This is a genomic window from Winogradskyella sp. (assembly GCF_965228925.1).
Taxonomy (GTDB): Bacteria; Bacteroidota; Bacteroidia; order Flavobacteriales; family Flavobacteriaceae; genus Winogradskyella.
On record NZ_OZ245845.1, the window covers coordinates 1614799 to 1672469 of the forward strand.

Below are 57671 nucleotides of genomic sequence, written 5' to 3' on the forward strand. Positions count from 1 at the left end.
AAACGGTGCAACCTCCTGTAGATTTAGAAGACTAAACCTTTAAGGGTTTTTTTAATACAACTTCCCAAATAAATATTGAGAATACAACGAGGTATTCTAATCCGATGACCCATAAGTTTTCAGACTTATCGGAAGTTCCTATCCCTAAATAAGCCAAGTAGCTCAAAATGATAGCGACACTCCAAACGAGTGGATATCTGTAATTGGTGAATATACAAAGCAGTACCAAAGTGCCTATATACCATGGATGAACCGTAGTGCTTAAAAACAGATAGCAGCTAAAAGCAATGAGTATGGAAGCGGTTAATTTGGGGATGCTATTGTTCTGTTTGAAAAAAGAAAACCCTAAAATTATCAGTGCAGAAATAATAGGTAATACTTTAGTAATTATGGCTATTTCATTATAACCCGTAATAGCATACCCAATTGCTCTGACGATGTAATAAATACTGGCATTAAACTCAAAATCTCCAAACCAAAGCCCAACGGTTTTAGAGTAGTTGTTGAAGAATTCCATGGAGAAAAAGGGGAGGAAAAGGATTATTACAGTCATGATTACAATGACATAAAATCCTACCAATTTTGTCATTCCTGCGAAAGCAGGAATCCACTCGTTTAAATGACTAGTATTAACTTGATTATCGTAATGAGATTTCTCGACTTCCTGATCGCCGTACAAGACTTTGGAAGACGTGGCGCTCGAAATGACAGACCGTTTGTTGAAAAACCAAAAAAATAGGGGTAGAAACATGAGTGGAATCAACTTTACAGATATAGAGCACGCCATTAGAACCGCAGCCCATTTCCATCGTCCCGAATGCAACAGGTATAAAGACCAAACCAAAAAGAAAATCATGACACCTTCAAAGTGTAGATTTCCCGAAAATTCTATGATGATAAAAGGATTAAGAATATACCAGAAAATTCTATGAGAAGGCAATTTTAGGCACTCGAGGAGCTTTTTTCCGAAGTATAGCGTCCCCATATCTGCAGCAATGATAATGAGCCTCATGCCTATCACTGAGCTTAATATACTTTGACCGGGAAATAGATTTCCAAGTACAAAGCACAGTTGATTTAAAGGGGGATAATTGGTAAAATGCATGGCGCTTAGTTCACCCATGCCATTGTATAATTCTCTCGCATGGGCAATAGGAAGTTCACCATTGAGGATAAAGGCATTGGGTGTGTGGAGATAGGGGTTAAATCCCTCAAGAATCATGCTGCCATCCCATATAAAGCGATAAAAATCTTGGGATAAATTGGGAATTGCAAATAGAAACAATAATCGGAATAGAATAGCTGAAATGATCATAATTCTAGGGCCTGTGCTGAGCGCAGTCGAAGTATAAAATCCCGAAGTCTTAATGATTTGATAGGCAAAAACAAACAGTGCCACATACAAAAGGATGAGTTTTAAAGCTTCTGTACGTTCTAAACTATAAGCAAACCATAGATATAGAATACAACTGATGAGTATATAAGCTATGGTTGATTTTTTGTATTTAAAGATGTTGGATAGTCCGAGCATGAATTCAAAAGTACATGAATTTTTTAGTTTGAAAATTTAGCATTGGTCAAATGAAAAAAATTCATGAACTAACGACTATATAAATATTATCATATCTTTATTCTTGTCAGTTCGAGTGGATTTCAAAGGAATTAAATGAATTTGAAATTTGTATCGAGAACAAGATTAAGACTTCTCGATACGATTTTATCTCGTTCCTCGACAAAATCACTCGAAGTGACAGGAAAGTATAATTGTTGAGAAAAGTAATAGATTAATCTATGAGCCATTCCATTTATTTTAATCTTCTTATCCATAGTGATAAGTTTAGTGTTTATCGAGCGGTATCCGAACCTGAACACCTCGCGAATTGGTGGCCTCTAAAATGTACAGGAATTCCGAAGGAGGGAGAGAAATACAATTTTAATTTTACGGATGACTACGACTGGTATGCCGAGGTGAAAAGTGTTAAGCATGGAGAGCATATCCACTACAAAATGACAAAATCTGATGCCGATTGGGATCCAACCACTTTTGGCTTTGATTTAGAGGAGAAAGACAATGGTATTTATCTTCAATTCTTTCATAAGGATTGGGTAGAAAGCAATACGAATTTTAAGCATTCATCCTTTTGTTGGGCCATGTTACTAAAAGGACTAAAAGACTATTTGGAAAAAGGAATCATTGTACCCTTTAAGGATAGAGAATGATACTTATACTTTAGACCTTAAGGACTTAAAGAATACATAGCCGAAGCCAATACAAAGCATAAGGTGGAATGGGAATAGTCCAAAGTCACCACCTTGGTCACCAACGATAAAGGCACTGTATAAACCAAAGGCAAAATAAAGCGTCAGAAGGCCTTCGATAATGACATTTGATGACATCTTTTTTCTGAGGTATTTGTTGTTCTTCCAGTTGTCCTTAAATTTTCGGATATTGAATTTTGGCGTTCTTACAAATTCACTTTTTTTGCCGACGTGCCCTTCAATAACGGCGATGGAATTATGCAACGAAAAGCCCATAGCTATAGAAAAGAAGGTAAAGAACATGCCGATATAACCAAAGAACTTTCTGTAGCCACTACCATAGATGTTACGGTACATAAACCAATAGCACACAAAGAAAATAATAGTGCTCATAATAAAGAAGCTCATCACATAAAAATAATCTCTTAAATGTGCGTATTCGTTCTTGATATAGAGCATGGGGATACTTAAAACGGCAACAACAAAAATGCTTAGAAACATAGAGCTGTTGAGTAGATGAAGCAACCCGTGGACCTTGGTCTTAATAGAAATATTCTTTGACTTAACAACGCGCCAAAGCATTTTTCTAAAGTTTTCAGCCCCACCTTTGTTCCACCGAAATTGCTGTGATCGTGCTGCACTAATTACTATCGGTAATTCTGCAGGTGTTTCTACGTCTTCAAGATATTTAAACTTCCAATTTTTAAGCTGTGCTCTGTAACTTAAGTCCAAGTCTTCAGTAAGTGTATCGCCTTCCCAATTACCCGCATCAATAATACACTCTTTTCGCCATACACCAGCAGTTCCATTAAAGTTGATAAAGTGCCCTTTGCTATTGCGTCCGACTTGTTCTAATGTAAAATGGGCGTCCAACGCAAAGGCTTGAATTCTGGTCAATAAGGAATAGTTTCTGTTGATGTGGCCCCAACGCGTTTGAACAACACCGATTTCCTCATTTTTAAAATAGGGAACGGTGCGCTTTAACCAATTGGGTTGAGGTAAGAAATCGGCATCGAAAATAGCGATAAACTCACCTGTGGCAATTTTTAATCCTTCTTTTAGCGCACCAGCTTTAAAACCAGCACGATTGGTCCTGGTAATGTGCTTAATGTCTAGGCCAGTAGCGGCTAATTTTTCAATGTGCGCCTTTGTTGTATGTACAGTTTCGTCAGTGGAATCGTCTAAAACCTGAATTTCCAATTTGTCTTTGGGATAATCTAACAATGCGATATTATCCAACAAACGTTCCATGACGTACATTTCGTTAAATACAGGAAGTTGTACGGTAACAAAGGGAACTTCATCAGGATTGTTTAAATCGAATGTGTCGCATTTATCTCTTATTTTCTTTGAAGACAGGTAATTATATAGCAAATTCAATTGCGCCAATGCATACATGAAAATAAGCACAATGGCTATGGTATAAATAATAATGACTAAATACTGTAAATAAATCACTTAAAGCTGTATTTAAATATCCATGTCAGGATTTTTATGCCTGCAAATATAGCACCTTTTATGGTTCCTGAAACTTTTGAGACGCCTATTCTATTTCGATAGTTTACGGGAATTTCCCTGTAACTCAATTTTTGCTTAAGGGCTTTTAACTGCATTTCTACCGTCCATCCATAAGTCTTATCCTCCATTTTAAGACCCAATAATTTGTCGTACTTAATGGCTCTAAAGGGCCCTAGATCCGTAAATGTAGACCTAAAAAAGAGCTTCATTAAAGCTGTGGCCAACCAGTTGCCAAAAATTTGCGACCCTGTCATGGATCCATTTTCTCGTAATTCTTTGACACGTGCTCCAATGACAAGGTCAACATGCTCTTCAATGATAGGCTGTACGATTTTGATCAATTCTTCAGGGTAATCGCTATAATCTCCATCTAAGAATACGACAATATCTGGTTTATCCTTTTGCTGGGCAATATGGTCCATACCCTTCAAGCAAGCATAGCCATAACCCTTTCTTGGTTCTTTTAAAACCGTAGCACCAGCTTTCCGTGCCCTATCCTCTGTTTGGTCGGTTGAATTATTGCTTACAACAATGATTTCGTCAACTAATTCTGGAATATCATTTATAACCAGAGCAATAGAATCCTCCTCGTTAAAGGCAGGAATGATGACTTTAATTTTCGTCATTAACTTTTTAAATCTGATAAATTATTTTCTTTCTTAAATGACTTTAAGTCCGTCCATTCCTTAATGCGTTTCCCATTTTCGTATTTTATGGCAGAATATAGTTTTTCATTTTTATATTTAAGGCAATAGCCATTTTTTCGATTATTGCTCAGCTGGCATTTATGATTGATTTTTTCATTTTCGTCATAAAACAACCACCAGTTTTGTTTTTTACCATCAACAAAATGACCTTCGGACGTCCTTTTACCATTTGCGCTGTAAAATTGCCAATAGCTGGTGGATTTTCCTAATTTGAAGGCGCCATCTTTTTCCAGTTGACCATTATTGTGATAGAATTTCCAATATCCATTTTCTTTGTCATTTACAAAATGACCTGCTTTGGCGAGTTGACCGTTGCTATGATAAAATCGCCAAAAGTTTGACGCTTTCCCATATTTATAATGGCCTTTATTAGCGAGCTTGCCATTAGGGTGAAACGCTTTCCAATAATGCGTTTTTTGTCCATTTTTATAAAGCCCTTCTTCTTTTAATTGTTTGTTGGAATGATAGAATCTCCAATAGCCCGTTCGTTTGTCATTGTCGTAATGACCTTCCTCAGAAAGCGTATTGTTCTTGTAGATTTTCCAGTAACCTGATTTTAACCCTTCGGTGTAGCGCCCTTGTTTTATAAGATGACCATCGGCATTATAAAATTTCCAATAGCCAACCCTTTTATCATTTTTAAAATTACCTACTTCAGAAAGCTGTCCGTTGTTGTGATAGAATTTCCAGTAATCGATTTTCTGATTATTTTCGATCCAACCTTCGGAATGCAAACCGCCATTTTGCGCCACCGCTGAAGCTTTAGGCGACATGCGGTCAGATGCATTTTTTTGGTAGCGCTTTTGTCCAAAAGCAAAGGTCGATACTAAAAGGAAAACAATAATTAATCGCATTAATTTTGATTTATAAATACTGTTGAAAGTATTTTGCGCTTAGTTTTTTATGCACTGGCGCAATGGAATTTGTCCGATAATTAATGCCTTAGACGTTATTGTCGTTAAGAACTAACAATAAGTTTTATTTAATATGACTGCAAATAGAAGCTATGTGCGCCGTTTCGGTTCCACAACAGCCTCCATAAACCGATAGTTTAGGTAGGTGACGTTTTATTTTAGAGTACCATCGGCCAAGCTCCAATACGTCTCTTCTATCTAAAGAAGTAGCTTCGTCGAGTTCAGCATGACTTTTGCAAGACGCATTAGCACGAATGCCCTGGATTCTATATTTCCACTCAGAATCGACAAGTATTTGATTAAAGAAATGGGATGGATGGGCACAATTGATCATGTAATATAGAGGGTAGCTGTCAGTCTCGGAATCAATTTTGTTAATGGCTTTGCTCAAGGATTCGCCACTCGGTAAGGATCCATGGGTTTCGACGGTAAAAGAGATGACTACAGGAATATTTGATGTCATTGCAGCTTGAGTTATTCCCAGTGCTTCAGGAATATTAGTCATAGTCAGTGCGGTCGTAAGATCTGCTCCAGCCTTTTTAAAGGCATCGACTTGTAATGAATGATACGTCTTCGCCGTTTCAACAGACATTATTTTATTTACCTCATAAGTATCATGCCTAGGGCCAATTTGTCCACTTATTAAAATTGTCTTTATATCATTATTATACTTGGCCTTGATACCTTCTAATAGGCTTATGGCTTTTTGATTGACCTCAATAAGATCATTTTCATTATAGCCAAGCGTATAACCCCAATCTTTATTGGCTCGCCAAGTTGGGCTCTCTAAAATAAATCCCATTTTGTTTTTTTTGGCGATGTCCAAATAGTCGTAATAATAGCTTTTTAAGGTTGTCGTGTAACTAGGTTTATCCAATAATACAAATGCTGCAAAGTGCGGTAAGTTGATCTTTTTGTTATAGATAAGATCGGTCTCTAAACCACCATCGGTGAGGATGGTGGTTGTATTTATGGTCTGTTTTAGAGATGCCGTCATTTTATGATTTTGCCTTATTAATATCCTTAAAGCTTAACATTTCGATAATCTTAGATGATGCCCCGTCATAGAAACCAGTATCGTGTTCGTAACCTTTAGGATTTTTAAAGGATCCAAAAATGATGTCGAATATGGGAAGATCAGAATAGTTATGCTTATGGATACCTTTTGCATGGTGTACCGTATGACTCTCTGGTCTTTGAATAATGTAACCCAACCATTGCGGTGTTTTTATATTGGTGTGTTGAAAAATGCCTAAAAACATGGTTGTAAGCAGCATTATGGTCACAGCCTGAGGAGTAACACCTATTAATAGCGCTAAACAGATGCTTCCTAAGAATGTAAATCCAATCATGTCAAAAAGGCTAAAGTAAAAAGCGCCATAGGTATCCATTCGTTCAGAACTATGGTGCATTTGATGAAATACACGCCATAGAAAATCAGATTTGTGTAAAGCACGGTGCCAGATAAATACACCAAACTCGTACACTAATACGGCAAAAATACCTCCGCCAATATTCCCTAAACCGGTGAGATCAAAGAGTTGGTACTGAGATAAAAAGGGATCGGTTAAAAGTGGTAGGTAAGATGACAAGAAAAAGAAAACAGCGAAAGAGGTTAAACCTTTTAGTTTCCAGTTTTTGACTTTTGGTAATACTTTAGCTGGGAATAAGGCCTCCCAGATAATTAATAGCGCATATATTGCTAAGGCAATTAGTGAAATGGGGTCTAATAAAATTTCGATAGGTGTCGGCATAATTAATTTAATTTTGATTAATGAAATTTGCGTTTACCTATATGACGTAAGTTATAGACTTACAATGTAAGTTGACGAAAAAATTTGAAAGGGAATAAACTTACAACGACCAATTGATGTCATATTCAGGCTGGTACATACAGTAAGTTCCTGTCTTAATTGATTTTGATAAATGTTTTCCTAATTCAGGGTGAAGCGCATCGATTTTTTTTATTGAACTTCGAATGCGCCATGTGACCGCAGAACGCGCTTTTTCGATGGTAGAGCCTACTTTTCTGGCCTTGCCAGATAGACCTATCGCATTAGAAAGGTACTCGAGAATGGAGTCGTATTCTTCTCTGAGAGCGGTAATGCTATGTGTATTGTTCATAGCTTCAGCTTCCTCAATCTCTTGTTGTAATTCTTTAATTCTATTATGATATTGTAGCTTGGCTTTTTGGTCTATAGATTCAGAATTATTGCTTTCATCAATGCCAGATCCCATTAAATCCAAACAGTGAAATTCTTTATTGGGTTCATTCAAAAATTTATAGATGTCATGAAATCCTTTGGCATCTTTAACATTAGCCACGCTACCTTTATATGAAATCGTCCAGAAATTACCGTTTAAGATAAATGAGGCTTCGGGACTTGTTGCAACAATATTAGAACTAGACGCATTATGTAGGTTTTTTTCTGAGCGAAGAAAATCGACCATTTGATATAAATAGTTTTTTCCTTTATAAGGATTTACAATTATAAGCCAATCAAGAGCCTCTTCCTCCAACGGTTTTTTGCCCGAATAGACAAAAGTTTTAAATTGTTCTAAGTAAATCTTCCAGCATCTTCGGACATTTTCGTAGTCCTTAAGCTGCAAATATGAGGCAGCAATAAAAGCTGGAAAATCAGTCCACGCATCATAGTCTACTTTTTTACTTAGCTCAATGCTTTTTTTGAAGTCACCAATTTCTAAATAATAAATGGCGCCATGAGCATAATAATGATCCGTATGTAGAGGGTTGAGCTTAGTGGCTTTTTCATAGAGCGCAACAGCTTCGTTGGCATATCCTAGGAACATTAACGAAAAGGCAACCCTTAGCAAATGCCCAGCATCATTGGCATTCATACGTAAAGATTTCCTTAAGAAATGCTCGGCTTTTTCGAATTCTCCTAAATACACATAAGTTCTTCCTAGAACGCCTAGGGCAATGTAATCGTTGGGGTCGCTTTCGATGGCCCTTAAAGCAAATTCGTGAGCGCCTTTTTGACTAATTTCCCATCTATCCCATAATAAACAAGACCAAAAATTGAAATAACTCAATGACAATCCGGTGTAAGCAAGCGAAAAGTTGGAATCTATTTCAATAGCTTTATTAAAATATGCTCTTGCTTCAATATCACTCTTAGCGGTACCTTGCTTCAAAATATTCATGCCTAACAGATAGTTTTCATAAGCATGTAGATCTACAGCGTTCTTTTTATAGGAATAGGATAATAAATTGTAGTCTATTTTTTCTTGCAAAAGAGACACAATGTGTTGCACAATATCATCTTGTGTCTCTAATAGTGAATCTAAAGTCTCATTATACTGGTTAGCATAAATGACACTTTTGTCATCAGCTTTTACAAGTTGTATAGAAATTCTAAGAGCTGTATTGTGATAACGGACGCTACCAAAGATTAGATAGTCTGCACCCAATTGTTCTATTTCGAACTCATTAGCCGTATCCTTTATCTGTTGGGTTGAGTATGATGAAATTACGGAAAGCCCGATGAATTTGGAAAAATTCGTAATAAGATCTTCTGTAAAACCAAGAAATAAATTCTCAATTCTTATATCATCGCCACTTACCTGAAAAGGTAAAACAGCAATTGAAATGCTCTTGTTTTTTTGAATATTTTCCAAACCTCATGACTTCAATAGGTCTAAATTAATAATTAAAAATGATAATCATGAATTACTTCTGATTTACAAGTTCCATGAGGTCTACATCATTCCCTAATAAAACTTCTGTTGGATTAATACGTCCTTTCATGCTATCATTCTCTAATTTTAACACGCCTCTAGGACAAACCGCGGCACAAATACCACAACCCACACAACTTGAACGTACAATGTTTTCACCTTTTTGGGCATAATGTCTTACGTCAATTCCCATTTCACAACTGTTAGAACAGTTACCGCACGAGATACATTGTCCACCATTGGTAGTAATCCTGAATTTTGAAAATAAACGTTGTTGGAATCCTAGAATCGCTGCCATAGGGCAACCAAAACGACACCAAGCTCTGCTTCCTAAAATCGGATAGAACCCTGTGCCAATAACCCCAGAAAAAATAGAACCAATGTAGATGCCATAAGCCGATCTTAGGTCGCCAGCTTTAATGTAAAACAACTCATTGGTAGTACCTGTAAAATGCATAATGAGCAAAAGCGCAATAACAGTAAAGAATCCTATGGCGCCATACTTAGCGTCCTTACCTAATTCCTGTCGTTTAAAGTACATAACTCCCGCAAAGACTATGGTAAGAAAAGCGATGACTAAAGTGATAAATAGCCCTCTTGTTAACCAAAAATTGTTGCTGTTATAACCCAAATAGGTGTAAACCATTGCCGTTGTCATAACTACAGAAAATACCAACACCAGGTGAATCAACCAACGTTCTAATTTCCAAGCTGATAGTTTTTTGGACGATAAGTGCCTAAAAGAGTCTCCTGCAGTTTCTGCCAAACCACCGCAACCGCAAACCCAAGAACAGTACCAACGTTTACCAAATTTATAGGTGAGGATAGGTGTAATGACAAAGATGGACAAAATTCCGAATAGGACTAAAGCTAAGCCAATATTGCCATTAGATAAAAACCCTTTAACGGACCATTCGTCAAAAATGTAGTAGTTAAGCGGCCAAATACTTTTTAAGTCATAATAGGGTAAATCGTTATTCATAACATACATGAACTCAGGAATCAAAAAGGCAAAACCTAACTGAAAGAACATGACCGATACCGTTCTTATTTGTTGATAACGGTTATGTCTATATTTCAACATAAACTTATAGCCAAAGGCTAAAATAGCAATGGTATAGAGGGTGCCGTATACAAACCATTGGCTGGCATTTCTGCCACTTAATAATTGACTTAAGGGATCGAAAAGACTTATTAAACCTGTGTTCTCAGCTCCATCCTTACCAAGACCTAAATATTGTGGATAGAAGTATAATACAATATAAAATGTGGTTAAAATAATACCTGCGGCCCAACCCCAAAAGCCTCTCGACGATATAGATTTAAACCATTGACCATCATTCTTAATACCTTCTAGCTTATTTAAATAAGCATTCCTAGAGTAGATGACCGTACCAATAACAATTAAACCTAATGCTAAGGTCAAGAATAACCCTTCATTTGGAAAATTAGTGTTGAAAAGTGCTAAAGTCAATATGAATAGTCCAATAATTCCTATGCCCAAGGCGATTTTTTGTGTTGTGGTAATGTCTAGAGCATCTGGTCTGGCTAATGACATGCTATGATTTAATTTGTTGCTCATTTCTTTTAGTTTTGGGCACTGAGGTTCTCGAAGTGCAAATATTGGTAGCTTCGAGAGCTTCAGCTTCCTGTTTAATTAATCAATTTATATAACTATACGGTTTGTAATTGGTTGTTGTAGGCCGTTAAAATGTCTTTTTCAAATCGCGAATAGAACTCAGGGTCGAAATTAGCTTCCGAGAGATGGTTCATCACATAGTCCATATCGCGTTTTTCTGTCAACCACCTGTCAAAAGTTTCATGTCGCATTCGAATACCAAAGGTGTTAATGCCCAAGAATTCATTCGTGTTTTTATCAAAGGCTACGGTAATGCACTTCGTATCATCACTGTGTTTCCAATGAAAGTGTGCTTCACTGTCTTTTTTAATGCGTTCACTAAATACCCAACCATAAGTTTGATATTCAATGTCCATAAATTTTGCTGAATTAAACCAATGTCCCGGATTGTAGGGTATACGATTACCACAAATGGTCTGCGCTAAAGCTTCACCCATCATTCGACCTGTGTACCAAACCGCCTCTATGGGTCTTCGATTGCCGATAGCTTCATGCTGTTCGGCACAATCCCCAATGGCATAAACATCTGGAATATTAGTTTCGAGATAGCGGTTCACTTTTACACCACGACCAGTTTCTATTTCGGAATCCTTTAGAAAATCGATGTTAGGTGAAACACCAGCTGTTAATCCCACAACTTGACATGGGATTTCTTCCCCAGTTTCCTCAATTATTACCGATTTTACTTTTCCGTTTTCATCGGATTTGATTTCCCTTAAGTTGGTTGAAAGGCGCAAATCAATATGGTGATTTCTAATGTGTCTATTAATCATGGCACTTTCGCCTTCTGGCAATACGCCATTCCAAAAGCTAGATTCGCGTACTAAAAAGGTAACGGGAATACTTCTGCTGTTCAGCATTTCGGCAAGTTCTATACCGATTAAACCACCACCAACAATAACGGCGCGTTGGCACACTTCTTTGTTTGGTGCATATTTTTCAAGGTTTTCTAAGTCTTGTTTATGGTACATTCCCATAACGCCATCCAAGTTTTGCCCTGGCCATCCAAATTTATTAGGCTTACTTCCCGTAGCGATAACCAACTTATCGTAAGTCATAGTTTCGCCATTTGTAAAATGAAGTGCTTTAGAATTGGTGTCTACCTTTTCTACATAACCTGTCTTAAGGTCTATTCGATTCTTTTCCCAAAACCAATTTTCGTAAGGTTGGGTATGCTCAAATTTCATATGACCCATATAGACATACATCAATGCAGTGCGGGAGAAAAAGTATTCGGTTTCAGCAGAAATAATAGTGATTTTTTTATCTGAAAGTTTTCTAATATGCCTAGCTAAGGTAACTCCAGAAATACCATTACCGATAATAACAATGTGTTCCATAATTTTTGCCCGAGAAGCCGGGTAACTTTTGATTGTTAGTGATTGGTCTGTCGCACTTAAAGGTAAGAACTTAATGAGCGTTTTCAATTTAGAAAGAATTTAAATTAACAAGTTCCCTGTAAGGTTTTTGGCTAAAATAAGACGCTGAAAATCTTTTAAAATTCTTGTAAGTCGATCATTTTATGTGCGACCTAAGTGCCGTTAATCAAAATTTTAAACGATGAAACCATACGCATTTTTAATAGCCTTCCTTTTGGCATTGACGAGTAATGCTCAAGATCTAAACAGCTTCTTTACAAAGACGAATACCTTTTTAACTGCCCATGTTAAAAACGGACGAGTAGATTATAAAACCATACACAAGGATCCTTCATCCCTAAACGAACTTCTTAATATTGCGAAAGGGATTTCGGTAGACGTTTCGGATGCAAAAGCGTATCAAGCGTTTTGGATCAATGCTTACAATCTTTCCGTTATTAAAGGTATTATAGATCATTATCCAACAAAGTCGCCGCTTGACCATAAAGGGTTTTTCGATAAAACAACCTATAGTCTATCGGGTAGAAATATTACACTAAACGATATTGAACATAAGCTACTCAGAGCACAATTTAACGATGCGAGATTTCATTTCGTACTGGTTTGTGGTGCTGTTGGCTGTCCTCCACTGATTAGTGAAGCCTATATGCCCAAGACTTTAAATGAGCAGTTAGAAACCCAAACCAAAATTGCCTTAAATGGAACTTTTTTAAAGGTCAATACTAAAAAGAAAAAAGTGGAGGCTTCAGAAATTATGAAGTGGTACAAAGAAGACTTTACTATGAATGGTAAGAGTGAAATCGACTTTATAAATACATACAGAACAGAAAAAATTCCAGACGGTTATAAACTGAGCTACTTCACTTACAATTGGAATCTAAACAAACAATAAAACTAAATAAACAACCAAATTATAAAACAATGAAAAAGATAAGCATATTAATGATCGCTCTATTAGTCTCTTTAATTGGATTTTCTCAAGAAGATGAAGACACGCAGCGAAGTGTTATACAAGAATTTACGCCTTCAATATTATTGAAAAAAGGGCAATGGGACATCAAATGGTTTAATAACCTGTATACAGAAACCAAGGACTTATTCGGGCCAAACGGAGATGAACAGGATATTCCTAGAAATACCTTCTTTACCTCGACAGTCGATATTTTTACAGGAATCTCGGATAGTAGACGTGTAAATATCGGATTATTATTAGAGTTTCGTTCTAACGTCATTGGCGGGCGAGACGCCTTAGATGTATTTTCTTTTGATGGAGAAGCAGGTACCGCACGTTCTGGGTTCACCTCTTTTGCACCGGCTATAAAATTTAATCCGTTTAAAAATATCGGAAATTTCACGATACAGACTGCATTTCATATTCCCCTAGTAGATAACGAAACTGAACAGGGTGTATTTTTAGATCAATCAGGCTTTATATTTCAGAATCGGTTTTTCTATGATTATAGTTTTGCTGGTGGTGATTGGCAGTTGTTTACTGAACTAAATACAGAATACAATTTTGGGGATCAGGATAGCTTTGCCTATAATAGCCTACGTTTAACACCAGGTGTGTTTTTAAGCTATTTTCCAAGTTCTAAATTTACAATACTGGCTTTGGTTCAGCATTTACAATTAATTTCATTTGGTGGAAATGACCAAGGTTTTAATGATTTTAGCCAAGATGCTACTATCCTAGGAGGTGGCGCCAAGTACCAACTAACAGACGAACTTAATATAGAGTTTTTATATTCAAATTTTGTAAGAGGAAACGATACAGGTTTGGGGCAAACATTTAATATAGGTTTAAGAGCATTATTCTAGGATTTATATAAATTAGGCGTTTATAATGCGTGCTTATGCGAATTTTTAAACGTCTAATTCTCTATGTATCGCTCATAGCATTATCAGCTTGCAGCAATGGACAAGAGGAAAAAATCAACGGAGTCAGTTTCGTGGCTTCACCTAACAAAGCTAATCAATCCCATGTCACACCAGTAGTAAAAATTAATGCTAATTATGCTGCCGTTATGCCATTCGGGTTTATCAAAAATCTAGAACATCCCAATATTATCCATAATACGGATAGACAATGGTTTGGGGAGACGAGAGCAGGAGCAAAGCAGTATATCGAAGAGCTGCGTAAACAAAATATTAAGATTATGGTGAAACCTCAGATTTGGGTGTGGAGAGGTGAGTTTACAGGTGATATTATGATGACATCAGAAACCGATTGGCAAACTTTAGAAGACTCATATACGAGCTTTATTCTCGAATATGCTGAATTGGCTGAGGAAACCAAAGCAGAAATCCTTTGCATAGGCACTGAGCTGGAATTATTTGTAAAGTACAGGCCAGAGTATTGGACGCGCCTCATTAAAGACATTAGAAGCAAATACAGCGGTAAGCTTACCTATGCTGCTAATTGGGATGAATTTAGGCGTACACCATTTTGGGATCAACTGGATTTCATCGGAGTGGATGCCTATTTTCCAGTCAGTGAAGAACAAACACCGACATTTGAAAGATGCATGGAAGGCTGGAAAACTCATAAAGCTATTATTAGTAAGTTGGCAGAAGCGCATAAAAAACCAGTTCTTTTTACAGAATATGGTTATCGAAGTGTCGATTATGCTGGTAAAGCGCCTTGGGTGTCCGATCGCAGCATGGATCAAGTGAATCTTGAAGCACAAGTCAACACGACAAGAGCCCTTTATGAAACGTTTTGGAACGAAGATTGGTTTGCAGGCGGTTTTATCTGGAAATGGTTTATTGCCTATGACAAAGTTGGAGGAGAAGATAACCCCATGTTTACACCTCAAAACAAACCTGTAGAGGACGTGATTAAAACATATTATAAACAAAGCGAATGAAAAGAATAGTCATAATAGCACTTTTAGCTTTAACCAACAGTTGTGTAAAGAACGAAAGTGTACCCATTGTGTTTGAAGAACTGATCGTACTGGCCAATGATTTGGAGGGCAATCTGTATCAGACCGATGCTATACATGCTTTTGCTGCTAACGACATGTCCAATAATGACCATGTCAATATTTTTGCTGTGGTAGAGGATGGTGCTACCGACATAAAGTTCTATGAAAGTGATTACCCCAATATAGATGCGCAAGATTTCTATAGTTATAGGTTGATGGAGATTCAGCCAACGTTAACCGTCGATGCTAAAGTCAAAGAATTTAGGCATACCTTTCTTAGGGATGAATGGATTATTATGACCTATAAGCATGAAGGTAAAATAAAATTATCTAGCCCAATTAGGATTAATAACCTTTTTCAGCAGACACAATACATTGCGGATATTGGTATTAATCAAGAACAAAGTGGTATGCCTATATTCGATTGGAATGTCCAGTCTTATGATGATAACGCTTTTTTCTTTGAAATAATGAAGGGTGATACCAGCGAAGTCCTTTCCCTGACATTTACTAACGAGAGCAAGTTTCAATATTTTAATTTAGCTAACGTTACCCTTAACCTTTCTACAGCATCACCACCAGATTTAGTGATAGGGAATGATTATGAGTTTATGGTTTTAGATGTAGGTCTAGACCATTGGATTAATACGGTTTACCACTACAACTTCATCGCTGAGTAATAAAGCTCGAGATTTTCGTAAGGTTACGTATGAGCTACGACAAAGCTTAGGAATAACCATTTCATGAAGCGAATCTTAATCATAATCAGCTTGTTATTGGCGTCATGTTCATCTGATGATACGAACAGTTCTCTAGTAGATAATTCGCTCTCATCATATATTGAGGGTAAAGCTTTTGAGCCCGGAGCTGTTATTGCTTGTTCTGGTAATGATATGGTTAATTCTAATAATGTTGAGATTTATTTTTTTCCAGAAAGCACTTCAGATAATTTTAAACTCTTTCAAACAAATTCGAGCAACCTAGACCCAAATAATTACGCTAATTACGAAGCGTTAGAGATTGCGGATACTCCTTTTTTTAATGGATTTCTTAGAAAATTTGTAGGTTTTTTTGATACTGAGCGTTGGGTGATCGTGTCCTATGAGCTTGACAATGAAATTAAGCTATCTAATCCCATTCGAATTAAACAATTAACCCAGCCCACCTTGTTTTCTGATGCCATAATGATTAATCAGGAGCAATCGCTGATGCCGATGTTTAGCTGGACTATAAACTCTGAAGCTGACAACGCTATATTTTTTCAGGTGGTGTCTACAACAGATGATGATTTAATCTCAGGGACTTACACTTTTGAAAACCAATTTCAATATTATAATACGTCTAATGTTGTACTAAATATTACTGATGGGATACCACCAAATCTAATTTCTGGAGAGACCTATAAATTCACGGTTATGGATGTGAGCGAGGATAATTGGGTTAATCAATTATTTATGACGCAATTTACGGTAGAATGAAAAAGTTGTTGATTATATCTATACTAATCTTTACCGGCGTATATAGTCAAGCCCAAACAGTTACAACAATTGAGATTGAAGGCAATAAACGTACACGCACACGATTTCTTAAGCGATTGGCATTTGTAAAGGAAGGAAGTGTTTTAGATACTGTTCGTGTGGCATCGGATGAAAGACGTTTTAGACTATTACCGTCGGTAGCGAGTGCTTCCTCAAAGATTGAAGAACTAGCTGATGGCAATTATAAAATCACCTATACTGTTGTTGAAAATTTCGCCATCATCCCTGGATTAAATGTGTCTCAAGATGTCAATGACGATTTAGCGTATAGGGTTTCACTTTTTGATTTTAATCTTTTTGGGCAGAACCAGATTCTAGGTGGTTTTTACAGCCGAAACGTGTTCGATTCTTATGGATTCTTCTGGGAAGCGCCTAACCTAATAACCCGGAAATGGGGAATCGGAGTAAATTATCAGAATAATGTACTTCAAGAACCTATATTTCTCGACGATGAAAGCGATGTGAATTACAAATTCGATAGCCAGGCTTTTGAGTTTAGGGTATTTTACGAACATAATTTCAATAATCGCTTTGAGCTAGGGCTTAATATTGCCAAGGAGGACTACGATTTTTTAAATGGTGAACGGCCATCTGATATTCCGGAAGAGCTTAGTTTAAATCGCTTGTCTATCGTAGGAGAGTATGAATATAATAATATTACCAATGAGTTTCAATATGTAGAGGGCTTTCGGAGTATATTCACCTTTAATGTGACTGCTTCTGCGGACGGTGATACGGATTTTTTAAAGAATTCTTTTGTCGGGAGAAATGATTTCGAATATTTTAAGCGCATAGGCGAAGGAGGTAATTGGGCGAATAGATTGCGCCTAGGTTATGCGACCAACACAAGCTCACCTTTTGCACCATTTGCATTAGACAATCAATTAAATATTAGGGGTGTGGGGAATGTGGTTGATCGCGGCACCGCTTCAGTGGTGCTAAATACAGAGTACAGACAGACGCTATATGAAAAGGGTTGGTTCGCATTACAGGGAAACGCTTTTATTGATGCTGGAACATGGCAAGATCCTGGTGGGGAATTCTCAGATTTAATTGAAGGGACAAATGCCAGCTTGTTCTCGGGTCTGGGCCTGCGTTTTATACATAAACGAATCTTTAACGCTGTTTTCCGTATCGATTATGGATTCAGTCTAGGAAAAAAAGCTGACAGTGGAATTGTATTTGGAATAGGTCAGTACTTTTAGTGAGACTCAAAACAAACAAGAGCTTTGCTCGCAGTTTATTTTGCAAGTCGAACTAATCCCGCAGAAGTGCGGGATCTTATATCAAGTATATTGAGACTGATTAAATAGGACTGACGTTAAACATCTGTTGAGCTTTGCTCGCAGTTTGTTTTGTAAGTCGAACTCATCCCGCAGAAGTGCGGGATCCTATATCAAGTATATTGAGACTGATTGAATAGGATTGATGTTAAACACCTGTTGAGCTTTGCTCGCAGTTTGTTTTGTAAGTCGAACTCATCCCGCAGAAGTGCGGGATCCTATGTTAAGTATATCGATTTTATTTAGAGAAAAACTAATAAAAATTATTCAAAAATTTTATGCTAAATACCGATGCTAGTTAATCACTTACGATCCATGTTTTTTTTGTTCTGTGTCTTTATGGCCTTAGGGACGCATGCACAAGAATATGTCGTAGCGGATCTCAAAGTTCAAGGTAACAAGAAGCTAAAATCATCTTTTGTAAAAAAAATAGCATTTATAAAGCCTGGTGTGGCTTTAGATTCTTCGGTTATAGAAGAAGATATTAGATTATTAAAACGCCTACCTTCAATTGCCCATGCCTATTATCAGGTGTTTCCGGCTGAAGAACCCAACGAATACAACGTGTTTTACAATATTGAAGAAAACTTTACGATTATTCCTTCTGCCAATGTCTATACCACAAACGATGACGAATTTGCCTATCGTTTAGGTTTGTACGAGTTCAATTTATTCGGGCAAAATATGGCTTTCGGAGGCTTTTACCAAAAAGATATTTTTGATTCTTATGCCATTAACCTAAGGGCTCCTTTTTTATTTTCCAGAAAGTTGGGGCTCGCCATTAACTATCAAAACCTGACAACGCAAGAACCCGTATTTTTTGATAATACTACGTCAGACTATCGCTATAATAATGAATCGATTGAGTTACTGGGGCTTTATCAATTGAACTTTACAAATCGAGTGGAATTAGGAATTAGCTTTTTTACGGAGGACTATGAGTACCTATTCGGTGCCACCAACCCCAATGTACCACAGGAGCTGGTGGTGGATAAATTGCTTTATAAGGTTATTTATGAATACAATAATCTCAATTATGATTATCAATACGTCGAAGGCTTTAGAAGTATCTTTAACTTTCAATATGTACATTCGAGAAATGACCAGATGTTACCTGATTTTATAATTGGCTGGAATGACTTTCAGTTTTTCAAGCGTTTTGGTAAACGCGGAAATTGGGCTAATCGCTTGCGATTGGGTGTCGCTTCTAATGAAGATACACCATTTGCGCCCTTTGCGGTAGATAACAATTTAAACATTAGAGGCGTAGGGAACCTTATTGATCGTGGTACCGCCGCTATTGTCCTTAATACGGAGTACAGGCACACCCTATATGAAAAAGACTGGTTTGCGTTGCAGGGTAACGCTTTTATCGATGCAGGGAGTTGGCGAAATCCCGGTGGTGACTTCGGTGACTTTGCCGATTCACAAAATTTAAGAGTTTATCCAGGCTTAGGATTGCGATTTATTCACAAAAGAATCTTTAATGCCATTTTTAGAATTGACTATGGAGTGGGTATAACACAAGACTCTACTCAGGGCTTCGTCTTCGGTATTGGTCAGTACTTTTAGTGAGACTCAAAACAAACAAGAGCTGTGCTCGCAGTTTGTTTTGTAAGTCGAACTAATCCCGCAGAAGTGCGGGATCTCCTTTCGATTCTTTCCATGTTAACTACATAAGAAGGTGTCATCGATTTTCTATGGAGTTGCGCTCGCAGTTTGTTTTGCAAGTCGAACTCATCCCGCAGTAGTACGGAATCTCATTTCCAGTATATTAGTATTGATCAAATTCGAATCTACATGAATTTGTGTAATTTAAACGCTAAATATTTTGTGGTTCCATATTTTCGATTTAAATTTGCGTTATAATTACGCAAAAAAATTGTGGGTTATATAAAAATATAAGATGAAAACGGTAACATTATATAGACCAATTGGTGAAAAAGAGTTAGCTCTAATTGCTGAAAGTGGATTTAAAGCATTTCCACCGCGATTAGAGTGGCAACCTATTTTTTATCCGGTTCTAAATGAGGCCTACGCCTGTGAAATCGCGTCTAAGTGGAATACCAATGATGAATTCGGAAACTATTTGGGCTTTGTTACAAAGTTTGATGTTTTAGAAGAAACGTTTTTAAAGTACAAGGTCGAAAATGTTGGCGGAAAACATCATAATGAATTATGGGTTCCTGCTGAAGATTTAGAGCATTTCAATCAAGCCATTGTAAACAGGATTAAAATTATTAAGGTGTTCGTTGGTCCACAATTTAAGAGATTTACCGATGAGTTGTTGATTGACGAATTAAGATATGAATCATCAATCTATGAAACTCGAGTGAATTGTTTTCTTGAGACAAAGTCTAGAAGAATAGTGTCCTTTTCCTCCTTTGATAATAACGACGAATTTCGAGAAGAGGAAAATGATGAAGAAGAGGAATACAAATTAGATTTTGAAATACTGCGAAATCAAGCTGGCTTAATTGATTCAGTTGATGACGCTGTTACATTTATAATTGAAAAGTGTTTGACTGCTAATAAAATTAAAGAGATTAAAGATGAAACTCCTTTAAACCCTATAGAAAAGAGCATTAGATATCATTTCGGTTTAAATATGTTTCTGAGAAATCTATTCTCTAGAATGAAAAATGAAAGACTTAAGAAGTCCATAAATTCATATGAAACATTTTCAAATAATTATGGGGAATTCGGAGAAGGCGTTATAACTAATGCTTTATGGAGAAGATTGCATAATTGTGAATTACAAAATTCATCAAATAGAAATCAGGTAGAAAAGATTAAAGCCCAAATAGATAGCCTTTACGATGATTTTTTTAAGCAAAAGGGGTTAGTAAGGGGTAAGATCACTTTTGAGCAATATGATGACATAGAAAATGAATTGAGAACATATTATGAGAGTAACAATATTTCTGATTTAAACGAGCGTGTGAAGTTATTATCGTACGGTTTTAGTGAAGGCGAAATACAAGAATACTTATCTGTGAGTGATGATGACGATAACTCTTTTTGGGAAAACCACTTTCGTAAAGCTGCTATTCTTGCCAAAGTTCAAGACTATGAAAAGGAAACCTATACAAGGTTACGAGATGATTATATAGAAACGGTAAGCGTAGTAGATAAGCTCATTGAATTAAACAATTTAAACAATGAAAATTAGTCTTATTCAAGGTGATATCACTAAAATTAAAGTCGACGCCATAGTCAATGCAGCAAACTCATCGTTGTTAGGAGGTGGAGGTGTAGACGGAGCTATTCATCGTGCAGGTGGGTCGGCTATACTCGACGAATGCCGAGCCATAAGAAACCGACAGGGGAAATGTAAAACGGGAGAAGCAGTGATTACTACGGCTGGTAATTTACCAGCAATGAAAGTGATTCACACCGTTGGACCTGTTTACAATGGGGGTCATCGATTGGAAAAAGAAAAGCAACTTTTGGCCAATTGTTATAGCAATAGTCTAAAACTAGCTGAGGTCAATAATTTAAAATCAATCGCATTTCCAAACATTAGTACTGGGATTTACCGGTTTCCAAAAGAACTAGCGGCGGAGGTTGCTATTGCTGCAGTTACAAGCTATGAAAGCGACATCGTAGAAGATGTGATTTTTGTCTGCTTCGATGATGAGAATTATCAGATATATAAACAACAACTAAAATGACGTCTCCATGTCGGCATATCAATACTTAGAGCAAAAACGATTTGTGATGAATAGTGAAGAAAGAAAACATAGGGCAAGACAAACACTCGAAATCATTGAAAAAGGATACTATTTCGATACAAATAGACAAAGAATTTTGATCGAAAAAGACATTCAAAATGCTGTAAATGGGTCTTTTTATTTAAATCAAGAGGATCTGAAAGGTTTGAGAACACTAGAAATGAATCCTACGGATTTTAAGACTATTATTGAAATTACTTCAGAAGATTCTTTGAGTGCTATTTTAAGGTTGAATGCCCAAGGGGTAAAGGACATCATGTGCCTTAATTTCGCTTCTGCAAAGAAGCCGGGCGGCGGGTTTTTAAATGGTGCTTTATCTCAAGAAGAAAGTTTGACTATGTCTTCGGGTTTATATCCTACATTAAAAGCAAATTTTGAGTTCTATGAATTACATAGAAAAATGAAATCTTGTATGTACACAGATGCAATGATATACAGTCCGAACGTTCCCGTTTTTAGAAATAACAATGGGGACTTAATTGAGAATTATAGCAAAACAACATTTATAACCTGTGCCGCTGTAAACGCTGGGATTGTTAGGTTCGAAGAACCTAGGAAAGTTAGTTATATCCCTGCAATAATGCAGCAAAGAATCCATAATGTTTTGGCTTTGGCGAAGCATCAGAAACATGAAAATTTAATATTAGGCGCTTGGGGTTGTGGTGTGTTTCAAAATGATCCTAATATGATAGCTGAACTATTTTTTGAGGCTTTAAACGAAAGCTTTAAAGATCAGTTTAGAAAAGTAGTATTCGCCATTTATTCGAAGAATGAAAAGTTCATTCGGGCATTTAAAACTGTATTTGAAAATTAAAAAATGACACTAAATATAAAATCATACAAAGAACAATTAGCTACATGGCCAAAGCAAGGGCATCATATTATGGCACAATACGATGATGAGAAAATCATTGTATACCAGTCGTATCGCCCAGACATAGGGAATTTTGCAGCCCAAAACCAATATTTTGGTGGTGATTTTAGTCTAAATCGCATGACATGGATAAAACCTAATTTCTTGTGGATGATGTATCGCAATGGTTGGGCAACAAAAGTAGGTCAAGAGGTCTGTTTGGCTATTCATCTCAAGCGTGATGCTTTTGAGCGTTATCTAAAACAAGCCGTGTATTCGAGCTATCAATCCGATTTGTATCCTACAAGGGAAGCTTGGCAAGAACAGGTTCAGAATTCCGCTATACGATTGCAATGGGATCCAGATCATGATCCTTATGGGGCAAAACTAGAGCGACGTGCCATACAAATTGGGATTAGAGGTAAGGAAGTTGAGAAGTACGCCAAAGATGATATTCTAGAAATAGAGGATATCACGCCTTTTGTAAAAGAACAATACAAGCATGTGTTGTATAAAGCGTTAGACCATTTAATGATTCCAGAAGAGCATCCCTTGGTATTTAAGAATGAGGATTTAAACAAACAATTACGATTACAATGAAAACATCGAATATACATGCAGCCTTATTTGGTTTGGCCGTTGGCGATGCTTTAGGTGTGCCCGTAGAGTTCAAGTCACGGGACTATCTAAAGCGTTTTCCGGTTACAGATATGCAAGAGTTTGGTACTCATCATCAACCAAAAGGGACTTGGAGTGATGACAGTTCCTTGGCTTTTTGTTTAGCTCATAGTCTGCTTCAAGGTTTTGACTTGAAAGATATAGCCTTAAGATTTACGCAATGGGCATTTTCAGGTTTTTGGACACCTCATGGAAAAGTTTTTGATATTGGAATACAAACTCGAAGCTCAATATATACGCTACAAAAAATACTTAATCAAGAAGATTATGAAGCATTAGAACTATTAAAGTATGAAGCAGATGAGTATACCAACGGAAATGGTTCATTAATGCGGATATTACCACTTTTATTTCATATTAAGGATAAAAACATAAAAGAACAATTTGAAATAATATGGAAAGTTTCTGCATTAACTCATGGACATATTAGAAGTGCAATATCCTGTTTGGTTTATTTAGTTTTTGCCGAGAAAATCATAATAGGTTACTCCATGAAAGAAGCCTATGTTTTGACTCAAAAAGAGATAAAACGATTCTTTATATCAGAAAAAATAGCAGATTATGAAGTGACTAAATTCTCTAGGTTAATTTATAGTGATATCTCAAAGCTGAATGAAAATGAAATTAGTTCAAGTGGTTATGTGCTAGATACTTTAGAAGCAGGTTTTTGGTGCTTACTAACGTCTAGCACTTATAAAGAAACCGTTTTAAAAGCAGTGAATTTAGGAAGTGATACGGATACCACAGGTGCCATAGCAGGAGGTTTGGCAGGATTGATTTATGGATATAATGCTATTCCAGAACATTGGTTAAATGTTTTAGCAAGGAAGGAAGACATCGTAAAATTATGCGATAAACTCACAAAGAAATTATGACACTAAAAATACACGGTTATTCCACCGCATTATTTGCAACTTGGTACTTTATCGAGGAGCTGGGTCTGCTATTTGATGCAGGTGATGGCTTAACATCCCATATGCTTGGCAAAACGGGGAAGATAAGGCATGTCTTTATTTCTCATGCGGATAGAGATCATTTAGGTGGATTGTTGCAATTCAACCAAATGTTCGCTCATAGGCGCCCAGTTATCTATTATCCAAAAGACGCCAACTCGTTTCGCTTTCTCGAAGAATTTACAGGACGATTCGATCCCCATACGTCCGGAACGTTGTGGAATCCTTTAGAAGATGGTAATATGATCAAAATTAAAGCAAACTATAAGGTTCAGAGCTTCGAAAATAAACATATAGATGTACCAGGCCAATTAAAGAGCCTGTCCTATAAAGTCATTGAAACCAAGAATAAGTTGAAGTCGGAGTTTTTAAGCTTATCCCCAAAAGACATCGTGGCTTTAAAGAAAGAGAAAGGAGAGAATTATATCAATGAAGAACAGCATAGAAATGTATTAATCTATTCAGGAGATACACCGGTTTTTGATTATTCAAAGTTTGATCATTGTGAATTGTTAATTCATGAAGCCACATTTCTAAAGAAAGAAGAGCTAGAGAAAGGAAATGATAAAAACAAGCATAGTTCACTAGAAGAAGTCATGGAAATGGTTGCGAATATTTCTATTGAACAATTGATTTTGGGACACTTTTCATCCCGATATGATCAGGACGTTATTGATAAAGAAATAAAAAAGTTAATTGAGTACTATAATATCAAAATTCCAGTATTTAGGCTGCCAATTGGGAAGGCAGAAAGAGATATTTTAAAAGGACAACCTTTAAACTAATGAATAAATGACTATTGAAGATAGATTTGAAGGGTGCATTTTATGTGGAGCTATAGGAGATGCTTGGGGAAGTGCGTATGAAGGTGCCGATCAAAATTTAGAGGATGATTTGTATTATCCATTCGGTATACCTGATGAAATTCAAAAAGTTTGGAGGATTACAGACGATACGCAACTGACCTTGGCAACTATAGACGCTATTACTAATAATGATAAGCTTAAGGCTGAAAATATTGCTGAGGAAATTCTGAAGTTATATAGAACAAAGAAGATAAGAGGGTTAGGAGCGAGTACCTTAAAAGCCTTAGAAGAACTAAATTTTGGAGGCCACTGGAGTCAGGTTGGTAGAAAAGGAGAATACGCTGCTGGAAATGGTGCAGCAATGCGTATTGCACCATTGGCTTTTTTGCCGAACATATCTGACGAACTGATCAGGGAAATTTGTTCCATAACCCATCAGAATGATGAAGCATATATAGGAGCATTAAGTATTGTTAAAGCAATTCGTTTAATTATAGATAATAAATGGACTGGAAAGGAAAATTTGATAAGGCTTATTGTTGAGGGAATTCCAGATTCTAGAGTTAGAGATCGTCTAATTCTGATAGATACCTTAAACGAACTGAATGATATCTGTGGTCTAGGAAACTCAGCTTATGTGGTTGATTCGGTGCCATTAGCTATAGCATTTGCAAGTAGAATTAAAGATTTGGGGGTGAAAGATATGTTTCAGTCAATAATTAATGCAGGAGGTGATACAGATACCAATTGCGCTCTTGCAGGGCAAATAGTAGGAGCCCTAGTGGGAATAAAAGGTATTCCAGAAGAACTAAAGATAAAGTTAGGGGAATTAGAAGACTATGACTGGATCATTTCTAATATTGAAAAATTTAAAAATGAACGAAACAAATAAAAAACGAATCAGCAAATTTCTCAGTTTGGTGTTACGACACCAACCAGAACATATTGGTCTGAACTTAGATAAAAATGGTTGGGCCAAGGTTAATGAACTCATTGAGAAATCGAAAACAAAGCATATCCTTTTTTCATTCCCTGAATTAGAAGCCATTGTTGTCACTAATGACAAACAGCGTTTTGCCTTTAATGCGGATAAAACAAAAATCAGAGCAAATCAAGGCCATTCTCTTATGACGATAGATTTACAATTAGAAGCCATTCAACCACCAGAATTTTTGTATCACGGTACGGTCGCTAAGTTTATTGATTCTATTAGAACTACAGGACTAGAAAAACGCAGTCGACAACATGTACATCTCAGTGAGGATCGGGATACAGCAACAAAAGTTGGAAGCCGACGCGGTTTGCCCATAATTTTAAGTATAAAATCTTTAGAAATGCATAACAAAGGGCATGAATTTTATCGCTCCGAGAATAACGTGTGGCTCACAGACCATGTACCCGTTGCGTTTATAGAATTTCAATAAGATGAAAAAAATAGAATTACATCCACAAGTGTTTGTGATAGAGGATTTCCTCTCTACTAAAGCATGTGCGGATTATATAGAAAAGGCCGAATTACAAACTTTTGAAGCCGCTAAAATTAATATGCAGGGCCAACAAGTCATGAATAAAATGGTACGTAACAACGATCGATTGCTATTCTTTGATGACAACTTGGCCGAGGAACTATGGCTAAAATTAAAACCTTTTGTGCCTGCTTCATTTGGTAGGAGTAAGGCCATAGGTCTTAATGAGATGTTTAGGATTTACAGATACGATGTTGGTCAGCGCTTTAAGATGCACAGAGATGGTAGCTACGAACGTAACGCCACCGAGTTTAGTGTGTTGTCGTTTTTGATTTATTTAAACGAGGATTTCGAAGGTGGCGAGACCGAATTTAGAAGAATTACGACAGTGAAGCCAAAAACAGGGATGGCATTGTTATTTCATCATCCGATGCGGCACGAAGGTAAAGAGATACAATCAGGTACAAAGTATGTACTTCGTACCGATGTTATGTATAAATTGGTTAAAGAATGAAAGCTATAAAAGAAATAATCAACGAGGGTCTACAAAGGCAGCGAAGAAATAATATCACTTTTTTAACTGGTGCTGGGATCTCTTCGGCTAGTGGTATACCGACATACAGAGGTGTTGACGGTATTTGGATTAAAGGGACTAAGTTTTATAAGCCCGAATCTTTTGGAACATTTATGCATTTTCACCATCATCCTAAAGAGGTTTGGCAGTATACTTTTTTTAGAAAGAAGATGTTTGCTGAGGCCACTCCCAATTCAGCACATTACGACTTAGTAGATATTGAAAAACTACTTCAAGAGCGGTTTCATTTAATAACACAAAACATTGATTATTTACATCAGAGAGCAGGCTCAAAGAACATTTACGAGATCCATGGGAATTTGAGGGAGATGCGATGTTCTGATGAGTGTTCAAAAGCGGTGTATAGTATGCCTGAAGAAATTCCGCTAAAAGCCCATGACGAGGATTTAACATCAGATGAAATGGGACTTTTGGTTTGTCCTAAATGTGGTGAAATCACTAGACCAAATATCTTGTGGTTTGATGAGTGTTATAATGAGAGAAATTTTAAATTAGACACGACGCTTCGAATTGCAAAAAATACAAGTCTATTAATGATTTTAGGAAGCTCGGGCGCTACAAATTTGCCGAATAAATTAGTGCAACAGACCTTGCGATATGGAGGTTTTGTGATTGATGTTAACTTAGAAGATAATATGTTCACAGAGAATTTTAAGGATAAAAAAAATTATCACTCTTATAGAGCAACCGTTTCCGAATTTTTAAAAGTCTTTAATGAAGAGTTGGAAAGATATGAAACAGCATAGAACGATAGCCATAGGCGATATCCATGGAGGACTAAGAGCCTTGACCCAAATATTAGAACGTGCTCAAGTCACAGAAGATGATACCCTTATTTTTTTAGGGGACTATGTGGATGGTTGGAGCGAATCGGCCCAGGTTATCGAGCGCTTAATGGCATTGTCTAAAACCAATACATGTATCTTTATAAAGGGCAATCATGATGTGTGGTGCGAACATTGGTTAGCCGATGGGACTATTAATGACGTTTGGTATCTGCACGGGGGCAAAGAAACGATTGCTAGTTATGAGGGCTTTAGTGAAGACCAAAAACGAACACATCTCAACTTTTTTGAATATATGCCTTTATATCATTTAGACGATGATAAACGCCTATTTCTTCATGCCGGCTTTACCTCTATGCATGGTGTAGAAAGAGAGGTCCGTCGAGAGACCTTTTACTACGACAGAACCCTTTGGGAAATGGCTTTGATTATGGACAAGCGCATCGCAAAAAATTCAGAATTATATCCTAACCGGTTAAAGCACTATAAGGAAATTTATATCGGTCATACACCCACACTCAATTATCGCAGATACGAGCCTATGAATGCCATTAATGTTTGGAATGTAGATACAGGCGCCGCTTTTACGGGAAGATTATCGGCTATAGATATCGATACAAAAGCGATTTTTCAGAGCGATATGTTACCCGATTTATATCCGAACGAAAAAGGACGAAATAGATAACAAGGGTTTTAATACGAACTATAGCGCAAGCTCTAGTCCCTATACTTTTTATCCATTAAAGGGGAATTAATCCAGTATTGATTTTTTTCTGGAAAATCGTTTAAAATAGATTCTTTGATTGGTGAGTTTTTGTCCATGATACTTAGACTGTCAGATAGCGGCTTATTTTCATTAACCTTTTGAACAAAGAATTCCCTAAATTGATCTCCTTTGAGCGTTTTTGCTCTGTAGATTTCTCTTCTTGATGTATCTCTTATGTTTTTAAGTTTATAGCTGAGTTCATCAATGTTTTCCGAATTAATATCTATCGGCGATCCGTCGAAATTCTTTACTGTAACTTTCACTACTCTTGGAGTTTCTCTTTCCGCAGAAATGGTTCTTAGATTTTTATCCCCTAATTTAAATTTAAAGTTTTTTGCCTTCAGAGTTCTGTAGTCTAGATAATCTACTGTATTGTTAAACGTGATATAAAAAGCCTGTTCTGCTTTATCAAATTGTACTTTTTCCTCTCTTAGTTCAAAGGCTTCACCAATTACAAATGAATTGTTGAACGTTATATAATTGAGGTACATTTTGTCATTTTGCCTGGCATATTCTAAGCTCACATTATATAAGGCTTTCTTTGAATCTGGTGGATGAACTTTATAATTAAATCTATGAATTGAATAATCTACAAGAGAGATGTATATAGACCCTTGTACATATTCATTGTTAAAGCTACGAGCAGTTTTTAGACCGTAAAGACTTTTATCGTGAGGTTTAGCATTCTTGAATTTTATGACTATTAAGGGTTCATTGTTTAAGAATACGATTTTGCCCTTTCTAAATTGGTGTAGCTCGGGAAAATCTATCTTTAGGTTATACACATAAGAGAATGTGCTAAAATTATAATTGCGTATGGGATTGTGTATGTTTAATATTGTATGTTCATTGCCGCCACGGGGTAAAATTTGAGAATGTTTTATATACTTAGTTATACCGTCATAAGCTTTAGTTAGCGATGGATCTATGGTAAAATCCTCGTTTTGATTAAAACTATAAATTGCAGTAGAAACGGTGTTTTCCGCTAAAGAGTTTGTATATATACCTTGGTCAAAAGTTTCTAAAATAGCTTCATTTAAATTATGAAATTTGTTGTCAAGTAATTGATAGTCCCTGTAATAACCAATATAAGAATGGGGTTGGTGACTAAGATTTTTAGGAATTCGACTAATAGCTCTTAATACGATGTCCTTAGCAGATAGTTTTCTGCTGTTTTTAATCAAATTTTTAGGGATGAAATTAACACCCTTTACTTTGGTTCTTGAGCTGATAAAAACAGGGTCTAAGGCTTCTATTTGGGTCTTTATTTTAATAATATTTATCCCCTTTATGTTCAATTCATTTAGAAGAATTTCTTTGGCTTCATATCCAATAGAGGTGATTAAAATAATAGCATCTCTATAGGCTAAGGGAATTCTAAATTCACCATTGTAGTCTGCGATGATACCCTGATTAGAATCCTTTATTCGAATTGTAGCATAGGATACAGGTTCTGAAGTCTCAATGTCAATGACTTTGGCTAGGATCTGTCCCGAGTTCTGTGAAAAAATAAGTTGAAAGGAAAAAAAATTGAATACGATGCAGACAATAAATATTCTCATAATTTATGGATAGATAACAATATAAAACTATAACGGGGTTATATAAGTTACATATATAGTATTGAAATTTAGTTAAATGTATATTAAACTAATTAGGTATTTCGAAGCGATAGGCTTAATCATTTATTTCCACATGAAAGTGAGCGGAATACTCAAATTATATCTGAGTTATTTTTGTGGGATTTTTAAATAAGTTATTTTCGCTTTTCTAATTTTAAAATGTTCATATGAAAAAACTAACTTACCCTATACTTTTACTAGTTTTAGTATTTGCATGTAGCTCCGATAGCGATTCAGCTAGCCCAAATAATAATGATGATGGTGGTAATGAGATTGAATTACCTGTTATAACCACGCAAAACCCAAGCATCGATTTTTTAGAAATTAGATTTAATGGTACCATTGTTTCTGAAGGTGATGGGATATTTACTAGAGGATTTTGTTGGGCAGAAAATACAAATCCTACTATTGCCGATTCCTTTCAAGACGCTAGTGGAAGTGGTTTGGGGCCTTACTTTACAGATGTAGGTATTTTTGGTGTTTTTGAACCAGGTGAAACTTATAATGTAAGAGCTTATGCGGGTGCAAATGCTAATGGTGAAATGGTATATGGCAATAATGTTAGTTTTACCATGCCCGAAAAGTATGTGGTAAATTTAGATATAGCAAGAAATATTGAAGCGACTAGAGCAGAGATTATGGCAGAAGTTGAAAGTTTAGACCCAGCGACTTCTAGTGTTGTGGAAAAAGGCTTTGTTTACCATACCTCAAGCAATGTAGACATAAATAATGGTATTGTTGTCGATAATTCGAGTACTGATTTAGGCGAATTTCAAGAAGCGTTAGAAAACTTAGCAATTGCTCAAGACTACTATTTAATAGCCTATGCTTACGATGGTATTGAATATTTCTACAGTGACGTCGTACCTTTTAGTACTATGGGTGCAGTTGGCGCTTCTGGGGGCTACGTCTTTTTTGATAAAGGGGAAATGACTGATGGGTGGAGATACTTGGAAGCCGCACCTGAGGACTTAGTTTATAGTGGAAGCACTCAAATAAAGTGGGGGTGTACAGGGACTAATATAGCACTTACTTCAAGGGATCTTGGTACTGGTTTAGAGAATACAAACAGAATCGTACAAGGATGTGCAGCAGCAAATTGTGCAGCAAGATTGTGCGATAATTATGTTGTGAACAATGTTGATGATTGGTTTTTGCCTTCCTTAGATGAGATGATTTATTTAGATAGCAGTTTAAGCTCACTTATTGTTTTGGGCAATAGTATAGATCAGGTACATTGGACAAGCACCCAGTACACTAGTAGTCAGGCACGTAATTATAATTCCTATTTAAGTTTTGCGCCGGGATTCGGAGTGTCCAAATCTAATGATTGTTTTGTGAGGCCAGTAAGACGTTTTTAGTCTCATCTATAGATTTTAAAAAAAACACCTCGACTTGTTACAAGTCGAGGTGTTTTTTTTAATTAATTACATGAACTAATGTTCTTCTTATAATAAGCCAACATCTCATCTGCAGTAGCGCCAAACCAACGTTTTACATAAATGGCCCAAAAGTGATATTGTAATTTCCATATGCCCACTTTTTTATAGAGTCGGGCAGAGGTTCGTATTTTTTTATTAATCACAACAAACTCCCTCCTTTTGTAAAGCTCATTAATTAAGATGTTATCTTCATAGATAATATAGTTTTCATCATAGCCACCAATTTCTTCAAATAGCGCTTTGGTAATAAACTGGCTTTGATCCCCACCTCTACAGGCACGCCAAGAAAATTGGGTAAGCCAGCTGGCCAAGCGCAACCACCAATGTTTACTATTAAACTGCATTCTAAAACAGCCGGCATTATTGCCCTTTTTCACTTCATTAATAATCAGTTCATCAAAGTTCTTTGGGGGAAAGGCATCAGCATGTAAAAAATAAAGAATACTTCCCTGAGCATGTTTAGCGCCAAAGTTCATTTGCCTAGCACGACCTTTTGGCGAATCGAGCAAAACTACTTTTGATTGATTCGCCAATCCTGAACAAGTTTCAGGATCTTTCATCATTTTAGAAACTGATAAACGACTTACCTTACCACTATTTTTGTCTAATATCTTATGGCTAAGAGCATTATTGGCAACTTCGTGATAGTTCTGTTGAGGGTTGTCGACACGCCATTTTTCAACATTTTCAAAATCGCTCAAAGTGACGAATTTTGAAACTATATCTTGTGTGCCATCTCTACTGCCTCCATCAACTACAACGATATTACTAATATTCTGCTGGGTCGAATTTTTTGATAAGTGTTCGAGCAGGTCACCAATCATTTCGGCTTCGTTCAATACAGGAATTACTATACTTATCATGGCTAATCTGGTAGTTTGAGGCGGAGGTTAATTATTTAGGCTCCAATCATAAGTCTTAAAACTCTTTTTGGCGTTGTTTGAAATGCTGACTTCGGTATATTGATTTAGAAAATCAATCAAGCTGCCATTAGTCTTAAAGTCCTTGGCAAACCACTTAAAAATCTTGGATAGCTCTAGATTGTTTTCTGAAATTTCATTTTTTGAAGTGTCAGATAGAAATGCTTTTGTGGCATTCGTCAATTGTACCTCGAGATTGTCAGCCGTAAATGCTTCGTTAAGTAATATGGGGCAGGATTCCGATGCACATACAATAGCAAAATGAATCCTGGGTTCGTTCATTTTACGTAAAATTTTATGTTCAATATCATTGAGGTTTAACCACTTATCCCCAAACTCCCACAGACGTTGATCCCATGGGTCTTTAATGTCCTTAATACTGCTTATCGGGTAATTTCGAAGAATCAAATCAACAGTTAAGGCGTTGTAAGCATTAATCCAGTAGGCTAATTGTTGTTCTTTTGACCACGAGTCATCAGGAGTATTGTGTAATAGGATGTCTATATAAACATCGAATTCAGTTGAGCCTTTAATACCTAGATAATCTACTTTGCCATCATTAGAGACATATGTATTTAGTATGCTATTCCAGCGATTATGAGTTAATGGCATTAAATCTTCAACTTGTTTAGGAGGATCGGGAGGTGGAGGTAAAGTGATTTGTTCTGCCTCTGTTTCGGTTTTTTCAGACAGTGATTGCTGTGTAGGTTCACCAACTTCTGCAGTCTTAACGGTTTTGGTCGTATCATTTGCATTTGCAACCGCTTTGGTTTGCTCGGGTCGACTTTCAATCAACTGTTTTGTACCGCTGCAAGAAACAACTAAAAACACGATTACAATTAAAAAAATGGATTTCATTTCTTAATGGGGTATAATTCCTGACCTAAAAAATCCTTGGGGAAATTTTCGTCACCTTCAAAGCCAAGCTCAATATCCCTGCCATCGTGAGGGATGTAATTGGTTTTAAAAATGTAGTCCCAAAGACTCAATGTTAGTCCGAAATTAACGCCATACCTTACATGCTCTGGTAAATCCTTGGCATGATGCCAGATGTGCATTTTTGGGTTGTTAAACAGGTACTTTAAAACACCGTAATCCCAACCTAAATTGGCGTGATTTAAATGACCAATAGCGATAGCAAAGAAGTAAACAATGGCTACATCTTGCGAGCTGTAATTGGCAATAATGGCCAGAGGAATATATCGAATGGAATTATAAACCACAGGCTCCATCCAATGGTAGCGTAAATGCGCTGCAAACCCCATTTCTTTGACGGAGTGGTGAACCTTGTGGAAATTCCACAAAAAGGGGACACGGTGCAGAAGCCGATGCGTATTCCATTGAACAAAGTCATTGACCAAGAAAAAAATAAGCAAGCCTAGCCATTTGGGTAAATCGGTGGAATCAAATAATTGAAAACTCGATAGAGATAAACCTAAAACGCCCAAAGCGTCATTTAGCAATTCTGCGACCGTATTGGACAGGGCAATTAAGACAATGAGATTCAACACAAAGAAATTGAAAAACATATAGAAGGTATCTAACCAAAAGTCCTTTCTAAACAAGGCTTGTCCTTTTCTCCACGGAAAGGCAATTTCGAGTAACCAAACCGCAATTGAGATGACTATAAGGCCATAGAAATAATTATCCCAGTGGTTAAGATCAATCAATTCGTATTTGAGATAGTTCCAATAACCAGAATAGGAATTCTTTATGATGTCTATATACTTTTCCAAAAGATTAGAACTTTAGTTTCAATAGTTGCTTTCTCATATTACCTTGACCTAAAATATATACAATATTCTCTGATTTAGTGGCTTTTTCAGCCCTAAATATGATTTCTGAATCGGCATTGGAGAATATAATATTCGGTGTAATTCCACCGTGTGGATTTACGGTGATATTGTAAAAATTAGTTTTTTTAGGCCGCCTATCTTGTTTTACAACTAATTTACCTTTTTTCTTATCAATCAAAGCATTAATAAGAATATTGATTTCGTTGTTAGCAAAAAATGTAAAGGTCGATGAGTCTCGTTTATTGGACTTAGACGTGATTTTTTCAGTTCGCCTTAACCTTAAAATAGTGTCCCATTTCAGATTTCCGTCTTTATCAATTTTTCCAACTAAGATATCATCAAAAACTTTATAAATAGAACTAATAGGACTCGTGGTTATAAAATCGGCAAATCCAGAAAATGAATGCGAGGCAATAGGCAAACCGCTAGGTAAAGTGGCTCTCCGCTTTATATAGAATTGCCCTATGATGTATGTTTCTAAATCGTCGTTTATAAAAATATCTTTAATATCTATACCCCTGTTCTCTTTGAAGAATCCTGAAAAGTACGTTTTAGCATTTTCATTTTGAAAACGACTTTGTTCGGAAGACCTTAGCTCAAAAGTATTTAGATTTATGCTGTAGTAGGTAAAGCCTCTATAACCGCCTTTTTCTACATTAGAGTAAATTCCACTTATAATCAAATGATTATTCTTTATTCTAGAATTGATAAGTTCGTAACTATTATCAGGAATTTTTATTTTTAAAGAACGCGTTTTACTTCCATCCGTTTCTATCAATTTGTAATAATTATCTTCCGCAGAATTATTCACTTGAAAAAGCGTGTAGGTTTTATCATTTGCCTGTTGGGTATTTAGAAAGTTGATATTCTCGAATAATTTGGACTCATCAGGAATAACCTTAAAAGTGGTTATGGGTTGTAAAGCTTTTGAAAAGACCTTGACTATGGCATAGATCGTTTTGCCTTCCAAAACTGGGAAACTCAAAGCAATATCGGATGATGCTTCGAGTTGAATAAAATAATCACTTTTTAAAGCTTTGAAGATATATGGATTATCGTCTTTGTTTACTTCATAAAGTACTATTCGTGAGGTTTCCTTTGTTGTTAAATCAACACCATTAAGTACCAAAGACATGATTTTACCCTCTTTTTCCTTTAGGAAAACAAAACACTTACCATTGTAAGTAAAAACCTTTAAGATGTCGGTGCCATCTTTGGTATTAATCTCGAGACGTTCCTGGTAGTTGAGATTTTCATAGAATTCTACGTAATAATTTCTCAAGGAACCGTTAACCATATGAGGCCTTATAGACACGAAATTACCCAATGAATCACTTGCCGAAAGTTCGCCTTTATCGATAAGAAATTGACGGTCCTTAATAACGTCACCTTTACCTATTCCTTGACAAAACCCTGAAAGAGAAATGAAGCATACTATAATAACGACAAATGATAATCTCATAAGTTGCAATATAGTCATTACCTAAGTTATGGCCTAGCAACAACCACCGCCATCGTAGTGCCAAGTAGACTCACTAATAAAGATATCATCTCTACCTAAACTGGCTAGAGCTGCTGCCGTTTTATCGCAAACCGCTAGGGGCTGATTTTTTAATAAAATATGACCTTTTTTGTCATCTACATAATCGTCGTCACCAAAATAAATAGCCGCTTTACCCGTAAAAATACAAGGTCCATCTTCTGGCATTTGGTCTTTTATGGCGGCGACCTCAATAGACTCGATATAGATGAGTTCGTCAGTATTGTAGTGTTTAGGATCTAAAATTCTATAGGGTTTACGCGCTCTAATTTCGATAGTCCCAAAACCGGCGTCGGTCAGCATTTTTACGTATTCGGCTATCGGCAAACTTCCACTTAAACATAAGGCACGTAATCGGTCATCGTTGCGCAATTCATCATTCATGGGTTGCTCACATGTTGGGTCGCTCATTACTAATCTACCATGAGGTTTTAGGACACGGTACATTTCTGCAATAGCTTTCTTTAAATCATCTGCTTTAAAAATATTGAACAAACAATTTTGAGCCGCAACGTCAATGCTATTATCTTCAACAGGAAGATTCATAGCGTCACCTTTTTTCAGTTCCACAAACTCACTTTTAAACCAAGGATTCAATGCTTCGGCTTCCTTGAAGTTTTGGCGTGACGCCTGCAGCATTTCATCAACAACATCAACACCTATAACGCCTCCTTTTTGGCGATTAAAATAGGAAAACTGCAACAATTCCATACCACCACCAACACCAACATATAACATTTTTGGGTTATTGGTTAAGTCCCGCGCATGAACCGTAGAGCCACAACCGTAATTCATTTCCTGCATAATTTTCGGAATCTTTAACCCAGGTAATTCCCAAATGGGGTTAGTAGTACAGCATAGGCCAACATCTGGCGTTAAGGCCGCTTCCTTATATAAATCGTGGGTAGCTTCTAAGTAATTATCCATTGGTTTTTATTTTTAATGGTGGCTGAGGTTCTCGAAGCCACTATAACATATTATAATGTTTTTATTAATTCTTTAAATATGGTAATCATATGTGGTTCTGCCTTAGCAGCCATAGCAATGATTTCTGTAATATCTATAGGCTCTAAATGATCTGGGTCGCATTCATCGGTTAAAACTGACACTGCTGCCGCTTTTAATTTTAAATGATTCGCCACAATAATTTCTGGAACGGTACTCATACCTACAGCATCCGCACCAATAATTTTGAGCATCCTGTACTCAGCTCTAGTTTCTAACTGAGGGCCGACCACACTAGCGTAAACGCCCTTATGAAGTGTGATACCATTAGTTTTGGCAATGGATTCGAATCTGGTATTGATTTCAGGATCGTATGGTGCACTCATGTCCGTAAACCGCTCTCCTAATTGCTCAACACCTTTAAAAGCCAATGGAGAACTACCCTGTAGGTTGATATGGTCATCAATTAACATCAATTCACCCTTTTTGAAATTTAAGTTAATAGCCCCCGCAGCATTAGAAACTAAAAGTGTCTTAATGCCTAATTTTTCCATTATTCTAACGGGAAAAGTCACATCTTGAAGCGTATAGCCTTCATACACATGAAAACGTCCTTGCATCACCACCACTTTTTTACCTTCTAGATTTCCGTAGATGAGTTTACCTTTGTGGAATTCTACGGTTGCGGTAGGAAAATTGGGAATGTGATTGTAACTGGCTTCGGCCAAAATTTCGATTTCGCTAATCAACTGTCCTAATCCAGTGCCAAGTATAATACCAACTTCTGGATTGTCAAACCCCTTATTTATTAGGTACTTCGTGCTTTCTTCAATAAATTTAATCATTAAGCTGCTGTATTTTTTCTTGTAACTTTTGGTTGTTTTTGTAAAAGTCAGAAGCAATTAAATCTTCATAAGTGTCGATGTCATTCAAGGTATCCAAGATGTCAACTTTCTTATGATTTGCATATAATTGCTTGAGGGTGACCTCTAAAAGATGCGATTGGCTCCAAGGTTTATCCAAGAAGATGGAGGGTTCTAGCTTGGATAGTCCAACAAGGTAATAGCCACCATCTTCTGCTGGACCAAAGACAACATCATTTTCATTTAAGGCTTTAATGCCTTTTTCGATATGCGTTTCATTAATATCTGGCAGGTCCGAGCCAATAAGGACAATCTTTTTATAACCTGCTTCAAAACCATCCTTAAAGGCGTTAAGCATGCGTTCCCCCAAATCCTGGCCTTGCTGAACGGCTTTGTATTCGTTTGGCCATTTGGAGTCAATAATCGCATTAGAAAAATAAATACGCTTATCGATGTTTAATTTAGAAGTGGCGAGTTCGGTAATTTTTACCAATTCTGAGTAGACTTCAAAAGCGCCATAATCTCCTATGGTTTTTGCCAGTCTGGTCTTTACGGTACCTAATTTTATATTCTTAACAAATACAATTACAAGGGCTTCAGTCATATATTTTATTGCCTTTTAAAAGCCATGGGCTCCATTCATTAGAAAATGCGTGTACGTCTTCTGTAGGTTCGTTATTAATGTCGTAGACTGCAAAGTCGTTGTTTTTCCATTCAAAAATACCACCAAATAAATTGTAAACGTTGGTATAGCCCTCTTTTTTTAATTGCTCTGCAATATCTTCTGAACGAATACCCAAAGAGCAATACACGACGATCTTTGAAGATTTGTCTGCGATGGTCTCGATGACCTTTGTAATATCAAAGAAATCGTACCCAACATGAATGGCATTCTCTAAATGGCTGGTATTGTATTCTTTCAACTCTCTAGAATCTAAAAGAATGGCCTCAGTATCTTGTTGCGCTAAAGCTTCCACAGTTATATAGGGTATGCTTTCCGTATTGTGTAGTTTTAATAATTCTGAAACAGAATTTTGAGCCTTTACAGTATGAGTAAAGCATAGAAGACCGATGACTATGAGATGTCTCATATGCCTTCGAAATAACCACTGTTTATTTGTTTTGACTATTGACTGCATACTGCTACTGCTTACTTTTTATGCGACCGTTCCTTGGCAACTACTTCCAGCGCCAGCCGTGCAGCCATAGCAATGCTGTGAAATCACAATATTTCTTCCTTCGAGTAAGTCTTCGTTATATTCTGAGATGTGTTTTGCCTTACTATTGACGGGTAATTCTAGCATCTGATTAAAATCACAGTCATATAAATAGCCATCCCAACTTACGGAAAGTGTATTGGTACACATTACATTGGCCACCGCCGCAGGGTTGTAAGCGTCGACCAACTGATACATATAATCTTCGTAGTTTTCTGAAGCGATCAGATAATCCAGAAAACGACTGATGGGTAGATTGGTAATGGCAAATAAATTGTGAAATTGAATCCCAAAATCTTCCATTAACGCTTTCTTAAAATCCTTTTCCATTGAGGCTTGGTCTCCCGGTAAGAATGCTCCTGATGGATTGTATACCAAATCTAATCGCAAATCACTATCTGGCATACCATAACCCACAGTATTTAACTCTTGTAGTGCCTTAATCGACTTGTCAAAAACGCCGTCACCACGCTGTTTGTCTGTTTTTCCTCTTGTCCAATGCGGCATTGAGCTTACGACATGGACATTGTGTTTTTTGAAGAATTCAGGTAAATCGTAATATTTTTTATTGGCCCGAATTATTGTCAAATTAGATCTGACAATAAAGTCTTTAATGCCAGCTTTGGCGGCTTCTTCAACAAACCATCTAAAATCAGGATTCATCTCTGGTGCTCCTCCAGTTAAATCAAGCGTATGAGCTCCAGTATTTTTTATAACCTCCAAGCACTGTTGCATGGTTGCTCTGGTCATTATTTCTTTTCTGTCTGGACCTGCATCGACGTGGCAATGCTCGCAAACTTGATTGCACATATAGCCCACATTGATCTGAAGAATTTCGAGCTTTTTAGCTTTAAGCGGAAATTGATTGGTTTCGGCAATTTTAGTGGCAAATGTTGGGAGTTCACCATTTTGAAAAATGCCGTTAGAGAGTATTTCGAGTTGTCTATTACTATTTGCTAGTTCGCTTTCGCGTTTCTTTAAGGACTTAGTAGCCATTAAATGTTGTTTTAAGGGGTTTAACCATCAAGTTTATTGACCTTATTCATCATTTGCACACCATGCACTAAGGTGGCTCCACTTTTTATAGCAGCGCCTACATGAATGGCTTCCATCATTTCTTCCTTGGTCACGCCACGTTGCAGTCCATCTTTAGTATAGGCATCAATACAATAAGGACACTGTTCTGTGTGTGCCACCGCTAAGGCAATGAGTGATTTTTCGCGAGCCGTTAAGGCACCTTCTTCAAATACTTTTCCATAATAATCAAAGAACTTATTGCCAAGTTCTTCACTCCACTCCGTTATGTTGCCAAACTTTCTTAAATCCGCTGGGTCGTAATAGGTTTTAGACATATATTGTAGTTATAAATTTTACGAAAAATCAATATAGTACTTTTTGTCGAAGTTAATTCTTAAAGATTACAGAAAAATAAAAATTATTAAAACTTCCGATCTGGACTAAAGGGAGCTAAGTCCAGTGATGATTTTTTGTTTGAAATAATCTCTGAAACCACTAAACCCGTAGCGGTTCCCATACTCCAACCCATCATGGCATGACCAGCGGCAATAGTAAGGTTTTTGCATTTGTATGATTTTCCTATGTACGGAAGCCCATCTGGTGATACCGGGCGCAATCCACATGCCGCGTTGTCTTTTTCGTTTTTGGTGAGTTGAATACTTGGATAATAGCGCTTAGCAGCTTTAGCAATCGCTTCAACTCTGATCTTATTGATATGATGATTAATACCTGCAATCTCCATAGTGCCAGCAAATCTTGTAAAACCATGCATAGGGGTCACAGCGGCCTTTGCTTCGGATAAAATGGCTGGAATTGTAATTCCCATTTTTTGTTTACTGTCAATACGATAACCTTTTCCTGCTTGAAGCAATAGTTTTAGCCCTATTTTTTTACTTAAAACAGGACTCCATGAACCGGCAGCAAGGACAATTTCATCAGCATTAAGCCTTTGTTTTTGGGTTTTTATGGCGGTAATGATTTCATTTTTAAGTGTAAGATCTTCAACCTTTTCATTAGCAAAAAAAGTGACGCCTACATGAGTTAAGTAGGCTTTCATTTCGGTCATAAACTCATGCGGCGTAGAGTGGTGATCACATTTAAAGTAGGCTGCTCCGATAGCATTGATGTCAATATTGGGTTCTAAAGCTTTTATCTCGTTAGGAGAAACCGCTCTTGCTTCCAACCCCAGATTTTTGGCCATCTCCACCATTTTTAATTCTTCATCGAGTAATTTTTGGGTCTGGCAGAGCATCAATAAGCCTTTTTTATCGTATTGTGCTGTGAAGTTTTCGGATATTTTTATGTCTTCATAAAGCTGCTGACTCAATAGGGAGATATCCCGTATCACTGGAGCGGAGTTTTTAACATGAGTTATATTGCAAGACTTATTGAAGGCCCAAGCCCATTTTAATAAATCCTTATCTAATCGAGGTTTAATATATAACGGGCTAGAGGGCTTAAACATCCATTTTAAACCTTTTTTCATAACTCCTGGTGCCGATAATGGGATAATATGACTAGGGGATAAATAACCGGCATTGACATAAGATGCTCCAGAATCTAGATTGGATTGGTCAATAATAGTAACCTGGTGACCTTCTTTACGAAGATAATAGGCTGAACATAAGCCGATAATACCACCACCGATTATAATGACGCTTTTTTGCATTTATCTTAACCAAAAAAAATAGATGTTTAGATAGTTAAAGATAGAACACTTTATCATTTTGTATTAAAAAACCCGAACTTATGTTCGGGTTTTAGGTTAATAGCACATTAACTTAGGCCACACATTTGGAAATATTTTCAAACGTATTGGCTTTAACTTTAAATATAGGTTTCAAGAATCTTGCCAATTGATCGAATTCTATTAAAAAAGCATCATGTCCATGAATGGATTTAATTTCATTAATTGTCACATTCTCTTTAACGCCCTTTAATTCCACATAAGTCGTCCAGTTTTCTTCGGGCTTAAAGAATAAATCCGAATTAATAGTCACAATATGTACACAAGCATTGATTTTTGAAGCGACCTCTAAAAAATCACCTCTGCCTTCACAGATATCAATAGTTCTCAATATTTGGTTCATCATTTTATATGCCGACAAACTAAAGCGATTGGTTAAGGTATCTCCATGGTGATTTAACCAAGATTCAATATTGAATAGTGTTGTATCTTTTTTAGTGCGATGAAACTTCTGCGTTAAAGATTCTGGTGTGCGATATAAGGTCATAGCATGCATTCTGGCATCTGCCAAAGGTGCACTCGAATGGTTTAATATCGCATCTTGGATATGGCAATTGGCAATTAACCAATCTGTGGATTTCCAATCTGTGGCGACGGGAATTAAATGTTCGATGAGGTTTGGCTTTAAAGCCGCTAATTCCCAGGCAATACCTCCACCTACAGAACCTCCAATAACTGCAAATAGTTTTGTGATTTTCAACAGATCTAAACCCCGTGCAAATAGTTGGGCAATATCTCTCGCTGTAAAATCTTTGTAGTGCTCTATTAAGTTCTCAATTGCATTATCATAACCATTACCAGGAATATTGAATGCTAAAATGGTATATTCAGTGGTGTCTATACATTTATGTTCTCCAATTAAATCGTTCCACCAGCCGTTATCTCCAATAACATTAGAGTTGCCAGTAAGTGCATGATTCACTAGTACAATCGGTGCTTTTCCAAGCGCCACGCCAAAGGTCTGGTAGGACAACGCTATATCGGTCGTCCTACCACTTTGGGTTTCGTAGTTTAAAATATTTAAATATTGTAGTGCACTCATTTTAAATGGTTATGGAATGTTGTATTCTTTTTCTACAGCAATAGAAATTGGCGTACGGTTCTGAAGATTATCCTTTACAGGGCAACGATCTTCTACGATTTGTAGCCACTTGGTTAAGGTTCCTATATCTGCATCGGTATCTGGGAGGAGATGCAGTTTTATGTTTTTAAATCCCGCACGTTCTTTATCGGATGTTCCTAAGAAACGATCGGGGTTGAGTTCTCCATTAACTTCGATTTTTAGACTATTTAGCGTAAAGCCCAATTCTCTGGCCACAACATGGCCCACAACGTTGACACAACCTGCAAAACCTGCTAGGATATATTCTACGGGATTTGGATAATCATCTGTGCCTCCAAGGTCTTCTGGTTCATCGACCGTCAAAGTAAATTGTCTTGTATTTCCTATAAATTTTGTTTCGGAAGAGCTCTCTCCTGAAACACTGAATTGTAAATGACTCATTGTTTTGATTTTTTAAATTTTAAAATCGTTAGACAGATGCCTTGTATTAAGGCACCTGTTCTAAACTAACAACACAAATAAAGACTAATTCTGAAGCGCTTTTTGCTGTTTTACAACGGCAAAGGCCTCTTTTAAATCAGCTTTTAAATCGTCAATATTTTCAATGCCTACAGAAAGACGAATGAGATCCTTAGTCACTCCTGTACTTTCCTGTGCCTCATCACTTAATTGCTGGTGTGTGGTACTTGCGGGATGTATAATTAGTGACTTGGTATCTCCAATATTTGCCAATAGTGAGAATAACTTGGTGGTATCCGCAATAGTTTTGGCAGCCTCATAGCCGCCATCGACACCAAAAGTGACTATACCGCTTTGGCCATTGGGCAAGTATTTCTCAGCAAGGCTTTTATAGGCGCTAGTTTCTAGGCCTGGATAATTGACCCAATTCACTTCGGGTTGTTCTTGTAGCCATTTGGCCAATTCCAGTGCATTTTCACTGTGCTTCTTAATGCGTAACTCCAAAGTTTCAAGGCCTTGAATGATTTGAAAGGCATTAAATGGGCTTAAAGCTCCTCCATAATCCCTCAGTCCCTCAATTCTTACTTTAGCAATAAATGCTGCAGCCTCTAAAGCTTCACTGTATACTAAGCCGTGATAGCCTGGTGAAGGTTCGGTAAATTCTGGGAATTTTCCGTTGGTCCAATCAAAGGTGCCAGCATCGATAATCACTCCGCCTAATGCGGTTCCATTACCGTTGATGTACTTCGTTAAGGAGTGGATAACGATATTGGCGCCGTATGCTATTGGATTGAGTAAATATGGGGTGGCTACCGTGTTGTCCACAATTAGTGGCACTTTGAACGTTTTAGCTTCTTTAGAAATGGCTTCAATGTCTAAAACATCCAGTTTTGGATTACCGAGTGATTCAATAAAGAATGCTCTGGTGTTTTCTTGGGCGGCTTTGTTAAAATTTTCTGGATTAGAGGGGTCCACAAAGGTTGTGGTAATACCATGTCTCGGCAGCGTGACGCTCAACAAATTGTAGGTGCCTCCATACAAGCTATTGGACGCTACGATATGATCACCTGCTTTTAACAAGGTAAGCAATGAGGTCGCAATTGCTGAGGTGCCAGAGGCTGTAACCACGGCAGCAATTCCTCCTTCTAAAGCTGCCAAACGCTGCTCTAGAATATCATTTGTAGGATTGTTAATTCTGGTATAAATATTACCAGTTTCGGCCAGCGCAAAAAGATTGGCGGCGTGATCGGAGTCATTAAACACATAAGCTGTTGATTGATAAATCGGAACAGCTCTTGTGCCCCCGTTGTTTTGAACATCATGTCCTGCGTGCAACGCTTTCGTTGCAAATTTTTGTGTACTCATTTTTCTAGTTTTTTGAGTTAAAATAAATTAAACCAAAAGTCAAATAAGCCTCTTGTGGGAAGCGTACTTATTAGAAAAATGTTATAAAGAATGTGCTAATTACAGATGAGTAATTAGTCTTTAGTTATCTATCCGAACTTGCAAAAAATGACCTGCGCGTTCAAGTAGAATTTAGCACCTTCTCAGTAACTCTAAGGGTTGCTAAGGCTTCAATGGGTCTATTCCCTCCACCTTTCTTGATAACATTTCAGTAAGTGTTTTGAACTTTCTCTCTACAAATATTGCATCACAAAAATTTAAAATCCAAATTTATTTTTGGTTTTATACTTTTTTTATGAAATCCGAAGAATTTTTGTGTAAAAATTAATAAATCCTAAAATATCTCAGCGAATTAGGTTAAGTTTTGTTTCGATTTAAGTACTTGGCTTTGATGATTTCACTAACAGATGTATTCTCTATTTTACTCTCCAGCCACGAAATAATGTCGAGATAAAGAAACGATCGGCGCTCGTAAGGATGGTCTTCATGAACTTTAAGTCGCTCAGCCAGTTCTTTGAAGGCATTTTTTAAGTCATGGGGATAGATATCTTGTAAGCCGCGGATAAATTTTATCATTTCTTTTTGTACTTCATGCAGATCATTCATCTTGATTAAAAACTTGTAGGTACTACGTAAAAGGGCTTCAAGATGATAATCCAGTCCGGCTTCATAGTGCGCCACAAGATTTAATACTCTTGAGAAGCACAGCAGATCTTCGCGCATGGATAGGGATTTGTTAGAAATAATCTTGTCGAGATATTTTATGCAAGCCTTGTTATTGCCAGAGCCAAACTCTAAACTTGCAAATTTGTAGTAAAATATCATTTTATGGTGAGGATCTATTCGGTCTTGAAACAACTTGAGCTCTTCTTCAATTTTTGGAATAAGTTTTAAGCCGTCTTCAAAACTACCATCAATAAAGTGTTGATTAATACTGTGGAAATTGGTATACAGAAAAACCAAGGTCGAAACGTTTTCGTCTTTAATGAATTTTGGATGGCTGACCGTTGCTTTGAAATCGTCTAATTTTTCAACAAATTTTGATTTATTTCTTAGAAAAAATATAGACTCTAGCAGGTAGTTATTCCCTTTTAGAAAAAATACGGGATTAACATTGATCATCTGTGGGTATTGGTAAAATAAATCTACCCATTTTGATGCATATCTATAAGAATTTAGGAAATCTTGTAACAAAAAGTTATACCAAAGATGTGCTTTGCAGTACCAAAGTTTTTCTCTAAAGCCTAATGTTTTGTTTTTGATATTAGGGAGTCTATCATTAAAATACTTGCTGACGTCCTTTGCCTCATCTTCATTTTTTACATAACCCGTTTTAAGAATAATACTATAGAGTTGAAGAGACAGGTTAGACAGCTTACTAGCGATGACATTTTGCGAACTCAAATCCCTCGCTTGTATGGCCAGTTCATCCGCTCTTGTACTTATACTTCTTGTAATATACTGGGATTCGATTATTTTTTCCAGCTCTACGATTTCAAAAGCCATATTTTTTTCTTCATTCACAATTGCTAGTTCCTTGGCTTTGTCTAATATTTTCAAGCTTTGTTTGTATAAACCTTTATGATATAAAATGGACGCAAAATCGAGTTGTTCTCTAATTTGAGAACGTACATTTTGATGCGAAGGATTGAGTTTAAGGCTTATTAAAATTTGCTTGTATAAATGGGCTTTGACGTTGGCAAGCTGTTGTTTTTTGACAATTCCGCTTTTTAAGATAGTAGCCTCATTATAGACTTTAGCTTTATCAAGAAGATTAAATAAATTCAGGAATTTAGAATCCGCGTTGACACCTAATCTCCCCACATAGAGTTTAAATTGGCGTTTCTCTGATTTAGTCAGGGATTTTACCAGTGAAAATAGGTTATCTTTTTGGCCTTTAGTTGTCAATGAGAAATAGGTTTATATACTTGAAAATCAAATTATTAACTTGTAAATTTGGTTTTGGGCATCGTAAAAACAAAACACTGCTTCAATTTTTGAGAATTTCAAGGTATAAATTCGTAAGACAATACTAATCTATATTTTGATAAATGGCAAATACCAATATTCAAATTTTTGACACGACCCTCCGAGATGGCGAGCAAGTGCCAGGCTGTAAGCTCAATACAGAGCAGAAGGTGGTTATTGCGGAGCAGTTAGATGCGCTTGGGGTTGATGTTATTGAAGCCGGTTTTCCAGTATCTAGCCCAGGTGATTTTAAGTCGGTCGAGGCTATTTCTAAGATTGTTAAGAACGCTACGGTATGTGGATTAACACGCTCTGTAGAAAATGATATTAAAGTGGCGGCCGATGCATTGAAGTATGCGGTTAAACCCAGAATTCATACAGGCATCGGAACTTCGGATTCTCATATCGTTCACAAGTTTAAAACCACACGAGAAGACATTTTAGAACGCGCTTATGCTGCGGTGAAATATGCAAAGTCTTTTGTTGAGGACGTTGAGTTCTATGCTGAAGATGCCGGTAGAACAGATAATGATTATTTGGCACGCGTATGCGAAGTGGCTATTAAAGCCGGTGCCACGGTTTTAAATATCCCAGATACCACAGGCTATTGTTTGCCAAGTGAATATGGGGCTAAAATGAAGTACCTTAAAGAAAATGTAAAGGGAATTGAAAAAGCCATTTTATCCTGCCATTGCCATAATGATCTCGGTTTGGCCACCGCCAATTCCATTGAAGGGGTTATTAATGGGGCGCGACAGATCGAATGTACGATAAATGGCATTGGGGAGCGTGCTGGTAATACAGCTTTAGAAGAAGTGGTCATGGTATTAAAACAACATCCTTATCTCAAATTAGATACCAATATTAATACGTCTATGCTCTACGGTATGAGCCAATTGGTCAGTGATAGTATGGGTATTTATACGCAGCCAAACAAGGCTATTGTTGGTGCTAATGCTTTTGCACATAGTTCAGGGATTCATCAGGATGGGGTCATTAAAAATCGGGAGACTTACGAAATCATAGATCCCAAGGATGTCGGCGTTACGGAATCTGCCATCGTCTTAACCGCAAGAAGTGGTCGTGCTGCTTTGGCCTATAGAGCAAAGAAGGTGGGTTACGATTTAACCAAGTTGCAACTCGATGAAGTTTACGCTAACTTTTTGAACTTTGCAGATAAAAAGAAGGAGATCGATGATAATGATATCCATCAAATCATCGAAACGAGTAAGGTTTATCAACAAATTATTTCAGCTTAGATGGGCAAAAAAACATTATTCGATAAAGTCTGGGATTCGCATGTCGTCAGCAGTATAGAAAATGGCCCTCAGATATTATATATTGATAGGCATTTAATACACGAAGTTACGAGTCCGCAAGCTTTCAATGAATTGGAAAATCGCGGAATTCCTATTTTTAGGCCAGACCAGATTGTGGCGACGGCAGACCATAATACACCGACGCTCAATCAAGATCAGCCGATTAAAGATGCCTTGTCGAGAAAACAATTAGAACAACTTTCAGAAAACTGTAAGAAAAACAATATTACATTATATGAGTTAGGCCATAAATATAATGGAATTGTGCATGTAATGGCTCCAGAACTAGGGATTACACAACCTGGTATTACTATGGTTTGTGGTGACAGTCATACGTCTACCCATGGTGCTTTTGGAGCCATTGCTTTTGGTATTGGGACCAGTCAAGTGGCTCAAGTTTTTGCGAGTCAATGCTTATTGCTCAAAAAACCTAAAAGTCTTAGGGTAAGTGTAAATGGAAAGTTGAAAAAAGGAGTTTTGCCAAAGGATGTCATTCTTTACATTATTTCGAAATTGGGCACTAACGCTGGTACGGGATACTTTTGTGAATATGCCGGATCCGTTTTTGAGGACATGAGTATGGAAGGTCGTATGACCGTATGCAATATGAGCATAGAAATGGGCGCCCGTGGCGGTATGATTGCACCAGACGAAAAAACGTTTGAATATATCAAAGACAGGGAATTTGCACCCAAGGGTGAGGATTTCGAAAAGAAAGTGGCGTATTGGAAAACACTTCCAACGGATGAAGGTGCTGTATTCGATAAAGAATACACTTTTGATGCGGAGGATATAGAACCTATGGTGACCTATGGAACAAATCCAGGTATGGGCATAAAAATAACCGAAGCTATTCCTTTAGAAGATAATCCGTCGTTTCAAAAATCTTTGAATTATATGGATTTTAAGGCTGGCGAACGCTTAATTGATAAGCCGATTAACTATGTCTTTATAGGAAGTTGTACCAATTCTAGGATCGAAGATTTTAGGGTAGCCGCCAATTATATCAAGGGAAAGCAAAAAGCCGACAATGTTACAGCTTGGTTAGTGCCAGGGAGTAAGCAGGTCGAAGCCCAAATCATAAAAGAAGGGCTTAAGGCGATTTTTGACGAAGCTGGTTTTGAATTGCGACAGCCGGGCTGCTCTGCATGTTTGGCCATGAATGACGATAAAATACCACAGGGAGAGTATTGCGTGTCTACGTCAAATAGAAATTTCGAAGGCCGCCAAGGACAAGGGTCGCGAACCATACTTGCCAGTCCATTAGTAGCTGCCGCCACGGCAGTTGAGGGTAAAATAATAGATATCACAAAACATTTAAATTAATGGAAAAGTTTAAAACCTTAAAATCTACAGCGATTCCGTTAAACATAGAGAATGTAGATACGGATCAGATTATACCGGCACGGTTTTTAAAAGCGACGGATAAAAAAGGCTTTGGTGACAATGTGTTTAGAGATTGGCGATTTAATAAGGATGGTTCCGTCAATGAGAGTTTTGTTTTAAATAACCCACAATTCCAAGGGGGTATTCTAGTAGCCGGTAATAACTTTGGGTGTGGATCTAGTAGAGAGCATGCGGCTTGGGCGATAGCAGGTTATGGTTTTAAAGTCGTGGTGTCTAGTTTTTTTGCAGATATCTTCAAAGGTAATGCCCTTAATAATGGGTTGCTTCCAGTACAAGTATCAGAACAGTTTTTAAGTGACCTATTTAACGAAATTGAGTCTAACCCAAAGACCATCGTCGAAGTGAATTTAGAAAATCAAAGCATTGCGGTTGAGGGTAAAGGGCTTTCAGAAACGTTTGAAATAGATGCCTACAAAAAAACCTGTCTCATCAATGGATATGATGATATAGACTATCTAATTAATAATAAAGAATTAATTGAAGCTTTCGAAGCTCAAAAAACATACTAACTAAAAATGAAACTAAATATAGCAGTTCTACCAGGAGATGGTATTGGTCCAGAGGTGACTAACCAAGCCGTAAAAGCTTTAAAAGCTATTGCCTCGGAATTCAACCATAATTTTTCATTCACCACAGCAGATGTTGGTGCCATAGCTATAGATAAGCATAATGCCCCATTACCAGATGCGACCTTGGATATCTGCAAATCTACTGATGCCATTTTGTTTGGCGCTATCGGTCATCCGAAATACGATAACGATCCGTCAGCTAAAGTAAGACCAGAACAGGGTTTGCTTAAACTGAGAAAAGAATTGGGCTTATTCGCCAATATTAGACCGGTTAAAGCCTATCAAACCTTATTGGATAAGTCGCCTTTAAAGAAGCATATTATTGAAGGTACGGACATCAGTATTTATAGAGAGCTCACTGGTGGTATTTATTTCGGGGAAAAACAATTGAGTGATGACGGGAATATAGCGTCCGATCTCTGTACTTATTCTAGAGAAGAGATAGAGCGCATCGCCCATTTAGCCTTTAAGGCCGCCGAGAATAGAAATCATAAAGTCACTTTAGTAGATAAAGCCAATGTTCTTGAGAGTTCAAGATTGTGGAGACGCGTGGTAACAGAAATAGCGCAGCAGTATCCGGACGTTGAGCTGGACTTTTTGTTTGTAGATAATGCTGCGATGCAGATGATACTTAACCCGAAGCAATTCGATGTCATATTAACCGAGAATATGTTTGGAGATATTATTAGTGATGAGGCTAGTGTTATCGGAGGTTCTATAGGATTGTTGGCCTCTGCGTCAGTTGGCGAAAAGCATGCCATGTTCGAGCCTATACATGGATCATATCCACAGGCTACAGGAAAAGGAATAGCCAATCCTATAGCTTCTATATTGTCAGCAGCCATGTTGCTAGAGCATTTTGAATTGTTTAGTGAAGCCGAATTGCTAAGATTGGCTGTAGAGAAATCATTGAAATTGGATATTTCTACACCAGATGTGAATACAAAATACGATAACGTTACGACGAACAGAGTAGGGGAATTTATTGAGGATTTTATCTACAACCCAAACGATAAAAATATTAATTTTACTAATATTCATTTGGGACAATCCACAATTATATAATATTGACAATATAAATGCCGACGCAACCTAAGCTCACAAGATTTAATCAAAATGTACTGGCAAAGTATCAGATATATAACAGTATATTCCTAACATTACCGTTTGATACAATTACAAGAACAGGGACACTTTTACCATTATTTCATGCTACCTGTAAGAGAGGATATGAGAAAAAAGACGATCCTACGACTATCGTTGAAACGTTCTTTAAAAAATATCAGGCCAGAAGGTCGCCAGCGAGTCAAATAGATTTATTATTCAGATTCATTCAATATATAGAGCGACAAGTGGTATTATTTGATGCTGTTGAAGATGCTGCCTTTCCTATCGTCAATAATATGGATGGTATAGGAACGCTAAGGAGTTTAAAGGAATCGGTTAAAAAGGAGAACAAACTAGATTTGCTTAAAACATATTTAGAAGAATTTAAAGTCCGAATTGTTCTTACGGCACATCCAACTCAGTTTTACCCTGGATCCGTCCTAGGAATTATTACAGAGTTGACCGAAGCCATTCGAGAAAATGATTTGTTAAGAATCAATGAACTCATGGCACAGTTGGGTAAGACCCCTTTCTTTAAGCATAAAAAGCCTACGCCTTATGATGAAGCAGTGAGTCTAATATGGTATTTAGAGAATGTTTTTTACAAGTCCTTTGGTACGATCTACGACTATATACAGCAGAATATCTTTGATGGTGAACATGTTGAGAATGATATTGTAAATATCGGATTTTGGCCTGGTGGGGATAGAGATGGAAATCCTTTTGTTACACCTGAGATTACGCTCGATGTTGCCGATAGGTTACATATAACAGTCATTAAAAATTACTATAGAGATACGCGTCGTTTGAGGCGAAAACTAACTTTTGTAGATGTTGAAGAAAAGATCATAGCTTTAGAAAATGAGCTTTGGAAAATCATTACGAATAAAAAGTCAAATCTTACGGTTGAGAATTTCAGTGCTGAAATGACAGCAATTAAAGATTTGTTGGTTAACAAACATCAGTCCCTATATGTTAATGATGTTAATAGTCTTATCAATAAAATTCATCTTTTCGGTTTCCATTTTGCCTATTTAGACATTCGCCAAGACAGTCGAAAGCACGCGCAATTTTTTAATGATATGGTGAAGGCTTTGATTGCGAGTGATAGTTCTATTTTTCCTGATAATTATTTTGATTTATCTGAAAAAGCGCAAATTGATATACTCTCTAAAGTGAGCGGTCAGGTAGATTTGTCTTTAATCAAAGATGAAGAGACTTTAAAAGCCTTAAATACGATAAAAGCCATCAAGACCATCCAGCATAAATATGGTGAAAAAGCTGCCAATCGTTACATCATTAGTAACAATCAGACCACGCTTAATGTGATGCAATTGTTTGCGATGTTAAAACTGGTTGCCTTTCAAGATGAATTAACCGTAGATATCGGCCCACTTTTTGAAACCATAACGGATTTAGAAAATGCTCCCGACGTTATGGAAGCGCTTTACACCAATCCAGATTATGCGGCACATTTAAAATCGCGGGGCAATAAGCAGACCATTATGCTTGGTTTTAGCGATGGTACCAAAGATGGTGGCTATTTAATGGCAAACTGGGCTATTTATAAAGCAAAAGAGAATCTTACCTCGGTGTCAAGAAAGTATGGAATCAAAGTCATTTTCTTTGATGGCCGTGGTGGACCACCAGCCAGAGGCGGTGGAAAAACACATAATTTCTATGCGTCGCTAGGGCCAACAATTGAAGATGAAGAAGTACAATTGACCATACAAGGGCAAACCATTAGCTCTAACTTCGGCACACTAGAATCGTCGCAGTACAATCTCGAACAATTAATAAGTTCTGGTATTCAAAACAGTATTAGTGAAAATGATTTAAAAATGCTTCCTGAGAATAGGGCAGTTATGGATGATTTGTCGGAGCGCAGCTATAAAGCCTATTCAGATTTTAAAGCGCATCCAAAATTCATTTCCTATTTGGAGCATATGAGTACATTGAAATACTATGCTAAGACAAATATAGGAAGTCGACCATCTAAAAGAGGTAAGTCCGAAGGCCTTATTTTTTCAGATTTAAGAGCTATACCTTTTGTGGGCTCTTGGAGCCAGTTGAAACAAAATGTGCCCGGCTTTTTTGGTGTAGGAACAGCGCTGAAACATTATGAGGATACGGGGCAGTTCGAAAAAGTACAAACCTTGTATAAAACCTCTAGTTTCTTTAAAACATTAATTGGAAATAGTATGATGTCCTTGTCAAAATCCTTTTTTGATTTAACGAGGTATATGGCAGAAGATGCTGAGTATGGCGAATTTTGGACACTTATTTATAATGAGTATGAAACCACAAAGCGCTTGATCTTAAAGTTAACAGGATATAACGAATTAATGCAGGAGGAACCTGCTGGTAAGGCGTCTATTGCCGTTAGGGAATCTATAGTATTACCCTTGTTAACTATACAGCAATATGCTTTAAAAAAGATTCAAGATTTAGAAAAATCTGGGGTTAAGGCTGATGATGAGCAAATGAAAGTTTTTGCCAATATGGTAACCAGATCATTATTTGGAAATATTAATGCTAGTCGTAATTCAGCTTAAGTTATTCATAATTTGTAAAATACAAAACCTCTGAAGACAGTCTTCAGAGGTTTTTTTCTAACTAAAACTAAATTTTTACAGCATCAATTTTAAAACTTTTAGTTCCGTTATTATTTAATGTGCACCTTGCTTCAATAAATAAAACCTTCCTAACTAACTAGTAGCTAAGAAGGTTTTTGTTTAACAATTAAAATTTATAGATTAAGTGCATGGAGAATCCATGTTTTGGTCTAATCTTCTTCTGCTAATCCTCCTCCTTCTCCTCTGTTACGTTTTCCTGGATAAGCAAGAGTACCATGTTCAGAAAGGTCTAATCCTCTCTCTTCTACTTCTTTACTTACACGTAGTCCAAGCGTTTTCTTTAATGTGAATAGTATAATCCAAGATAATCCGACTGCCCATACAGCATAAGCTAAGGCACCAATAAATTGTGCTCCAAGCTGAGCAGCACCGCCACCATTAAATAAACCAATGCCAGTCTCGCCATCTACGCCCCAAAGCCCTATGACAAGAGTTCCCCAGACGCCAACTACGCCATGTACAGAAGCTGCTCCAATAGCGTCGTCAATCTTAAGTTTCTTTTCAATGAATTCAATGGAGAACACTACTAGGATACCGCCAATTAGTCCGGCTAAGGCACCACCACCATAGGTCATATTACCACAACCAGCGGTGATACTCACTAAACCTGCTAAAACTCCATTCAAGGTTTGTGCTAGGTGCGGTTTTCCATACCATATCCAAGTCGTGATTAAAGCTCCTAAACCACCGGCTGCAGCGGCTAAATTTGTTACTAGTACTACATTAGAGGCACCAATGGCGTCGGCTCCACCCCAAGCTAATTGAGAACCACCATTAAATCCAAACCACCCTAACCAAAGTATAAATACACCAAGTGTCGCTAAGATTTGGTTATGACCAGGAATAGGTAAAACTTTTCCATCAACAAATTTTCCAATACGTGGACCCACTAATACAGCAGCAACTAATGCAGCCCAACCACCGACGGAGTGAACAATTGAAGATCCGGCGAAATCAATGAATTCTGCTGGCATAATACCGTCCGTGTTGTTTAACCAACCGCCATTCCATTCCCATCCACCAGCAATAGGGTATATCAATGCTGTCATCACTACGGAGAATATGACGTAAGTCGAGTACTTCGTTCTACCAGCAATAGCTCCCGAAACTATAGTTGCAGCTGTGGCGGCAAACATCGTTTGAAAGAATAAGTCGGCACCTTCACCCTGGAATAAACCACTCCAAAAGAACCATCCGTTAGACGAGTCACCATACATTAATGAGTAACCAATAATCCAGTAGGTCAGTGAGCCTACACAGATATCCAGTAAGTTTTTCATGGCAATGTTAACCGCGTTCTTAGAACGCGTCATACCCGATTCTACAAGGGTAAATCCTGCCTGCATAAAGAACACTAAAATACCAGATAGCAACATCCATAGCATTCCTAAATCTCCGTTTATCGCCGATATAGCATCCTCAATATCTTTAGTGGTTGCAGGAACGGTATCTTGCAAAGCGATAAGATTCGGTAAAATAGTTAAAAAGTTATCAGTCATAATAGTTATATTTTATTAGTTAGTTTTTAATTAAAACTTATAGATAGCAGCTAATAAAAAGGACCCAAGGCTCTTTGTGGCTGCTAAATCATTGTCTATAAAGGCGTCGTCAGAAGCACTGTCAAATCTGATTTCAGGTTTAATGATTAAGTCCTCTTCTATGGTGATGTTGCCCGTTAAAGTGGCGGCGAATACACTAGAATCCGCTACGCCTGTTCCTATGGCACCAAAATTTTCGTCTTCAGCAAAGTATTCTCCTCTAAAACCAATAGCAAAAGTCTCGGAAACAGTGTATTGTGGGTATAAAGCAGCACCCATAAATCCTCCCGCATCATCTTCTAAGCTTAGATAAGCCGCATTGATTCCTAAGAAAAACTCGTCAGTTATATTAAAACCTCCTGTATAGTCGATTTCAAAGAAATTAGGGTCGTACAACACATTTAAGTACTGGTCTTTATAGCCCAATTGTGCTCCAGCGGCATAATCTCCTGTTGGATTAAACTCGGTAAGGTCTGTGTTGTTGAATACACCAACCATAATGCTAAAGTCTTCAGAAACTGCAAAATCCGCTTTTAACCCCGTATGACTAAAAGGCCCATAGGAAAACAGATAAGACGTACTATAGTTAAAGTTGGGAACCGGCGAAATCACCTCATAACCTAAGAAGGTATTAAAGTTACCAAAGGTTAAAGTGACGCTTTCGCTCACATTCCAGTAGGCATAGAGTTGATTTACGATGTTACCAGTGCCTGAAATAGAGGCATCACCGTCATCATCAATTTGAATTGTGCCGTACATAGGTGATGCAAATATGGCATCCGTACCTCTTGGTCCAAATACTAAGTCTGCAACAAATCCAATTTTCTCACCTTCATATGAGGCGATGAGATTAGCCATACCTAGCGCAAAACCAGGAAGGTTGGCAAATGATGATCCTGGCGCAATGGCATTTTCGTCATTTGGTGCAGTAAAATTGGCTCTATAATAGGCATCAATGCTACCACTAAAACTAAATGACTTTTTTTCTTCTTTTTCTTCTTCTTGGGCAAATAAACTAAAAGCCAAAAAGAACATTAATAGCGTAGAAATTCTTTTCATAATTCTGCATGTTTAAAAGTTAGTTAGTAGCCAAAACTATTTTATTTTATCTAATACCCCTAAAAAAATAGGGGTACAAATGTAATTTTTATGAATATCTTATTTTATACCCTTTAAAATTTAGGGTTAAATTATTTTTAAGCTGTTTTTTATAAAATTAATAATCAAGAAATTCAATAATTGTCAGAATTTTAACCATTAAATTGAATTATTTTCATTCAAATGTATTTTTCGCAAACGTTTTCGTAATAATTAATAGTTTTTGGTAAAAATATTTTTATTGGATTTTTATCAATTTATAGCTCTATTATTGAAGATTTTTCAGTAAAAACGAGCATAATTATCGATTTGGAAAAAGTGATTTGGCTTTTTTTCAAATAGAATTCTTGAGTATATATTAGTGATATAATAAGGATTGAAAAACCCTCAAAATTTTAGGAATTATGCTGAAGAAACAAGGTCTTTATTTACCAGAATTTGAACATGACAATTGTGGTGCAGGATTTATTTGTAGTCTAACCGGAAAACGTTCTAATGATATTATTCATAAAGCGCTCGAGATTTTAGTGAAATTAGAGCATCGCGGCGCGGTAAGTGCCGATGGTGTTACAGGAGATGGTGCTGGTATTTTAATTGATATCCCACATAACTTTTTCAAGATATTTTGCGAATTTGAGTTGCCGGAGGCTGGTCAGTATGCCGTGAGTAATGTGTTTTTACCAAGAAAAGAAAACCAGCGCCAATACTGCATCGATGTTTTTGAGACCGAGATCAAAAATCAAGGATTGCAACTCATCGGTTGGAGAGACGTGCCGGTCAATAGTGCAATTTTAGGAGACATCGCTAAAACAACAGAACCTTTTGTAAAACAAATATTTATTGGCAAGTCTAATGGCGAGCAATCGGATAGGGAGTTTAACCTAAAACTATTCGCGGCACGGAAAATAACAGAGCATACCATATATAATTCAAGATTATCGGAATCCCAGTTTTTTTACTTGCCAAGCCTTTCTACAAAAGTCATCATATTTAAAGGACTTCTAAAACCCGAGCATATCAACGAATATTATTTAGATTTATTCAACTCGGCATTAGATACCCGATTGGCCTTGGTGCATCAGCGCTTTTCAACCAATACATTTCCAACATGGGATTTGGCACAGCCCTTTAGATACATATGTCATAATGGTGAGATTAATACATTAAGGGGAAATGTGTCTAGAATGTTTTCGCGAGAGGAAATTATGGAGAGCGATGCCTTTGGTGATGATATTAAAAGAATTTTGCCAACGGTTTTAAAAGGAAAATCCGATTCAGCAACCTTAGATATGGTAGTGGAACTACTGCTAATGACAGGTCGTTCCTTGCCAGAAGCCATGATGATGTTGGTGCCAGAAGCTTGGGAGAAAAATCCAAATATGTCAGATGCTAAACGCGCCTTCTATGAATACAACTCCTGTGTTATGGAACCTTGGGATGGTCCTGCATCTATTCCATTTACCGATGGTAATTATATAGGTGCCGTTTTAGATCG

54 protein-coding genes and 1 riboswitch (2 of these 55 only partly in view) are annotated in these 57671 nt (G+C 37.0%); of the genes, 27 read left to right on the plus strand and 27 right to left on the minus strand.

All coding sequences use genetic code 11. The features are described from left to right. Window positions 1-35: the 3' end of a hypothetical protein gene (locus ACO052_RS06625; RefSeq protein WP_422107219.1), read on the plus strand. 262 nt of this gene lie to the left of the window's left edge; only the last 35 of its 297 coding nucleotides appear in the window; its start codon lies beyond the left edge, outside the window; its stop codon occupies window positions 33-35. Here ACO052_RS06625 and ACO052_RS06630 read toward each other — a convergent pair. Continuing rightward, the gene (locus ACO052_RS06630) at window positions 32-1531 is read right to left on the minus strand and encodes a mannosyltransferase (RefSeq protein WP_422107220.1); all 1500 of its coding nucleotides are present in this window, start codon (window positions 1529-1531) and stop codon (window positions 32-34) included. The genes ACO052_RS06625 and ACO052_RS06630 overlap by 4 nt on opposite strands. Window positions 1532-1791: 260 nt before the next feature. Here ACO052_RS06630 and ACO052_RS06635 point away from each other — a divergent pair, with 260 nt between their 5' ends. Beyond that, complete coding sequence (locus tag ACO052_RS06635) at window positions 1792-2220, plus strand: SRPBCC family protein (protein ID WP_422107221.1); 429 nt, start codon at window positions 1792-1794, stop codon at window positions 2218-2220. Window positions 2221-2223: 3 nt separating this feature from the next. On the opposite strand, the gene ACO052_RS06640 is transcribed toward ACO052_RS06635, so the two are convergent. From ACO052_RS06640 to ACO052_RS06675, 8 genes are all read right to left on the minus strand, one after another. Beyond that, window positions 2224-3657: a cellulose synthase family protein gene (locus tag ACO052_RS06640; protein ID WP_422108051.1), complete on the minus strand. Its 1434-nt coding sequence runs from the start codon at window positions 3655-3657 to the stop codon at window positions 2224-2226. Window positions 3658-3713: 56 nt separating this feature from the next. Further along, window positions 3714-4403, minus strand: coding sequence for a glycosyltransferase family 2 protein (locus ACO052_RS06645; protein ID WP_422107222.1), 690 nt, complete (start codon window positions 4401-4403; stop codon window positions 3714-3716). Then, complete coding sequence (locus ACO052_RS06650; RefSeq protein ID WP_422107223.1) at window positions 4403-5338, minus strand: toxin-antitoxin system YwqK family antitoxin; 936 nt, start codon at window positions 5336-5338, stop codon at window positions 4403-4405. Before ACO052_RS06650 ends, ACO052_RS06645 begins: the two co-directional genes overlap by 1 nt. 124 nt (window positions 5339-5462) lie before the next feature. After that, window positions 5463-6395 (minus strand): homocysteine S-methyltransferase family protein, encoded by a 933-nt coding sequence (locus tag ACO052_RS06655; RefSeq protein WP_422107224.1) that lies wholly within the window; start codon window positions 6393-6395, stop codon window positions 5463-5465. Window position 6396: 1 nt separating this feature from the next. After that, entirely contained in the window at window positions 6397-7152 is a 756-nt protein-coding gene (locus ACO052_RS06660) for a sterol desaturase family protein (protein WP_422107225.1), read from the minus strand. A 100-nt stretch (window positions 7153-7252) separates the two neighbouring features. Continuing rightward, window positions 7253-9037, minus strand: coding sequence for a tetratricopeptide repeat protein (locus ACO052_RS06665; protein ID WP_422107226.1), 1785 nt, complete (start codon window positions 9035-9037; stop codon window positions 7253-7255). Between the two features lie 52 nt (window positions 9038-9089). Continuing rightward, window positions 9090-10679: a 4Fe-4S binding protein gene (locus ACO052_RS06670; RefSeq protein ID WP_422107227.1), complete on the minus strand. Its 1590-nt coding sequence runs from the start codon at window positions 10677-10679 to the stop codon at window positions 9090-9092. A gap of 92 nt (window positions 10680-10771) precedes the next feature. After that, window positions 10772-12076, minus strand: a complete 1305-nt coding sequence (locus ACO052_RS06675) for an NAD(P)/FAD-dependent oxidoreductase (protein ID WP_422107228.1) — start codon at window positions 12074-12076, stop codon at window positions 10772-10774. Window positions 12077-12296: 220 nt separating this feature from the next. Between ACO052_RS06675 and ACO052_RS06680 the strand changes: the two genes are divergently transcribed. The 18 genes from ACO052_RS06680 (at window position 12297) to ACO052_RS06765 (ending at window position 28418) form a co-directional block, all read left to right on the plus strand. Continuing rightward, complete coding sequence (locus tag ACO052_RS06680) at window positions 12297-13007, plus strand: DUF547 domain-containing protein (RefSeq protein ID WP_422107229.1); 711 nt, start codon at window positions 12297-12299, stop codon at window positions 13005-13007. Window positions 13008-13036: 29 nt separating this feature from the next. Then, entirely contained in the window at window positions 13037-13933 is an 897-nt protein-coding gene (locus ACO052_RS06685; RefSeq protein ID WP_422107230.1) for a hypothetical protein, read from the plus strand. 35 nt (window positions 13934-13968) lie between these two features. Continuing rightward, complete coding sequence (locus ACO052_RS06690) at window positions 13969-14982, plus strand: glycoside hydrolase family 113 (protein ID WP_422107231.1); 1014 nt, start codon at window positions 13969-13971, stop codon at window positions 14980-14982. Further along, the gene (locus ACO052_RS06695) at window positions 14979-15722 is read left to right on the plus strand and encodes a hypothetical protein (RefSeq protein WP_422107232.1); all 744 of its coding nucleotides are present in this window, start codon (window positions 14979-14981) and stop codon (window positions 15720-15722) included. Before ACO052_RS06690 ends, ACO052_RS06695 begins: the two co-directional genes overlap by 4 nt. Before the next feature lie 63 nt (window positions 15723-15785). After that, window positions 15786-16520, plus strand: a complete 735-nt coding sequence (locus ACO052_RS06700) for a hypothetical protein (RefSeq protein ID WP_422107233.1) — start codon at window positions 15786-15788, stop codon at window positions 16518-16520. Beyond that, window positions 16517-17785, plus strand: coding sequence for a hypothetical protein (locus ACO052_RS06705; protein WP_422107234.1), 1269 nt, complete (start codon window positions 16517-16519; stop codon window positions 17783-17785). The genes ACO052_RS06700 and ACO052_RS06705 overlap by 4 nt, the downstream gene beginning before the upstream one ends. A gap of 393 nt (window positions 17786-18178) precedes the next feature. Continuing rightward, window positions 18179-19435 carry a POTRA domain-containing protein gene (locus tag ACO052_RS06710; protein ID WP_422107235.1) on the plus strand — a complete coding sequence of 419 codons (1257 nt, stop codon included), beginning with the start codon at window positions 18179-18181 and terminating at the stop codon, window positions 19433-19435. 334 nt (window positions 19436-19769) lie between these two features. Further along, window positions 19770-21035, plus strand: a complete 1266-nt coding sequence (locus ACO052_RS06715) for a hypothetical protein (RefSeq protein WP_422107236.1) — start codon at window positions 19770-19772, stop codon at window positions 21033-21035. After that, on the plus strand, window positions 21025-21537 hold the full coding sequence (locus ACO052_RS06720; RefSeq protein ID WP_422107237.1) for an O-acetyl-ADP-ribose deacetylase: 513 nt from the start codon (window positions 21025-21027) through the stop codon (window positions 21535-21537). The genes ACO052_RS06715 and ACO052_RS06720 overlap by 11 nt, the downstream gene beginning before the upstream one ends. A gap of 7 nt (window positions 21538-21544) precedes the next feature. Further along, window positions 21545-22411 (plus strand): TIGR02452 family protein, encoded by an 867-nt coding sequence (locus tag ACO052_RS06725; RefSeq protein WP_422107238.1) that lies wholly within the window; start codon window positions 21545-21547, stop codon window positions 22409-22411. Window positions 22412-22414: 3 nt separating this feature from the next. Further along, a complete protein-coding gene (locus tag ACO052_RS06730) occupies window positions 22415-23050 on the plus strand; it encodes a DUF4291 domain-containing protein (RefSeq protein ID WP_422107239.1) in 636 nt (211 codons plus the stop codon). Then, window positions 23047-24003: an ADP-ribosylglycohydrolase family protein gene (locus ACO052_RS06735; RefSeq protein WP_422107240.1), complete on the plus strand. Its 957-nt coding sequence runs from the start codon at window positions 23047-23049 to the stop codon at window positions 24001-24003. Before ACO052_RS06730 ends, ACO052_RS06735 begins: the two co-directional genes overlap by 4 nt. After that, window positions 24000-24866, plus strand: a complete 867-nt coding sequence (locus tag ACO052_RS06740) for an MBL fold metallo-hydrolase (RefSeq protein WP_422107241.1) — start codon at window positions 24000-24002, stop codon at window positions 24864-24866. The genes ACO052_RS06735 and ACO052_RS06740 overlap by 4 nt, the downstream gene beginning before the upstream one ends. A gap of 7 nt (window positions 24867-24873) precedes the next feature. Beyond that, window positions 24874-25779 carry an ADP-ribosylglycohydrolase family protein gene (locus ACO052_RS06745; protein ID WP_422107242.1) on the plus strand — a complete coding sequence of 302 codons (906 nt, stop codon included), beginning with the start codon at window positions 24874-24876 and terminating at the stop codon, window positions 25777-25779. Next, window positions 25763-26311, plus strand: coding sequence for an RNA 2'-phosphotransferase (locus ACO052_RS06750; RefSeq protein ID WP_422107243.1), 549 nt, complete (start codon window positions 25763-25765; stop codon window positions 26309-26311). The genes ACO052_RS06745 and ACO052_RS06750 overlap by 17 nt, the downstream gene beginning before the upstream one ends. A gap of 1 nt (window position 26312) precedes the next feature. Beyond that, on the plus strand, window positions 26313-26867 hold the full coding sequence (locus ACO052_RS06755) for a 2OG-Fe(II) oxygenase (RefSeq protein ID WP_422107244.1): 555 nt from the start codon (window positions 26313-26315) through the stop codon (window positions 26865-26867). Continuing rightward, complete coding sequence (locus tag ACO052_RS06760; RefSeq protein WP_422107245.1) at window positions 26864-27694, plus strand: SIR2 family NAD-dependent protein deacylase; 831 nt, start codon at window positions 26864-26866, stop codon at window positions 27692-27694. Before ACO052_RS06755 ends, ACO052_RS06760 begins: the two co-directional genes overlap by 4 nt. After that, window positions 27663-28418, plus strand: coding sequence for a metallophosphoesterase family protein (locus tag ACO052_RS06765; RefSeq protein WP_422107246.1), 756 nt, complete (start codon window positions 27663-27665; stop codon window positions 28416-28418). Before ACO052_RS06760 ends, ACO052_RS06765 begins: the two co-directional genes overlap by 32 nt. A gap of 32 nt (window positions 28419-28450) precedes the next feature. Here the strand turns inward: ACO052_RS06765 and ACO052_RS06770 are convergent, their stop codons facing one another. Continuing rightward, a complete protein-coding gene (locus ACO052_RS06770; protein WP_422107247.1) occupies window positions 28451-30061 on the minus strand; it encodes a carboxypeptidase-like regulatory domain-containing protein in 1611 nt (536 codons plus the stop codon). A gap of 227 nt (window positions 30062-30288) precedes the next feature. Between ACO052_RS06770 and ACO052_RS06775 the strand changes: the two genes are divergently transcribed. Then, on the plus strand, window positions 30289-31482 hold the full coding sequence (locus ACO052_RS06775; protein WP_422107248.1) for a hypothetical protein: 1194 nt from the start codon (window positions 30289-30291) through the stop codon (window positions 31480-31482). A gap of 62 nt (window positions 31483-31544) precedes the next feature. On the opposite strand, the gene ACO052_RS06780 is transcribed toward ACO052_RS06775, so the two are convergent. The 15 genes from ACO052_RS06780 to ACO052_RS06850 all read right to left on the minus strand — a co-directional run bounded on the left by ACO052_RS06780 (window position 31545) and on the right by ACO052_RS06850 (window position 46442). Beyond that, window positions 31545-32426 carry a TIGR04283 family arsenosugar biosynthesis glycosyltransferase gene (locus ACO052_RS06780; protein WP_422107249.1) on the minus strand — a complete coding sequence of 294 codons (882 nt, stop codon included), beginning with the start codon at window positions 32424-32426 and terminating at the stop codon, window positions 31545-31547. A gap of 27 nt (window positions 32427-32453) precedes the next feature. Further along, window positions 32454-33341, minus strand: a complete 888-nt coding sequence (locus ACO052_RS06785; RefSeq protein ID WP_422107250.1) for a DUF547 domain-containing protein — start codon at window positions 33339-33341, stop codon at window positions 32454-32456. After that, the gene (locus tag ACO052_RS06790) at window positions 33338-34219 is read right to left on the minus strand and encodes a sterol desaturase family protein (RefSeq protein WP_422107251.1); all 882 of its coding nucleotides are present in this window, start codon (window positions 34217-34219) and stop codon (window positions 33338-33340) included. Before ACO052_RS06790 ends, ACO052_RS06785 begins: the two co-directional genes overlap by 4 nt. A 4-nt stretch (window positions 34220-34223) precedes the next feature. After that, window positions 34224-35741, minus strand: coding sequence for a hypothetical protein (locus ACO052_RS06795; RefSeq protein WP_422107252.1), 1518 nt, complete (start codon window positions 35739-35741; stop codon window positions 34224-34226). A gap of 33 nt (window positions 35742-35774) precedes the next feature. Continuing rightward, window positions 35775-36746 carry an arsenosugar biosynthesis arsenite methyltransferase ArsM gene (gene arsM / locus ACO052_RS06800; RefSeq protein ID WP_422107253.1) on the minus strand — a complete coding sequence of 324 codons (972 nt, stop codon included), beginning with the start codon at window positions 36744-36746 and terminating at the stop codon, window positions 35775-35777. A gap of 50 nt (window positions 36747-36796) precedes the next feature. Continuing rightward, on the minus strand, window positions 36797-37609 hold the full coding sequence (locus ACO052_RS06805) for a purine-nucleoside phosphorylase (RefSeq protein ID WP_422107254.1): 813 nt from the start codon (window positions 37607-37609) through the stop codon (window positions 36797-36799). Then, window positions 37602-38231 (minus strand): TIGR04282 family arsenosugar biosynthesis glycosyltransferase, encoded by a 630-nt coding sequence (locus ACO052_RS06810; RefSeq protein WP_422107255.1) that lies wholly within the window; start codon window positions 38229-38231, stop codon window positions 37602-37604. Before ACO052_RS06810 ends, ACO052_RS06805 begins: the two co-directional genes overlap by 8 nt. Then, entirely contained in the window at window positions 38224-38718 is a 495-nt protein-coding gene (locus ACO052_RS06815; protein ID WP_422107256.1) for a rhodanese-like domain-containing protein, read from the minus strand. The genes ACO052_RS06810 and ACO052_RS06815 overlap by 8 nt, the downstream gene beginning before the upstream one ends. Window positions 38719-38784: 66 nt before the next feature. Beyond that, complete coding sequence (gene arsS / locus ACO052_RS06820; RefSeq protein ID WP_422107257.1) at window positions 38785-39840, minus strand: arsenosugar biosynthesis radical SAM (seleno)protein ArsS; 1056 nt, start codon at window positions 39838-39840, stop codon at window positions 38785-38787. A 20-nt stretch (window positions 39841-39860) separates the two neighbouring features. After that, a complete protein-coding gene (locus ACO052_RS06825; protein WP_155088269.1) occupies window positions 39861-40196 on the minus strand; it encodes an arsenosugar biosynthesis-associated peroxidase-like protein in 336 nt (111 codons plus the stop codon). Between the two features lie 86 nt (window positions 40197-40282). Continuing rightward, window positions 40283-41530, minus strand: coding sequence for an NAD(P)/FAD-dependent oxidoreductase (locus ACO052_RS06830; protein WP_422107258.1), 1248 nt, complete (start codon window positions 41528-41530; stop codon window positions 40283-40285). Window positions 41531-41642: 112 nt separating this feature from the next. Continuing rightward, the gene (locus tag ACO052_RS06835; RefSeq protein ID WP_422107259.1) at window positions 41643-42650 is read right to left on the minus strand and encodes an alpha/beta fold hydrolase; all 1008 of its coding nucleotides are present in this window, start codon (window positions 42648-42650) and stop codon (window positions 41643-41645) included. 9 nt (window positions 42651-42659) lie between these two features. Next, the gene (locus tag ACO052_RS06840; protein ID WP_422107260.1) at window positions 42660-43112 is read right to left on the minus strand and encodes an OsmC family protein; all 453 of its coding nucleotides are present in this window, start codon (window positions 43110-43112) and stop codon (window positions 42660-42662) included. A gap of 84 nt (window positions 43113-43196) precedes the next feature. Next, window positions 43197-44495, minus strand: a complete 1299-nt coding sequence (locus ACO052_RS06845; RefSeq protein ID WP_422107261.1) for an O-acetylhomoserine aminocarboxypropyltransferase/cysteine synthase family protein — start codon at window positions 44493-44495, stop codon at window positions 43197-43199. Window positions 44496-44616: 121 nt separating this feature from the next. Next, window positions 44617-44741, minus strand: a riboswitch (SAM riboswitch). 150 nt (window positions 44742-44891) lie between these two features. Beyond that, a complete protein-coding gene (locus ACO052_RS06850) occupies window positions 44892-46442 on the minus strand; it encodes a hypothetical protein (RefSeq protein ID WP_422107262.1) in 1551 nt (516 codons plus the stop codon). Window positions 46443-46585: 143 nt separating this feature from the next. Between ACO052_RS06850 and ACO052_RS06855 the strand changes: the two genes are divergently transcribed. From ACO052_RS06855 to ACO052_RS06875, 5 genes are read left to right on the plus strand one after another with little or no spacing between them, the layout of a single operon-like run. Beyond that, window positions 46586-47761 carry a 2-isopropylmalate synthase gene (locus ACO052_RS06855; RefSeq protein WP_422107263.1) on the plus strand — a complete coding sequence of 392 codons (1176 nt, stop codon included), beginning with the start codon at window positions 46586-46588 and terminating at the stop codon, window positions 47759-47761. Continuing rightward, window positions 47762-49147, plus strand: coding sequence for a 3-isopropylmalate dehydratase large subunit (gene leuC, locus ACO052_RS06860; RefSeq protein ID WP_422107264.1), 1386 nt, complete (start codon window positions 47762-47764; stop codon window positions 49145-49147). Then, entirely contained in the window at window positions 49147-49737 is a 591-nt protein-coding gene (leuD, locus tag ACO052_RS06865; RefSeq protein WP_422107265.1) for a 3-isopropylmalate dehydratase small subunit, read from the plus strand. The genes leuC and leuD overlap by 1 nt, the downstream gene beginning before the upstream one ends. Before the next feature lie 6 nt (window positions 49738-49743). Next, complete coding sequence (gene leuB, locus ACO052_RS06870; protein ID WP_422107266.1) at window positions 49744-50862, plus strand: 3-isopropylmalate dehydrogenase; 1119 nt, start codon at window positions 49744-49746, stop codon at window positions 50860-50862. A 14-nt stretch (window positions 50863-50876) separates the two neighbouring features. After that, window positions 50877-53459: a phosphoenolpyruvate carboxylase gene (locus tag ACO052_RS06875; protein WP_422107267.1), complete on the plus strand. Its 2583-nt coding sequence runs from the start codon at window positions 50877-50879 to the stop codon at window positions 53457-53459. 230 nt (window positions 53460-53689) lie between these two features. Here the strand turns inward: ACO052_RS06875 and ACO052_RS06880 are convergent, their stop codons facing one another. Together ACO052_RS06880 and ACO052_RS06885 are read right to left on the minus strand one after the other, a co-directional pair. Next, window positions 53690-55039 carry an ammonium transporter gene (locus ACO052_RS06880; protein ID WP_422107268.1) on the minus strand — a complete coding sequence of 450 codons (1350 nt, stop codon included), beginning with the start codon at window positions 55037-55039 and terminating at the stop codon, window positions 53690-53692. Window positions 55040-55069: 30 nt separating this feature from the next. Further along, window positions 55070-56137: an outer membrane beta-barrel protein gene (locus ACO052_RS06885; RefSeq protein WP_422107269.1), complete on the minus strand. Its 1068-nt coding sequence runs from the start codon at window positions 56135-56137 to the stop codon at window positions 55070-55072. A gap of 443 nt (window positions 56138-56580) precedes the next feature. On the opposite strand from ACO052_RS06885, the gene gltB reads away from it, so the two are divergent. Beyond that, window positions 56581-57671: the 5' end (the start) of a glutamate synthase large subunit gene (gltB, locus tag ACO052_RS06890; protein WP_422107270.1), read on the plus strand. Its footprint extends 3409 nt past the window's final position; 1091 of the gene's 4500 nt are visible here — the first part of the coding sequence; the start codon lies at window positions 56581-56583; the stop codon falls past the right edge of the window.

What these genes read in the sequence shown, in the direction of transcription:
- ACO052_RS06660 (WP_422107225.1), bottom strand. Translation starts at nt 7,152, where the DNA reads ATGCCGACACCTATCGAAATTTTATTAGACCCCATTTCACTAATTGCC.
- ACO052_RS06770 (WP_422107247.1), bottom strand. Translation starts at nt 30,061, where the DNA reads ATGAGAATATTTATTGTCTGCATCGTATTCAATTTTTTTTCCTTTCAA.
- ACO052_RS06705 (WP_422107234.1), top strand. Translation starts at nt 16,517, where the DNA reads ATGAAAAAGTTGTTGATTATATCTATACTAATCTTTACCGGCGTATAT.
- ACO052_RS06655 (WP_422107224.1), bottom strand. Translation starts at nt 6,395, where the DNA reads ATGACGGCATCTCTAAAACAGACCATAAATACAACCACCATCCTCACC.
- ACO052_RS06740 (WP_422107241.1), top strand. Translation starts at nt 24,000, where the DNA reads ATGACACTAAAAATACACGGTTATTCCACCGCATTATTTGCAACTTGG.
- ACO052_RS06630 (WP_422107220.1), bottom strand. Translation starts at nt 1,531, where the DNA reads ATGCTCGGACTATCCAACATCTTTAAATACAAAAAATCAACCATAGCT.
- ACO052_RS06805 (WP_422107254.1), bottom strand. Translation starts at nt 37,609, where the DNA reads ATGATTAAATTTATTGAAGAAAGCACGAAGTACCTAATAAATAAGGGG.
- ACO052_RS06755 (WP_422107244.1), top strand. Translation starts at nt 26,313, where the DNA reads ATGAAAAAAATAGAATTACATCCACAAGTGTTTGTGATAGAGGATTTC.
- ACO052_RS06735 (WP_422107240.1), top strand. Translation starts at nt 23,047, where the DNA reads ATGAAAACATCGAATATACATGCAGCCTTATTTGGTTTGGCCGTTGGC.
- leuD (WP_422107265.1), top strand. Translation starts at nt 49,147, where the DNA reads ATGGAAAAGTTTAAAACCTTAAAATCTACAGCGATTCCGTTAAACATA.
- ACO052_RS06715 (WP_422107236.1), top strand. Translation starts at nt 19,770, where the DNA reads ATGAAAACGGTAACATTATATAGACCAATTGGTGAAAAAGAGTTAGCT.
- ACO052_RS06675 (WP_422107228.1), bottom strand. Translation starts at nt 12,076, where the DNA reads ATGGAACACATTGTTATTATCGGTAATGGTATTTCTGGAGTTACCTTA.
- ACO052_RS06840 (WP_422107260.1), bottom strand. Translation starts at nt 43,112, where the DNA reads ATGAGTCATTTACAATTCAGTGTTTCAGGAGAGAGCTCTTCCGAAACA.
- ACO052_RS06720 (WP_422107237.1), top strand. Translation starts at nt 21,025, where the DNA reads ATGAAAATTAGTCTTATTCAAGGTGATATCACTAAAATTAAAGTCGAC.
- ACO052_RS06680 (WP_422107229.1), top strand. Translation starts at nt 12,297, where the DNA reads ATGAAACCATACGCATTTTTAATAGCCTTCCTTTTGGCATTGACGAGT.
- ACO052_RS06670 (WP_422107227.1), bottom strand. Translation starts at nt 10,679, where the DNA reads ATGAGCAACAAATTAAATCATAGCATGTCATTAGCCAGACCAGATGCT.
- ACO052_RS06695 (WP_422107232.1), top strand. Translation starts at nt 14,979, where the DNA reads ATGAAAAGAATAGTCATAATAGCACTTTTAGCTTTAACCAACAGTTGT.
- ACO052_RS06730 (WP_422107239.1), top strand. Translation starts at nt 22,415, where the DNA reads ATGACACTAAATATAAAATCATACAAAGAACAATTAGCTACATGGCCA.
- ACO052_RS06855 (WP_422107263.1), top strand. Translation starts at nt 46,586, where the DNA reads ATGGCAAATACCAATATTCAAATTTTTGACACGACCCTCCGAGATGGC.
- leuB (WP_422107266.1), top strand. Translation starts at nt 49,744, where the DNA reads ATGAAACTAAATATAGCAGTTCTACCAGGAGATGGTATTGGTCCAGAG.
- ACO052_RS06780 (WP_422107249.1), bottom strand. Translation starts at nt 32,426, where the DNA reads ATGATAAGTATAGTAATTCCTGTATTGAACGAAGCCGAAATGATTGGT.
- ACO052_RS06810 (WP_422107255.1), bottom strand. Translation starts at nt 38,231, where the DNA reads ATGACTGAAGCCCTTGTAATTGTATTTGTTAAGAATATAAAATTAGGT.
- arsM (WP_422107253.1), bottom strand. Translation starts at nt 36,746, where the DNA reads ATGGATAATTACTTAGAAGCTACCCACGATTTATATAAGGAAGCGGCC.
- ACO052_RS06750 (WP_422107243.1), top strand. Translation starts at nt 25,763, where the DNA reads ATGAACGAAACAAATAAAAAACGAATCAGCAAATTTCTCAGTTTGGTG.
- ACO052_RS06875 (WP_422107267.1), top strand. Translation starts at nt 50,877, where the DNA reads ATGCCGACGCAACCTAAGCTCACAAGATTTAATCAAAATGTACTGGCA.
- ACO052_RS06645 (WP_422107222.1), bottom strand. Translation starts at nt 4,403, where the DNA reads ATGACGAAAATTAAAGTCATCATTCCTGCCTTTAACGAGGAGGATTCT.
- arsS (WP_422107257.1), bottom strand. Translation starts at nt 39,840, where the DNA reads ATGGCTACTAAGTCCTTAAAGAAACGCGAAAGCGAACTAGCAAATAGT.
- ACO052_RS06845 (WP_422107261.1), bottom strand. Translation starts at nt 44,495, where the DNA reads ATGAGTACACAAAAATTTGCAACGAAAGCGTTGCACGCAGGACATGAT.
- ACO052_RS06795 (WP_422107252.1), bottom strand. Translation starts at nt 35,741, where the DNA reads ATGAGATTATCATTTGTCGTTATTATAGTATGCTTCATTTCTCTTTCA.
- ACO052_RS06760 (WP_422107245.1), top strand. Translation starts at nt 26,864, where the DNA reads ATGAAAGCTATAAAAGAAATAATCAACGAGGGTCTACAAAGGCAGCGA.
- ACO052_RS06710 (WP_422107235.1), top strand. Translation starts at nt 18,179, where the DNA reads ATGTTTTTTTTGTTCTGTGTCTTTATGGCCTTAGGGACGCATGCACAA.
- ACO052_RS06650 (WP_422107223.1), bottom strand. Translation starts at nt 5,338, where the DNA reads ATGCGATTAATTATTGTTTTCCTTTTAGTATCGACCTTTGCTTTTGGA.
- ACO052_RS06635 (WP_422107221.1), top strand. Translation starts at nt 1,792, where the DNA reads ATGAGCCATTCCATTTATTTTAATCTTCTTATCCATAGTGATAAGTTT.
- ACO052_RS06690 (WP_422107231.1), top strand. Translation starts at nt 13,969, where the DNA reads ATGCGAATTTTTAAACGTCTAATTCTCTATGTATCGCTCATAGCATTA.
- ACO052_RS06835 (WP_422107259.1), bottom strand. Translation starts at nt 42,650, where the DNA reads ATGAGTGCACTACAATATTTAAATATTTTAAACTACGAAACCCAAAGT.
- ACO052_RS06830 (WP_422107258.1), bottom strand. Translation starts at nt 41,530, where the DNA reads ATGCAAAAAAGCGTCATTATAATCGGTGGTGGTATTATCGGCTTATGT.
- ACO052_RS06745 (WP_422107242.1), top strand. Translation starts at nt 24,874, where the DNA reads ATGACTATTGAAGATAGATTTGAAGGGTGCATTTTATGTGGAGCTATA.
- ACO052_RS06700 (WP_422107233.1), top strand. Translation starts at nt 15,786, where the DNA reads ATGAAGCGAATCTTAATCATAATCAGCTTGTTATTGGCGTCATGTTCA.
- ACO052_RS06880 (WP_422107268.1), bottom strand. Translation starts at nt 55,039, where the DNA reads ATGACTGATAACTTTTTAACTATTTTACCGAATCTTATCGCTTTGCAA.
- ACO052_RS06785 (WP_422107250.1), bottom strand. Translation starts at nt 33,341, where the DNA reads ATGAAATCCATTTTTTTAATTGTAATCGTGTTTTTAGTTGTTTCTTGC.
- ACO052_RS06815 (WP_422107256.1), bottom strand. Translation starts at nt 38,718, where the DNA reads ATGAGACATCTCATAGTCATCGGTCTTCTATGCTTTACTCATACTGTA.
- ACO052_RS06885 (WP_422107269.1), bottom strand. Translation starts at nt 56,137, where the DNA reads ATGAAAAGAATTTCTACGCTATTAATGTTCTTTTTGGCTTTTAGTTTA.
- ACO052_RS06765 (WP_422107246.1), top strand. Translation starts at nt 27,663, where the DNA reads ATGAAGAGTTGGAAAGATATGAAACAGCATAGAACGATAGCCATAGGC.
- ACO052_RS06685 (WP_422107230.1), top strand. Translation starts at nt 13,037, where the DNA reads ATGAAAAAGATAAGCATATTAATGATCGCTCTATTAGTCTCTTTAATT.
- ACO052_RS06775 (WP_422107248.1), top strand. Translation starts at nt 30,289, where the DNA reads ATGAAAAAACTAACTTACCCTATACTTTTACTAGTTTTAGTATTTGCA.
- ACO052_RS06725 (WP_422107238.1), top strand. Translation starts at nt 21,545, where the DNA reads ATGTCGGCATATCAATACTTAGAGCAAAAACGATTTGTGATGAATAGT.
- ACO052_RS06825 (WP_155088269.1), bottom strand. Translation starts at nt 40,196, where the DNA reads ATGTCTAAAACCTATTACGACCCAGCGGATTTAAGAAAGTTTGGCAAC.
- leuC (WP_422107264.1), top strand. Translation starts at nt 47,762, where the DNA reads ATGGGCAAAAAAACATTATTCGATAAAGTCTGGGATTCGCATGTCGTC.
- ACO052_RS06640 (WP_422108051.1), bottom strand. Translation starts at nt 3,657, where the DNA reads ATGTATGCATTGGCGCAATTGAATTTGCTATATAATTACCTGTCTTCA.